This window comes from Nocardia veterana NBRC 100344 (genome assembly GCF_000308855.1).
GTDB classification, from domain to species: domain Bacteria; phylum Actinomycetota; class Actinomycetes; order Mycobacteriales; family Mycobacteriaceae; genus Nocardia; species Nocardia veterana.
On the sequence record NZ_BAGM01000093.1, the window covers coordinates 1 to 56,532 of the forward strand.

General features: G+C 69.4%; 57 protein-coding genes and 3 pseudogenes (1 of these 60 only partly in view). 27 read left to right on the forward strand and 33 right to left on the reverse strand.

The window, feature by feature from the left end; genetic code table 11:
- From ON37_RS16240 to rimP, 4 genes are all read right to left on the reverse strand, one after another.
- Positions 1-285, reverse strand: a 285-nt coding sequence (locus ON37_RS16240; RefSeq protein WP_040720421.1) for a translation initiation factor IF-2 N-terminal domain-containing protein, incomplete at its 3' end; no start/stop codon positions are given.
- 121 nt (positions 286-406) lie between these two features.
- Complete coding sequence (locus ON37_RS31810) at positions 407-787, reverse strand: YlxR family protein (protein ID WP_083893042.1); 381 nt, start codon at positions 785-787, stop codon at positions 407-409.
- Between the two features lie 63 nt (positions 788-850).
- Entirely contained in the window at positions 851-1,879 is a 1,029-nt protein-coding gene (gene nusA / locus ON37_RS16245; protein WP_040720422.1) for a transcription termination factor NusA, read from the reverse strand.
- Positions 1,876-2,520, reverse strand: a complete 645-nt coding sequence (gene rimP, locus ON37_RS16250) for a ribosome maturation factor RimP (RefSeq protein WP_040720424.1) — start codon at positions 2,518-2,520, stop codon at positions 1,876-1,878. The genes nusA and rimP overlap by 4 nt, the downstream gene beginning before the upstream one ends.
- Before the next feature lie 550 nt (positions 2,521-3,070).
- Here rimP and ON37_RS16255 point away from each other — a divergent pair.
- Together ON37_RS16255 and ON37_RS16260 are read left to right on the forward strand one after the other, a co-directional pair.
- Positions 3,071-3,610, forward strand: coding sequence for a hypothetical protein (locus ON37_RS16255; RefSeq protein WP_245553225.1), 540 nt, complete (start codon positions 3,071-3,073; stop codon positions 3,608-3,610).
- Positions 3,611-3,839: 229 nt separating this feature from the next.
- Positions 3,840-4,271 carry a ferritin-like domain-containing protein gene (locus tag ON37_RS16260; protein WP_040720425.1) on the forward strand — a complete coding sequence of 144 codons (432 nt, stop codon included), beginning with the start codon at positions 3,840-3,842 and terminating at the stop codon, positions 4,269-4,271.
- A gap of 120 nt (positions 4,272-4,391) precedes the next feature.
- Here the strand turns inward: ON37_RS16260 and ON37_RS16265 are convergent, their stop codons facing one another.
- Positions 4,392-6,149 (reverse strand): proline--tRNA ligase, encoded by a 1,758-nt coding sequence (locus tag ON37_RS16265; RefSeq protein ID WP_040720426.1) that lies wholly within the window; start codon positions 6,147-6,149, stop codon positions 4,392-4,394.
- Positions 6,150-6,207: 58 nt separating this feature from the next.
- Between ON37_RS16265 and yaaA the strand changes: the two genes are divergently transcribed.
- The 3 genes from yaaA (at position 6,208) to ON37_RS16280 (ending at position 9,512) form a co-directional block, all read left to right on the forward strand.
- Complete coding sequence (yaaA, locus tag ON37_RS16270; RefSeq protein ID WP_040720427.1) at positions 6,208-6,972, forward strand: peroxide stress protein YaaA; 765 nt, start codon at positions 6,208-6,210, stop codon at positions 6,970-6,972.
- 209 nt (positions 6,973-7,181) lie between these two features.
- Positions 7,182-9,011: a three-helix bundle dimerization domain-containing protein gene (locus ON37_RS33825; RefSeq protein ID WP_210741084.1), complete on the forward strand. Its 1,830-nt coding sequence runs from the start codon at positions 7,182-7,184 to the stop codon at positions 9,009-9,011.
- 105 nt (positions 9,012-9,116) lie between these two features.
- Positions 9,117-9,512 carry an ankyrin repeat domain-containing protein gene (locus ON37_RS16280; protein ID WP_040720428.1) on the forward strand — a complete coding sequence of 132 codons (396 nt, stop codon included), beginning with the start codon at positions 9,117-9,119 and terminating at the stop codon, positions 9,510-9,512.
- Between the two features lie 31 nt (positions 9,513-9,543).
- Here the strand turns inward: ON37_RS16280 and ON37_RS16285 are convergent, their stop codons facing one another.
- From ON37_RS16285 to ON37_RS16300, 4 genes are all read right to left on the reverse strand, one after another.
- Positions 9,544-11,004, reverse strand: coding sequence for an MFS transporter (locus tag ON37_RS16285; RefSeq protein ID WP_040720429.1), 1,461 nt, complete (start codon positions 11,002-11,004; stop codon positions 9,544-9,546).
- 112 nt (positions 11,005-11,116) lie between these two features.
- The gene (cobA, locus tag ON37_RS16290) at positions 11,117-12,376 is read right to left on the reverse strand and encodes a uroporphyrinogen-III C-methyltransferase (RefSeq protein ID WP_051031660.1); all 1,260 of its coding nucleotides are present in this window, start codon (positions 12,374-12,376) and stop codon (positions 11,117-11,119) included.
- A gap of 70 nt (positions 12,377-12,446) precedes the next feature.
- Positions 12,447-13,010, reverse strand: coding sequence for an LGFP repeat-containing protein (locus ON37_RS16295; protein ID WP_040720431.1), 564 nt, complete (start codon positions 13,008-13,010; stop codon positions 12,447-12,449).
- 193 nt (positions 13,011-13,203) lie between these two features.
- Entirely contained in the window at positions 13,204-13,611 is a 408-nt protein-coding gene (locus ON37_RS16300) for a PPOX class F420-dependent oxidoreductase (RefSeq protein WP_040720432.1), read from the reverse strand.
- Positions 13,612-13,684: 73 nt separating this feature from the next.
- Between ON37_RS16300 and ON37_RS31005 the strand changes: the two genes are divergently transcribed.
- Positions 13,685-14,650 carry a poly(ethylene terephthalate) hydrolase family protein gene (locus ON37_RS31005; protein WP_051031661.1) on the forward strand — a complete coding sequence of 322 codons (966 nt, stop codon included), beginning with the start codon at positions 13,685-13,687 and terminating at the stop codon, positions 14,648-14,650.
- Positions 14,651-14,666: 16 nt separating this feature from the next.
- Here the strand turns inward: ON37_RS31005 and ON37_RS16310 are convergent, their stop codons facing one another.
- Positions 14,667-16,022 (reverse strand): DoxX family protein, encoded by a 1,356-nt coding sequence (locus ON37_RS16310; RefSeq protein ID WP_245553226.1) that lies wholly within the window; start codon positions 16,020-16,022, stop codon positions 14,667-14,669.
- Between the two features lie 358 nt (positions 16,023-16,380).
- Between ON37_RS16310 and ON37_RS16315 the strand changes: the two genes are divergently transcribed.
- The 3 genes from ON37_RS16315 (at position 16,381) to ON37_RS16325 (ending at position 19,216) form a co-directional block, all read left to right on the forward strand.
- Positions 16,381-17,520 carry a phosphotransferase family protein gene (locus ON37_RS16315; RefSeq protein WP_040720433.1) on the forward strand — a complete coding sequence of 380 codons (1,140 nt, stop codon included), beginning with the start codon at positions 16,381-16,383 and terminating at the stop codon, positions 17,518-17,520.
- Between the two features lie 8 nt (positions 17,521-17,528).
- Entirely contained in the window at positions 17,529-18,656 is a 1,128-nt protein-coding gene (locus ON37_RS16320) for an Rv3169 family protein (protein WP_051031662.1), read from the forward strand.
- Between the two features lie 110 nt (positions 18,657-18,766).
- Positions 18,767-19,216 carry an Ig-like domain repeat protein gene (locus ON37_RS16325; RefSeq protein ID WP_040720434.1) on the forward strand — a complete coding sequence of 150 codons (450 nt, stop codon included), beginning with the start codon at positions 18,767-18,769 and terminating at the stop codon, positions 19,214-19,216.
- A gap of 49 nt (positions 19,217-19,265) precedes the next feature.
- On the opposite strand, the gene ON37_RS16330 is transcribed toward ON37_RS16325, so the two are convergent.
- From ON37_RS16330 to ON37_RS34695, 6 genes and pseudogenes are all read right to left on the reverse strand, one after another.
- Positions 19,266-19,664: a cobalamin biosynthesis protein gene (locus ON37_RS16330; protein WP_051031663.1), complete on the reverse strand. Its 399-nt coding sequence runs from the start codon at positions 19,662-19,664 to the stop codon at positions 19,266-19,268.
- Between the two features lie 85 nt (positions 19,665-19,749).
- A complete protein-coding gene (locus ON37_RS16335; protein ID WP_040720435.1) occupies positions 19,750-21,213 on the reverse strand; it encodes a cobyrinic acid a,c-diamide synthase CobB in 1,464 nt (487 codons plus the stop codon).
- A 25-nt stretch (positions 21,214-21,238) separates the two neighbouring features.
- Positions 21,239-21,853 carry a cob(I)yrinic acid a,c-diamide adenosyltransferase gene (gene cobO / locus ON37_RS16340; RefSeq protein WP_040720504.1) on the reverse strand — a complete coding sequence of 205 codons (615 nt, stop codon included), beginning with the start codon at positions 21,851-21,853 and terminating at the stop codon, positions 21,239-21,241.
- A gap of 77 nt (positions 21,854-21,930) precedes the next feature.
- Entirely contained in the window at positions 21,931-24,042 is a 2,112-nt protein-coding gene (locus ON37_RS16345) for a magnesium chelatase subunit D family protein (RefSeq protein ID WP_083893044.1), read from the reverse strand.
- A gap of 54 nt (positions 24,043-24,096) precedes the next feature.
- A complete protein-coding gene (locus ON37_RS33830; protein WP_281004687.1) occupies positions 24,097-24,384 on the reverse strand; it encodes a formyltransferase family protein in 288 nt (95 codons plus the stop codon).
- A 25-nt stretch (positions 24,385-24,409) separates the two neighbouring features.
- Positions 24,410-24,694, reverse strand: a pseudogene (locus tag ON37_RS34695) (formyltransferase family protein); the annotation flags it as partial.
- A gap of 69 nt (positions 24,695-24,763) precedes the next feature.
- Between ON37_RS34695 and ON37_RS33840 the strand changes: the two are divergent.
- Together ON37_RS33840 and ON37_RS16355 are read left to right on the forward strand one after the other, a co-directional pair.
- Complete coding sequence (locus tag ON37_RS33840) at positions 24,764-24,931, forward strand: hypothetical protein (RefSeq protein ID WP_210741082.1); 168 nt, start codon at positions 24,764-24,766, stop codon at positions 24,929-24,931.
- Positions 24,932-24,964: 33 nt separating this feature from the next.
- Positions 24,965-25,540, forward strand: a pseudogene (locus ON37_RS16355) (EI24 domain-containing protein); the annotation flags it as partial.
- A 133-nt stretch (positions 25,541-25,673) separates the two neighbouring features.
- On the opposite strand, the gene ON37_RS16360 reads toward ON37_RS16355, so the two are convergent.
- Positions 25,674-26,123 (reverse strand): GNAT family N-acetyltransferase, encoded by a 450-nt coding sequence (locus ON37_RS16360; RefSeq protein ID WP_040720437.1) that lies wholly within the window; start codon positions 26,121-26,123, stop codon positions 25,674-25,676.
- Between the two features lie 21 nt (positions 26,124-26,144).
- Positions 26,145-27,659, reverse strand: coding sequence for a malate dehydrogenase (quinone) (mqo, locus tag ON37_RS16365; protein ID WP_051031681.1), 1,515 nt, complete (start codon positions 27,657-27,659; stop codon positions 26,145-26,147).
- A gap of 191 nt (positions 27,660-27,850) precedes the next feature.
- Between mqo and ON37_RS16370 the strand changes: the two genes are divergently transcribed.
- The gene (locus tag ON37_RS16370) at positions 27,851-28,867 is read left to right on the forward strand and encodes an alpha/beta hydrolase (RefSeq protein WP_083893045.1); all 1,017 of its coding nucleotides are present in this window, start codon (positions 27,851-27,853) and stop codon (positions 28,865-28,867) included.
- A gap of 76 nt (positions 28,868-28,943) precedes the next feature.
- Here the strand turns inward: ON37_RS16370 and ON37_RS16375 are convergent, their stop codons facing one another.
- The 4 genes from ON37_RS16375 to ON37_RS16390 form a co-directional block, all read right to left on the reverse strand.
- Entirely contained in the window at positions 28,944-29,504 is a 561-nt protein-coding gene (locus ON37_RS16375) for a hypothetical protein (RefSeq protein ID WP_040720438.1), read from the reverse strand.
- A gap of 94 nt (positions 29,505-29,598) precedes the next feature.
- Positions 29,599-31,155, reverse strand: coding sequence for a cobyric acid synthase (locus tag ON37_RS16380; RefSeq protein WP_040720439.1), 1,557 nt, complete (start codon positions 31,153-31,155; stop codon positions 29,599-29,601).
- Positions 31,152-32,015 (reverse strand): type I methionyl aminopeptidase, encoded by an 864-nt coding sequence (gene map / locus ON37_RS16385; protein ID WP_040720440.1) that lies wholly within the window; start codon positions 32,013-32,015, stop codon positions 31,152-31,154. The genes ON37_RS16380 and map overlap by 4 nt, the downstream gene beginning before the upstream one ends.
- 51 nt (positions 32,016-32,066) lie before the next feature.
- Complete coding sequence (locus ON37_RS16390; protein WP_245553227.1) at positions 32,067-32,498, reverse strand: hypothetical protein; 432 nt, start codon at positions 32,496-32,498, stop codon at positions 32,067-32,069.
- 366 nt (positions 32,499-32,864) lie between these two features.
- On the opposite strand from ON37_RS16390, the pseudogene ON37_RS34200 reads away from it, so the two are divergent.
- Both ON37_RS34200 and ON37_RS16395 read left to right on the forward strand, forming a co-directional pair.
- Positions 32,865-33,002, forward strand: a pseudogene (locus ON37_RS34200) (AhpC/TSA family protein); the annotation flags it as partial.
- A gap of 158 nt (positions 33,003-33,160) precedes the next feature.
- Positions 33,161-34,138, forward strand: a complete 978-nt coding sequence (locus ON37_RS16395; protein WP_051031666.1) for an alpha/beta fold hydrolase — start codon at positions 33,161-33,163, stop codon at positions 34,136-34,138.
- Positions 34,139-34,142: 4 nt separating this feature from the next.
- Here ON37_RS16395 and ON37_RS16400 read toward each other — a convergent pair whose 3' ends face one another.
- On the reverse strand, positions 34,143-34,907 hold the full coding sequence (locus tag ON37_RS16400; RefSeq protein WP_040720441.1) for a pirin family protein: 765 nt from the start codon (positions 34,905-34,907) through the stop codon (positions 34,143-34,145).
- Positions 34,908-35,086: 179 nt separating this feature from the next.
- Here ON37_RS16400 and ON37_RS16405 point away from each other — a divergent pair, with 179 nt between their 5' ends.
- Entirely contained in the window at positions 35,087-35,950 is an 864-nt protein-coding gene (locus ON37_RS16405) for a helix-turn-helix domain-containing protein (RefSeq protein ID WP_040720442.1), read from the forward strand.
- A gap of 17 nt (positions 35,951-35,967) precedes the next feature.
- Here ON37_RS16405 and ON37_RS16410 read toward each other — a convergent pair whose 3' ends face one another.
- Positions 35,968-36,789: an ABC transporter permease gene (locus tag ON37_RS16410; protein ID WP_040720443.1), complete on the reverse strand. Its 822-nt coding sequence runs from the start codon at positions 36,787-36,789 to the stop codon at positions 35,968-35,970.
- Positions 36,786-37,643, reverse strand: coding sequence for an ABC transporter permease (locus ON37_RS16415; RefSeq protein WP_306306488.1), 858 nt, complete (start codon positions 37,641-37,643; stop codon positions 36,786-36,788). The genes ON37_RS16410 and ON37_RS16415 overlap by 4 nt, the downstream gene beginning before the upstream one ends.
- A 153-nt stretch (positions 37,644-37,796) precedes the next feature.
- Here ON37_RS16415 and ON37_RS16420 point away from each other — a divergent pair, with 153 nt between their 5' ends.
- Positions 37,797-38,315 (forward strand): peroxynitrite isomerase, encoded by a 519-nt coding sequence (locus tag ON37_RS16420; RefSeq protein ID WP_051031667.1) that lies wholly within the window; start codon positions 37,797-37,799, stop codon positions 38,313-38,315.
- 167 nt (positions 38,316-38,482) lie between these two features.
- The gene (locus ON37_RS32960; RefSeq protein WP_157171469.1) at positions 38,483-38,638 is read left to right on the forward strand and encodes a hypothetical protein; all 156 of its coding nucleotides are present in this window, start codon (positions 38,483-38,485) and stop codon (positions 38,636-38,638) included.
- Between the two features lie 92 nt (positions 38,639-38,730).
- Here the strand turns inward: ON37_RS32960 and ON37_RS16425 are convergent, their stop codons facing one another.
- The 5 genes from ON37_RS16425 to dxr all read right to left on the reverse strand — a co-directional run bounded on the left by ON37_RS16425 (position 38,731) and on the right by dxr (position 45,605).
- A complete protein-coding gene (locus tag ON37_RS16425) occupies positions 38,731-40,551 on the reverse strand; it encodes a penicillin-binding transpeptidase domain-containing protein (protein ID WP_040720511.1) in 1,821 nt (606 codons plus the stop codon).
- 80 nt (positions 40,552-40,631) lie between these two features.
- Positions 40,632-41,492: a GNAT family N-acetyltransferase gene (locus ON37_RS16430; RefSeq protein WP_083893046.1), complete on the reverse strand. Its 861-nt coding sequence runs from the start codon at positions 41,490-41,492 to the stop codon at positions 40,632-40,634.
- A gap of 109 nt (positions 41,493-41,601) precedes the next feature.
- The gene (gene ispG / locus ON37_RS16435; protein ID WP_210741136.1) at positions 41,602-42,735 is read right to left on the reverse strand and encodes a flavodoxin-dependent (E)-4-hydroxy-3-methylbut-2-enyl-diphosphate synthase; all 1,134 of its coding nucleotides are present in this window, start codon (positions 42,733-42,735) and stop codon (positions 41,602-41,604) included.
- A gap of 479 nt (positions 42,736-43,214) precedes the next feature.
- A complete protein-coding gene (locus ON37_RS16440) occupies positions 43,215-44,444 on the reverse strand; it encodes a M50 family metallopeptidase (RefSeq protein ID WP_040720445.1) in 1,230 nt (409 codons plus the stop codon).
- Positions 44,445-44,465: 21 nt separating this feature from the next.
- Positions 44,466-45,605: a 1-deoxy-D-xylulose-5-phosphate reductoisomerase gene (gene dxr, locus ON37_RS16445; RefSeq protein ID WP_040720514.1), complete on the reverse strand. Its 1,140-nt coding sequence runs from the start codon at positions 45,603-45,605 to the stop codon at positions 44,466-44,468.
- Between the two features lie 159 nt (positions 45,606-45,764).
- On the opposite strand from dxr, the gene ON37_RS16450 reads away from it, so the two are divergent.
- On the forward strand, positions 45,765-46,049 hold the full coding sequence (locus tag ON37_RS16450; protein ID WP_085997317.1) for a DUF2631 domain-containing protein: 285 nt from the start codon (positions 45,765-45,767) through the stop codon (positions 46,047-46,049).
- 46 nt (positions 46,050-46,095) lie between these two features.
- Here ON37_RS16450 and ON37_RS16455 read toward each other — a convergent pair whose 3' ends face one another.
- A complete protein-coding gene (locus ON37_RS16455) occupies positions 46,096-46,812 on the reverse strand; it encodes a LysR substrate-binding domain-containing protein (RefSeq protein ID WP_040720446.1) in 717 nt (238 codons plus the stop codon).
- Positions 46,813-46,999: 187 nt separating this feature from the next.
- Here ON37_RS16455 and ON37_RS16460 point away from each other — a divergent pair, with 187 nt between their 5' ends.
- From ON37_RS16460 to crcB (ON37_RS16470), 3 genes are all read left to right on the forward strand, one after another.
- Complete coding sequence (locus ON37_RS16460; RefSeq protein WP_040720516.1) at positions 47,000-47,647, forward strand: phosphatase PAP2 family protein; 648 nt, start codon at positions 47,000-47,002, stop codon at positions 47,645-47,647.
- A 177-nt stretch (positions 47,648-47,824) separates the two neighbouring features.
- Positions 47,825-48,343 carry a fluoride efflux transporter CrcB gene (gene crcB, locus ON37_RS16465; RefSeq protein ID WP_305082359.1) on the forward strand — a complete coding sequence of 173 codons (519 nt, stop codon included), beginning with the start codon at positions 47,825-47,827 and terminating at the stop codon, positions 48,341-48,343.
- Between the two features lie 138 nt (positions 48,344-48,481).
- A complete protein-coding gene (gene crcB, locus ON37_RS16470; RefSeq protein WP_040720447.1) occupies positions 48,482-48,844 on the forward strand; it encodes a fluoride efflux transporter CrcB in 363 nt (120 codons plus the stop codon).
- 16 nt (positions 48,845-48,860) lie between these two features.
- Here crcB (ON37_RS16470) and ON37_RS16475 read toward each other — a convergent pair whose 3' ends face one another.
- Positions 48,861-49,241 (reverse strand): PepSY domain-containing protein, encoded by a 381-nt coding sequence (locus tag ON37_RS16475; RefSeq protein ID WP_040720448.1) that lies wholly within the window; start codon positions 49,239-49,241, stop codon positions 48,861-48,863.
- 119 nt (positions 49,242-49,360) lie between these two features.
- Here ON37_RS16475 and ON37_RS16480 point away from each other — a divergent pair, with 119 nt between their 5' ends.
- Entirely contained in the window at positions 49,361-50,038 is a 678-nt protein-coding gene (locus ON37_RS16480; RefSeq protein WP_040720449.1) for a response regulator, read from the forward strand.
- The gene (locus ON37_RS16485; RefSeq protein ID WP_040720450.1) at positions 50,031-51,587 is read left to right on the forward strand and encodes a sensor histidine kinase; all 1,557 of its coding nucleotides are present in this window, start codon (positions 50,031-50,033) and stop codon (positions 51,585-51,587) included. The genes ON37_RS16480 and ON37_RS16485 overlap by 8 nt, the downstream gene beginning before the upstream one ends.
- Before the next feature lie 9 nt (positions 51,588-51,596).
- On the opposite strand, the gene ON37_RS16490 is transcribed toward ON37_RS16485, so the two are convergent.
- Complete coding sequence (locus ON37_RS16490) at positions 51,597-52,799, reverse strand: PucR family transcriptional regulator (protein ID WP_051031669.1); 1,203 nt, start codon at positions 52,797-52,799, stop codon at positions 51,597-51,599.
- A gap of 104 nt (positions 52,800-52,903) precedes the next feature.
- Between ON37_RS16490 and hpnC the strand changes: the two genes are divergently transcribed.
- The 4 genes in view from hpnC to ON37_RS16510 are tightly spaced (at most 2 nt apart) and all read left to right on the forward strand, a layout consistent with a single transcriptional unit that may run on beyond the window.
- Positions 52,904-53,758 carry a squalene synthase HpnC gene (gene hpnC / locus ON37_RS32455; protein WP_040720451.1) on the forward strand — a complete coding sequence of 285 codons (855 nt, stop codon included), beginning with the start codon at positions 52,904-52,906 and terminating at the stop codon, positions 53,756-53,758.
- Between the two features lie 2 nt (positions 53,759-53,760).
- The gene (hpnD, locus tag ON37_RS32460) at positions 53,761-54,660 is read left to right on the forward strand and encodes a presqualene diphosphate synthase HpnD (RefSeq protein ID WP_040720519.1); all 900 of its coding nucleotides are present in this window, start codon (positions 53,761-53,763) and stop codon (positions 54,658-54,660) included.
- A complete protein-coding gene (hpnE, locus tag ON37_RS16505; protein WP_040720452.1) occupies positions 54,657-56,069 on the forward strand; it encodes a hydroxysqualene dehydroxylase HpnE in 1,413 nt (470 codons plus the stop codon). Before hpnD ends, hpnE begins: the two co-directional genes overlap by 4 nt.
- Positions 56,066-56,532, forward strand: the start of a protein-coding gene (locus ON37_RS16510) for a polyprenyl synthetase family protein (protein WP_051031670.1). It continues 550 nt past the right edge of the window; 467 of the gene's 1,017 nt are visible here — the first part of the coding sequence; it begins with the start codon at positions 56,066-56,068; its stop codon lies off the right edge, out of view. The genes hpnE and ON37_RS16510 overlap by 4 nt, the downstream gene beginning before the upstream one ends.

A 56,532-nucleotide genomic window follows, 5' to 3' on the forward strand; every position in this document is an offset into this window, starting at 1 on the left:
CGGAGCCGGACGCGGGCCGGGACGCGGGCCCGGGGTGGCGCCGGCGGCCGGCTTGGCGGCCGGACGTGCCTGTGCGGGACCGGGTTTCGCGGATGACTTCGCGGAGCCGTTGGCCGGGGCGGACTTCGCCGCGAACGACTCCCGGAGCCGACGGGCGACGGGTGCCTCCACCGTCGACGACGCCGACTTCACGAACTCGCCCTGCTCCTTGAGCGTTGCGAGTAGTTCTTTGCTCGTGACACCGAGTTCTTTTGCCAACTCGTGCACGCGGGCCTTGCCTGCCACTGCTCTCCTCACTGAGAGGTCGAGCGTGACAGTCCCGGCTCCCCGTTTTCAGGGGGCAGGACGCCCGCACGACCTCCGGTTATCTTCGATGGCCGTTCATCGTTGGTACTTCACGGTGTGCTCATGAGTGCTCGTGCCTGTTCTCGACGTAGTGCTCCAGGGCTGAGATATCCAGTTTTCCGGACACTCGTAGCGCTCTGCCGAACGCTCGGCGCCGCTCTGCCATGCTCAGACAGGCCGAAACGGGGTGCAGCCAGGCACCCCTCCCGGGAAGTCTGCGCCGCGGATCGGGAACGATCGCGACGACGGCGTCCCCTTCGGGACCGCTGCCGGGCGATTGCGCCACGACCCGCAACAGATCGGCGGCCAGCTCGCGTTTCCGGCATCCGACACAGGTCCGGACCGGGCCGGGGGTTCGGGGAGTGCCCCGAGTTCCGACCTGAGCGGAAAGTGCGGATACCGAAGACTCGCGCTGAGCCTGTGTCCACTGTACCGCTGCCATGTCCCGATCTCCGCATCCAGCCCCTGTTCCGCCCCCGACCTCCGTCTCCCGGATCGCCGTGCCCTACCCGTGCTGGGCGTGCGGGCGCGGCGATCCGGCCACGTCGGGGGCCGCATCGGAGCGAATATCGATGCGCCAACCGGTCAATCGCGCGGCCAAGCGGGCGTTCTGACCTTCCTTCCCGATCGCCAGCGAGAGCTGGAAATCGGGGACCACGACCCGGGCGGCACGCGCCTCCGGATCGACGATCGTCACCGAGACAACCTTCGACGGGCTCAGCGCATTCCCGACGAAGGTGGCCGGATCCTCGGCCCAGTCGATGATGTCGATCTTCTCCCCCGCCAGCTCGCTCATCACGTTGCGCACCCGCTGGCCCATCGGGCCGATGCACGCGCCCTTGGCGTTCACGCCGGGCACCGTGGAGCGCACCGCGATCTTCGAGCGGTGCCCGGCCTCGCGGGCCACGGCCACGATCTCCACCGATCCGTCGGCGATCTCGGGCACCTCGAGGGCGAACAGCCGCCGAACCAGATTCGGATGGGTGCGCGAGAGGGTGATCTGCGGACCGCGGGCGCCGCGGGAGACACCGTAGACGTAGCACTTGATCCGATCGCCGTGCTCGTAGCTCTCCCCGGGCACCTGTTCGGCCGGCGGAATCAGGCCCTCGGCGCCGTTGGCCTCACTGCCGATGCGCACCACCACGGTGCCGCGGGCGTTCATCCGGGCGTCGCGCTGCACGACGCCGCCGACGATATCGCCCTCGTGGGTGGAGAACTCGCCGAAGGACTTCTCGTTCTCGGCGTCGCGCAGCCGCTGCAACACGACCTGGCGCGCGGTGGTCGCGGCGATCCGGCCGAAGCCTTCGGGCGTGTCGTCCCATTCGGAGATGATGTTGCCGTCGGCATCGGTTTCGCAGGCCATCACCCGCACCACGCCGGTCTTCTGATTGATGTCGATGCGCGCGTTGGGCTCGTGGCCCTCGGTATGCCGATAGGCGGTCAGCAGAGCCGACTCGATCGCGGAGAGCACTGTCTCCATCGAGATTCCCTTATCGGCGACGATCGCGCGCAGGGCTTCGATTTCGATGTTCATTCCACGATCCCTTCGGTCGGCGCAACTACTGGACGGTGTTCTCGCTGGACGGCTTCGCCGGATCCGGCCGCGTCCACGGCCTCGTCCGCGGCGCCCGGCTCCGGTCGGCCCGTGGCCACGCCGCCGGCGAGTTCCATTTCCGCCGCCCCCGGTGGGGAGAATTCCACCTGGACAACCGCGGAGTCGATATCGGCGAGCGGCACGCTGATCCGGTGCGGGGCCCGCTTGCCGCCGACCACCAGCGCCACCTCGGTCTCCGTGGCCGCACCGACGCGCGCCTCGAAGACCGCCTTGCCCTCCGGAGTCTGCGCACCCGCGCGCATCCGCACCCGGACCTTGCGTCCGCGCGCCCGGCGCCAGTGCCGCAGTTCGGTGAGCGGGCGATCCACACCCGGCGTGGTGACTTCCAGCAGATAGGGTTTTTCACCGAAATCGCCGGCGGCGTCCAGAGCCTCCGAGATCTGCGAACTCAATTCCGCGATCATGTCCAGGTCGACGGTCTCGTCGCCGTCGACGGTCACCGTCACCCGGGTCTGCGGCCCGCCCGCGGCCGTGATGTGCACGCCCTCGAGGTCGAGCCCTCGGCGTTCGACGAGCCCAGCAACGAGCTGGCTCACCCTTTCCTCGGTCGGCATCGGCATGTGGGGCGGCTCCTGGTTCAGTTGTGACGCGGTATTGGTCCTGGTCCGGCATGGTCGGCGCGCATATCCCGGGGAATGTTCCGCCGGAGGTCTAGCGTAACGCGCTGCAAGAGTGTAAAGGACCAGCCAATCCGGTCGAGTCGGCCCGGGTGCGGTCCGTGCTGCGCGCGGTGCGGGCGAACCCTCGGAATCCGGCCGGGATCAGCCGTTGCCGCGCCTCGATGGGGTCCGGCGCGAAGGTGCCGCGCCCGACCGATCGTCGAGCGACGATCCGCTTCCGCCGGGCCGGCGCTCCCCGCCGCCACCGGGCAGTGGAACGAGAACCGCACCGCATCCCGACGCCCCGGACCGCCCTGCGCCGGATGCCGGCCGGCCGCCACCCATCGGGTCGCGGTATCACGGCCCGCGCATTCCCGGGTGGCGCGACAACCTCGAGCGCCGGGCCCGAACAGGACGAACAGCGTTGCGACGGGCGTGGGAGCGGTGGCGGGCGGTGGGCTCGGCCGGGCTGGGCGCGGGGGTGGTCGGTGAACACTGGCACGATGTAGGCGTGCCCAGCCGTCTCGATCCGAATCCGGTATCCCCGCAACGTTCGCCGTCGCGCGTGCTCGACCGTCGCGCGCTGTTGCGCTCCGCCGGCGGCGGAGCGGCCGCCGTGGTAGCGGTGAGCGCGCTCGCCGCCTGTGCGGACAAGACGCCCGCCGCACCGGATGTCCTTGTGACACAGGAAGTGTCGGCCCGCACCGACGCGGCCTGGGCGAAGGCCGCGATCGCGGCGGCGCCGGAACATACCGTCGCGCTGAATCTGGTTGCGGCACAGCGGCTTCAGCACGCCGACGCGCTGCGCGCCGAAATCGACCGGGCCGTCGGCGTTTACGGCGACGGCACGAAACCGAAGTCGGCCACCCCGCCGGTGGCCGAACCCACCGCACCGACCCCGCCGCCGACGGTCGCGGCCGTGCGCGCACGGCTGGCCGACGCCCAGCGGGCGGCCGCGCAGCTGGCCACGGCCCAAACCGGTTACCGCGCCGGACTTCTGGCCTCGATCAGCGCGTGCTGTGCCACGCACGCGGCCGTCGTCCTGGCGTGAGCGAACGGGCGCGTCGACGCCGGCAGGGCACCATCGAGCGGCACTGCGGGCAGACCGACCCTGCGCACGGCACGAGCAGATCCGCACGGCAATCACAGCCCCGCCGCCCCGCCGGCCCGGCAGGCGTGCGCAGACCGGCGCGAAGGCGGCGCAGCACCCCGCAGCCGGCACACCCCATCGACGAACACCGCGCGAGCGGGCCCCGACGCCGACCCGGAAAGGACCTCGCATGAGTACCGATCAGCAGGCGCTCCTCGATGCGCTCAACGCCGAATATTCCGCCGTCTACGCCTACGGCGTGATCGCGGCCTACGCCTCGCCCGAGCGCGCGAAGATCGTCGCCGAATACACCGCCGCCCACCGCGCGCGCCGGGACGCCACCATCGACGCCCTGAAAGCGGCGGGGGCGAGCGTGCCCGCTCCGGCGGCCGCCTACACGCCCCCCTTCCCGGTCGACGACCCGATTCCCGCCGCGAAGCTGGCGGTCACGGTCGAATCCGATACGGCCGTGGCGTGGCGTTCGGTGGTGGAGCGGGCCACCACCGCGGACCTGCGCCGCACCGGAATCGACGCCCTCACCGAATGTGCTGGGCGCCTGGCCGCCTGGCAGTCGATTCTGGGGGTGAGCCCCGCGACCGTCCCCTTCCCCGGACAACCGTGAGTGGGGGGCTGCCGCGCCTCGACCGACACCGGTGGCTCGGCGAGTCCTGACCCAGCCCCCGAATCCGGCGCCGGACCGTCCTGCGGCGAGGCACGACCGCTCGGCGTCGGCGTTCGGCCGTCAGCCGTGGAGCTTGGCCAGCACCGCCTCGACCGCCGAATCGGCAGGCACATCCTCGGATTCGCCGGTGAACCGGTTGCGTAGTTCCACCTTGCCGTCGGCCCAGCCGCGTCCGATCACCAGAATCCACGGCATCCCGAGCAACTCGGCGTCCTTGAATTTCACGCCGGGCGAGGCGGTGCGATCGTCGAACAGCACGTCGACGCCGCGGGCGTCCAGGCCGGCGACGACCTCCTCGGCGCCGGCACGCGCGGCCTCGTCCTTGTTGGCGACGACGACGTGCACATCGAAGGGTGCGGCGGCACTCGGCCAGCGCAACCCCTTCTCGTCGTGCATCTGTTCGGCGATCACGGCGACCATGCGGGAGATGCCGACACCGTAGGAGCCCTGGATCAGCCGGACCGGCTTGCCGTTCTCGCCGAGCACGTCGACCTCGAACGCGTCGGTGTATTTGTAGCCGAGCTGGAAGATGTGCGCGATCTCGATACCGCGCGCGGCGTGCAGCACACCGCGGCCGTCCGGTGACGGGTCACCTTCGCGAACCTCGGCGGCCTCGATCGTGCCGTCGGGGGTGAAGTCACGACCCACGACCAGCCCGACGACGTGCTTACCGGATTCGTCCGCACCGGTGATCCAGGAGCTGCCCTTGACCACGCGCGGATCGACCAGGTAGCGAACTCCGTTCGCCAGCAGCGCTTTCGGTCCGATGTACCCCTTCACCAGGAACGGGTTGGCGGCGAAGTCGGCATCGGTCAGCAGTTCCACCTCGGCGGGTTCGAGACTCGCGCCGAGCCGCTTGTCGTCGACCTCGCGATCGCCGGGGATGCCGATGCCGACGATTTCGGTCTTCCCGTCGGGATGCCGCAGTTTCACCATGACGTTCTTCAGCGTGTCCGCGGCGGTGATCGGGCGGCCGTACTGTTCGGCGATGCCGGCGCTGTTGGCCCAGTCGACCAGCGAGGCGATGGTCGGGGTCCCGGGAGTGTCGTGCACGACGGCGGCGGGCCGGCCGTCGATCGGCAGCTCCGGCGGCGCGGGCGTCACGACCGCCTCGACATTGGCGGCGTAGCCGGATTCCAGGCAGGTGACGTAGGTGTCCTCGCCGATGGGACTGCTGGCGAGGAATTCCTCCGACGCGCTGCCGCCCATCGCGCCCGAGGTCGCGGCCACGATCACATATTCGACGCCCAGCCGGGCGAAGATGCGCTGATAGGCCTGGCGGTGCGCGGCGTAGCTGGCCTTCAGCCCGTCCTCGTCGAGATCGAAGGAGTAGGAGTCCTTCATGATGAACTCGCGCCCACGCAGGATGCCGGCCCGCGGCCGTTCCTCGTCGCGGTACTTCGTCTGGATCTGGTACAGCGTGACCGGCAGATCCTTGTACGAGTTGTATTCACCCTTGACCGTCAGCGCGAACAGTTCCTCGTGGGTGGGGCCGAGCAGCATATCGGCGCCCTTGCGATCCCGCAGCCGGAACAGGCTGTCGCCGTATTCGGTCCAGCGGTTGGTGGTCTCGTAGGGGTCGCGCGGCAGCAGGGCGGGCAGCGAGATCTCCTGCGCGCCGATCGCGTTCATCTCCTCGCGCACCACGTTCTCGATCCGGCGCAACACCTTCAAACCCAGCGGCAGCCAGGAGTACACGCCCGGCGCGATCCGGCGCACATATCCGGCCCGGACGAGAAGCTTGTGGCTGGGCACCTCGGCGTCGGCGGGATCGTCGCGCAGGGTGCGCAGGAACAGGTGCGAGAGACGGGTGATCACGGATGCACAGACTAGCCGCTGCTGCGCGGATGCTTACAGGGCGTTACCGTATCCGCTCGTGCTGGTGATCCTGCCTCCTTCCGAAACCAAGTCCGACGGCGGAACTCTCGGTCCGCTCGAGTTGGATTCGCTGTGGTTGCCGCAGCTCACCGCGGTACGGGACAAGCTGATCACCGAGTTGATCGAATTGAGCGCCGACCCGGAAGCGGCGCGGGTGGCGCTGGGCCTGGGCAAGGCCGGCGGTGCGGGCGCGGAGGGTTTGCAGACCGCGCTGCGACGCAATGCGGCCCTGCGCACCGCGCCGACCAGACCGGCACTGGAGCGCTACACCGGTGTGCTCTACGACGCACTCGACATCGCGTCGCTGACCAAGATCCAACGCGCTCGCGCGGTCGAGCGCCTGGCGGTCGGTTCGGCGCTGTTCGGTGTGGTTCGTGCGGGCGATGCGATCCCCGGCTACCGCCTCTCGGGTGGATCCAAACTGCCGGGGATGCCGACGCTGGCCTCGCTGTGGAAACCCGTGCTCGCACCGGCCCTGCGCGAGGCGACCGCCGGGCAGCTCGTGGTGGACCTGCGTTCGGGCACCTACCAGCAGCTGGGACGGCTACCCGGTGCGGTGACCGCGACCGTGCTGACCGAGCGCCCGGACGGCAGCCGCACCGTGGTGAGTCATTTCAACAAACACCACAAGGGACTGCTGGCCCGCGCGTTGGTGTCCACCCGGGCCGAGCCCGGTGACATCCGGGCGCTGGCGCGGATCGCCGAAAAGGCCGGGCTGCGAGTGGAAATCGCGTCGTCCACCGAGCTGCTGGTCCTCACCTGAGTGAATTCTCGGTGACCGCCGACGTAATTCGAACCGAATAGCGACCACCCACGGGCGGGAATCCGGCTTCGAAAACCGGCCGCTACCAGTGCTTTCGGTCGACGCGGCGACGAATCGCGATGCCTCCGAACCGGCCCCGGCCTCGCTATCGTAGCTTCGGCGCGGCGGGCCGACCGCTGCCGTTGGATGCGATGGGCGAGGAGTTCGGTGTGGGTGACGCCACCGACCGTGAAGAAAAAGCGCTGAGCCAGTTGACGGATCGGCTGGTCGACCATTTCGGCCACAGCCATTCACCGGAATTGGTGCAGGAATTGGTCGGTCAGGTGCGGCAGCGGTTCGACGGCCATGCCGTGCGGGATTTCGTGCCGATTCTGGTGGAGCGCATCGTGCGCCGGGAATTGCAGCACCTACCGCCGCAGCCGAGCCGCGACGATTATCCGGAATTTTCGGAATTCGCTGCCGCACAGGCCGTTACCATCCACTCCACCGATCCGGCCGCCGACAGCGGTCCCGACGACACACCGTCCGTGCCGGCGACCGACGTGTCCGGCCCCGATGGTCCGGACGGCACGAACGGCGAGGCCGAGGCGGCCACTGCCCCACTGCCGGAAACCGCCGAGTCCGCGCCGGTGGATTCGGCAGCGGGTGCCGTCCTCGCCGCTTCCGGCGCAGCCGACACCGAGGCTACGAGGCCGGTGGTGGTTGCGGCCACCACGACATCGGCCGACGCCGAGGCCACCACGCCGAACGTGGTGGAGACCGACCACGATTCGGGGGACTCGACCGAGAACCGCTCCGGCGACGAACGGACCCGCACCGAGCCACCGTCCGGCGCGCCGCCCCGGCCCGCCGCCACTGCCGAACCCGTAGGCGCACAGCAGGTTTCGCCGGTCGGCACCGGGCCGGAACCCGCCACCCCGGCGCCCGCCGGTTTCGTCGCCACGCTGCGGCGGCCACGGGTGGCAGCCGGGTTGGCGGCGGCCGTGGTCGTCGTCGTGGCGCTCGCCGTGGCCTTCGCTTTCCGTGACGACGGCGACGCCCCCGCGGCCGGTCCCGCACCGGCCCTGCTCACCGTCCACGGTGTGGTGGGCTCGGAGAAGATGGAGTTCTTCACCGACCCGCGCGTCGCGGATGTACTGGCCCGCAAGGGATTCCGCCTCGAGGTGGAACCGGCCGGATCGCGCCAGATCGCGACCTCGGTCGATCTGAGCCGCGACGATTTCGCCTTCCCGTCGAGCAGTCTCGCCGCCGAACGCGTTCAGCGCGAGCGTGGAATCACCGCGAAATACACCCCGTTCTCCTCCCCGATGGTGGTCGCCAGTTTCCGCCCCGTCACCGAGCTGCTGACCCGGTCGGGAATCGTACGGCCCGGCCCGGTGCCGACCTTCGATATGCACCGCTATCTCGACCTCACCCAGCAGGGCACGCAGTGGGACCAGCTGCCGGGCAATACGTCGTATCCGGTGCGCAAGAACGTCCTGATCTCGACCACCGATCCACGCACCTCGAATTCCGCGGCGATGTATCTGGCGGTCGCCGCGTATGTCGCCAACGACGACGCCGTCGTGCAGGGGCCCACCGCGGAGAATTTCGTGCTGTCGAAGGTGTCGCGCCTGTTCACCAGGCAGGGGTACACCGAGAATTCCAGTGCGGGCCCGTTCGCCGAATACCTCAGCGCCGGAATGGGTCCCACACCGATGGTGTGGGGTTACGAATCACAGTACGTCGAGGCCGCGGTGGCGGGGCGGTTGCCCGCCGACGCCGAACTGCTGTATCCGTCGCCGACCGTGCTGTCCCGGCACACCCTGGTACCGCTGACCCCGACCGGCGATCGCATCGGCCGGCTGTTGAGCACCGATCCGGAACTGCAGCGGCTGGCCGCCGAACACGGCTTCCGCACCGCCGATCCGGCGCAGTTCGCGGCCGTGACCGCCGAACATCACATCCCGGTCGCCAAGGAGGTGTTCGACGTCGTCGACACTCCGACCTACGACACCCTCGAACATCTGCTGGACGGGGTCGCGCGCTCCTACAACTGAGTACGCGCCGGGCGCATCCAACCGAGCCCGGGCGCATCCACCGAGCCCCGGGCGGCGCGTTTCGGATTGCCGGCGCCGAGGGCAGGCCGTGGTAGTAATGGCGGCGTGGATACCGACGGCGTGGACCCGGACCTGGTCGAACTGGCGACGAAGATCTTCGAACTGGCGCGCACGGGCGAGGCCGCGACCCTGGCGGCGTATATCGACGCCGGTGTGCCGGTGAATCTGAGCAACGACAACGGTGACACCCTTCTGATGTTGGCCGCCTATCACGGCCATCAGGGGGCGGTGGATGCGCTGCTCGAACGCGGAGCGGACCCGAACCGCGCCAACGATCGCGGCCAGACACCGGCCGCCGGTGCGGTATTCAAAGGGGAGAACGACATTCTGAAGTCGTTGCTGGCGGCGGGTGCCGACCCGGACGCCGGCACACCGTCGGCCCGCGACGCGGCGAGCATGTTCGGCAAGGCGGAACTGCTCGAACTGTTCGACCGCGGCTGAGCCGGCGCGCCCCTCGGCACGGTGAACCCTCCTACGCCTGCTGTGCCTCTTCCTGGGCGTGCTGCGCCTGGGCGAGTTGCTGCGGGGTGTAGCGCAGGGTGAGCACGAGCAGGCCGATGACCACCGCGCCGATCGCGCAGATCAACAGCACGAAGGTATAGCCGCTGGAGAGGGCGGCGACTTCGTTCGGCGTCAGATTCGAGGTGCGGTCGGTGCGACCGCCCAGTGAGAGGGTGCGCGAGGCGGCCAACGGGGTCAGCAGGCCGACGGCGAACGGGGTGCCGAGGGTGAGGATCATCTGCCCGATCGCCGACAGCGGACCGACTTCGTTCACCGGCACGCCCACCAGCAGGCACAGCGGGCCGACGACGATCACGAAACCGATGGCCATGCCGACCACCGTGAGCAGAATCAGCAGTGTCGGCAGGTATTCCACCGTGCGATCGAGGGTCGAACCGAAGAACAAGGCGCCGGCCAGCACCGTCGCCGCGCCGGCGAGCAGCCAGCGCGGCCGGACCAGCAACGCCGCCTTGGACGCGACGCCGGTGCCGATTCCCGCACCGATCGTGAACGGAATCGAGGCCAGACCGGCGACCAGCGGCGAATAGCCGACCACGTTCTGCAGGAACTGGGCCACGAAATAGGTCATGGCCCCCAGCACACCGGATCCGAGCAGCAGCGCGACGAAGGTGGTCGAGCGGTCCCGATCCCGGAACAGCGTCAGGGGCAGCAGCGGATTGACGGCGGTGCGCTCGGCGACGACGAACGCCACCAGCAGCAGCAACCCGGCGATCAACGCGCCGATGACGTAGGGACTGGTCCAGCCGAGGTCCGGCCCCTCGGTGGCGCCGAACACCACGCCGACGCAGCCCAGCGTGCCGAGGATCGCGCCGCGGACGTCGAGCGGCAGCCGGTGGTGGGTCGAATCGCGCAGCTGGAAGATCGCCCCCGCGATGATGAGCAGGCCGATCGGCACGTTGATCAGGAAGATCAACCGCCAGTTCCATTCGGCCAGGGCGCCGCCGACCACCAGGCCGCCGACCGAACCCACCCCCATCATGGAGCCGAAGATGGCAATGGCCTGGTTACGGGCCGGGCCGGGCGCGAAGGTGCTGACCACCAGCGCCATCGCCACGGGTGCGGCGATCGCGGCACCGGTTCCCTGCAGCGCCCGCGCGGAGATCAGCATGGCCTCGTTCTGGGCGAGCCCGCACAGCAGGGAGGCCAGCGTGAAGAACGAAACCCCGAGCAGCAGCATCTTTTTGCGACCGAACGAGTCACCGAGGCGGCCACCGAGCAGCATCAGGCCGCCGTAGGTGAGGCCGTAGGCGGTGACGGTCCACGCACTTCCGGAACTGGTCAGGCCCAGATGCCGCTGCAACGCCGGCAGCGCGAGGATGACGACCGTGCCGTCGAGCACGACCATCAATTGCAGGCCGGACAGGACCAGGATCGGCAGCCCGAAGGCCCGCTTCGTCACCGGATATTGCATCGTCGCAGCGGGGTTATCGAGCACAGTGACTCACTGTAACGGATATCGGAACCGGCCCACCCCACGCGCTCGCACCGGGTACCCCGGCCGGTCCGGGCACGCATCCGCGGCCCTATTCGGCCGGCTCGCCGGAATCCGGCGCGCCCGTGGTGAACCCGGCGGTCGGCCCGATGACGATGATGGCCGGTGGCCGGATCCCTTCGGCGCGGACGCGTTCGGCGACGCTCGCCAGATCGGCGCGCAGGATTCGCTGTGTCCGCAGGCTGCCCTCCTGGACCACGGTGACCGGCGTATCGGGCGCCCGGCCACCCTCGACGAGGGCGGAGGCGAACTTCTCGATGCGTTCCACACCCATCAACAGCACCAGCGTGCCGCGCAGCCGGGCCAGGGCCGGCCAGTCGACCAGCGAGTCCGGGTGATCGGGCGGAATATGGCCGCTCACCACGACGAATTCGTGGGTGACCCCGCGATGGGTCACCGGAATACCCGCCAGGGCGGGCACCGAGATGGCCGAGGTGACGCCGGGTACCACCGTCACCGGCACCCCGGCATCCACGCAGGCCTCGAGTTCCTCGTAACCGCGGCCGAAAACGTAGGGATCGCCGCCCTTGAGCCGCACCACGAACTTCCCGGCCTTCGCGCCCTCGATCAGCGCGCTGTTGATCGCCTCCTGCGCCATCGCGCGGCCGTACGGGATCTTCGCCGCGTCGACCACTTCCACATGGGGTCCGAGTTCGGCGAGCAGTTCCGGCGGCGCCAGCCGATCGGCCACGACCAGATCGGCGCGGGCCAGCAGCCGGCGACCGCGCACGGTGATCAGATCCGGATCCCCCGGTCCGCCGCCGACCAGCGCCACGCCGGGCGCCACCGGTTCGGAATCGTCGGTGACCACACCCGATTGCAGAGCCTCGAGCAACGCCGTGCGCACGGCCGCCGAGCGACGATGCCGGCCGCCGGCCAGGACGGCGAGCGTGAGCCCGTCGTAGCGGGCGCTGGCCGGGGTGACGGCGGTACCGAGCCGGGCGTTGTCGGCACGTACGCAGAAGATCCGCCGCCGAGTCGCCTCCTCGACCACCGCCGCGTTGGTCTCCGGTTCATCGGTGCAGGCGATCGCGTACCAGGCGCCGTCCAGATCGCCGTCGGCATAGGCGCGCAGCGTGATGCGCAGTTGCCCGGAGGTCGCCATCGCCTCGACGGCGGGTGTGACGGTGCGGCTGATCACCTCGATGTCGGCGCCGGCGGAGATGAGCAGTCCGAGCCGCCGCTGGGCCACCGAGCCACCGCCGACGACCACGACCCGGCGGCCGGCCAGATCGAGCCCGACCACGTAGTTCGGGTCACCGGATTGCTGGTCGTCTGTCGTATTCGGCACAAGGTTTCAGCCTACGGCGTGGCGGGGCGCACGTCGCAATCACCCGCCTCGGCTGCGCCGTCGAGCCGGATCAGGGCTGCCAGGTGATGCGGCCGCCCTGGAAATCCTGTGCCTTGCCGCCGTTGTAGTCGTATTCGTCGCTGGTCGGCAGGCCGTAGCGGCCGCGGTCGGCGTTGTTGCCCTTCCAGATTCCGAGGATCGAGCCCCAGACCGGATGTGCGCCCGTGCTCGCGGACCAGTAGACGGTGCCGCCGGGGAACAGGTTGTAGCGGGCGGTGCCGTCCCTACCGGCCGGGGCCTCGTCGGTCAGCGGAAACCCGAGCGGACTGTTCTCCCAGCCCAGCGATCCCCACTTGTCGCGAATCAGACCGCAGATGGCGTGCGCGTCGGTGCCGAGCGACCAGTAGATCGAGCAGCCGCGCTCGAAGACCTGGAATTTGCCGCCGTGGGCGTCGGATTCCGGTCCGATGGGATTGCCGAAGGTGGCGGCGCCACCGGCACGGTCGTATTCCTGCTCGATCGCCCCACCGACATCGAAGGCGCCGATCGGGCGGGCCGCCGCGACTCCGGCGCCGGTGCCGGCGAGCACCGCCAGCGTCGCGGCGACGGCGGCGGTGCGCAGGCCTCGGCGCACTCGCCCGGATTGTTCGCTTCTACCCTGTCTGCCACCTGACGAAGCCAAGAGAACTCCCTCTACCTGCGAAGTCGGGGCGGCGGCGGGTGCCGCCGCTCACTCATCCTGCAGGGAGTACACCGGCCCGGCAACGCCGGCCGTATCACAGTCGAGACTCATCTCACACCCGGCCGACCAGCGCGATTCGGGTATTTCAGAGACGGCCGTTGATCCGCTCCGGGGTCACCCGCACGATCACCCGGTCGGCGTCGTGCACCGAGGCCGGATTGAATTCGGCATACGGGAGGCCGGTGTATTTGGCCGACAGCCGATCGGGCAGGGCCCGGTCGGGGTCGGGCGTGACGGTGGCGGTGCCGCGGATTTCCGCGTACACGTACGGGGTGTCCGGCGGATTGATCATGATCGTCACCCGCGGATCGCGCACGACATTCTTGTACTGCTGCCGCGAGACGGTCGTGGAGTACAACAGGTCGTTGCCCTCCCGCACGAGCCAGATGACGGTCAGATGCGGCTGCCCGTCGCGACCGATCGTCGCCAGCGTCGCGAAAACGTTTGTGTCGTCGAGAATCTTCTTCAGGTCTTCGGAGAGTTCTGCGCTCACCTCACGACCCAACCCATCGGCAGCCGGCGGCATTCCCGATTCGGGGCGCCGTGCGCGGTCCTATTCTGCGACCATGCGACGCGCGCTGCAGATCCTGACCGTGGTGGTGGCGGTCGCGGTGGCCGCCGCGGTAGCCGCGACCTCGTATGCAGCCGATCCGTATCACGCCGCCGGCCCGGTCGAGGCCCGGTATCTGGAGACCGGTCCCTGGCAGGTCACCGAGCGGCACCGATTCGGCTGCTGCGACAGCACCGGCGCCGCCTACGACATCTGGTACCCGACCGATCTGGGTGAGCACGGCCCGCGGCATCCGATCGTCACCTGGGGCAACGGGACCGCCGCCGAGCCCCGCCAGTACGCGTATCTGCTGCGCCATCTGGCGTCCTGGGGATTCGTGGTGATCGCGACGGAGAATCGCAGAACCGGCTCGGGCATCGATATCGCCGGTGCCGCACGGTATCTCGTCGACCGGGCCGCCGATCCCGGCAGCATCTTCCACGATCGGCTCGACACCTCGGCGATCGGAGCGATGGGGCATTCGCAGGGCGCCATCGGTGCGCTCAACGCGATGATCGATTCGGGCGGGTTGATCCGCACCGCGGTGCCGATCGAACTGCCCACCCAGTCCTTCTGCTCAACGGCGTTGAGCTGCACGGATACTCGCCGTTTGAGCTCCGGATCGGTGTTGTTCGTCAACGGTTCCGACGATGCGCTGATCTCCCCCTCGCAGGCGCGGTGGTCCTTGCCCGGATTGCAGTCCAACCAGGACTACTACGCCGCGACTCCGCCCTCGGTCACGAAGGCGTGGGGCACCCTGGTGGGACCCAATCACAACGACGTCCAGGGGCAGCCGGATTGCGACCGGGCATCGACGCCGTGCACCGACGGCGTGTACGGCTACCTCGGCTATCCGACGGCCTGGCTGGCCGCCCGCCTGTGGGGGTGCCCCGGCGCGGCGGCCGCGTTCGAACCGGGGACCGGTGAGTTCTACGCTCCGAACCCGCACTGGGGCAACCAGATCGGCGCGAACGCGGCCTGAGCACACCGGCGTCCGATCAGAACGCGGGCTGATCCTGGACCCAGTGGAAGCCGCGACTGCGCTGCGGGAAGGCCTCGGGATCCTGGCGCCGGAAGGTCACCGTCACCGGGTGGCCGTCCAGGTCTCCGGTGAACCGCAACCGGTCAGGTCCCTGCTGCTCGTAGCCGAGGCTCCCCGCGGTCGCGGAATGCCCGCCGGGCCCTTCCGCCGCCGGCAGCTCGACTCGACGCGCCTGGGTGTCGACCCGGGCCGGCACAGCCACCAGGGTGCCGTCCATCCGCTGGTAATGCATGACACCCGGGAGGTCGAACACCACGCGCTGCCACCGACCGGTGTCGGTCAGCAGCGGCGGCACCGGTTGCCCATCGCGGCTGAACTCCTCGACCTGCCAGATGCCGTAGAGCGGCGGATCCGCGCGCCCCGGCCCCTCGTCCCACATCCGCATGCCGGCGTGGACCAGGGCGACCGCCACCCACACCCCGATACCGACCTGCACCAGCGCGGCCGACCGGCGGGACCGGCGAGTGCGGAACGGATAGGGCGCGGTGGCGGCGCCGACCGCACGATCCAGGAGCAGCACATCGATCAATCGGCGTGCGTGCGGCGCCAGCAGCACCATCGAGATCAGCATCAGATGGCCGGACAGAATCTTGACCGGCACGTCGAAGGTCATGTTCAACACGAAGACCTGTGCCATCGAGATCAGGCTCAGCATCGCGCCGAGGGTCGCGGTGCGCGGGACGAACAGCAGGACGCCCGCCATGACTTCGGCGGCGCCGAGCAGCATCTCGTAGGGCGGGCTCATCCCGACCTGGCTCCACAGCACCGCCATCGGCGTCAGGTTGCCGAACGGCTCCAGCAGAGTCGACAGCGCCGGTTCCGGCATCTGGTTGGGGATCAGCTTCGCGAAACCATAGTTGAGCATCTGTGCGGCGAGGCAGATCCGGAGGAAGACCAGGTACCAACCGGCCAGGCGCCGGTAGTCGGTGCGCCGCCGATCCAGTGCCGTCCAGAGCAGCGTGCCGGCCACGGCCACTACGAAGACGCAGAACACCAGCACCCACAGGACGGTCTGATCGCCGCTGCCGTTGGGTCGCAAGACCGGATCGACGCCGAAGACCGTGTGCCCGACCCGGTCCAGCACCGGGCGCAGCGACCGCGGCTGCCACAGCACCGCGTCGGGGTCCAACCAGTCACCGAACCAGCCGGTGAACGCGAACACGATCTGCGGATAGGTCAGGCAGAACAGGCTGAAGTAGAGAAAGGTGAAGCGAAAGGCCACCCGAGTGAGCGGGTTCCAGCCCGCTGCGGGCGCCGGGCCGGGATCGTCCTCCACCCGCGGGGACTCGGTCTGTTCGACGGTCACACTCACACCCACTCCTCTCCGCTGATGATCCGGCGCACCCGGCGCGGCGGCACTCGAGCGCCGGCGATGCGCGGACCGGTTCGACGCTACGAGGGCGCGGGAGGAAAGTCCTCAGGGCGAGACCCGGATTCGCCGGTCCTCCTCGAGGCGTACGTGGGAGCACGACGATCGGGGTGTTCCCGGCGCACGGGGAGCAAACCGGATCCCGGTCACCGGTACGGCGGAAATTTCGGTCTCGATTCCTTCCCGCCGCCGACTAGAACGCGTTACATTTCATCCAGACGCCTCCGGCGCCGCGCCCGCTCTGCCATGACGCGCGTAAAGGGTTGGCGCACAGATATTTTCATTCAGCAGGAGGTCCGACATGGCGGCCGAATCCGATTCCGACCCCGGGCAACGGCGGCAGCTGACCACCAGCGCTCGCGACCTGGACGATCTCGCCGAGCGGCTCACCCGATGGCTGACCGGGCGGCTCCCCGGTGCCACGACTCCGGTCGTCTCCGGCCTGTCCCGCCCGCAAGCCGGCGGTATGTCCAGTTCCTCGGTGCTGTTCGATGCGCACTGGGAGCGCGACGGACGGACCGAGGGCGGCTCCTATGTGGCGCGCATGGCCCCCGAGGCGGGCTCGTTCCCCGTCTTCGAAACCTACGACCTCGACACCCAGTACGCCGTGATGGCGGGCGTCGCCGAACACAGCGACGTGCCGGTGCCGCGCCTGTGCTGGTTCGAATCCGACGAATCCGTCCTCGGCACACCGTTTTTCGTGATGGAGCGGATCGACGGCCGGATTCCGGAGGACAACCCGCCGTACGTCTTCGTCGGCTGGGTCTTCGACGCCACCCCCGAGGAGCGGATGCGGATCACCCGCGCCACCGTGGACGTGATCGCGAAGGTCCATGCCATCCCGGACCCGGCGGCGAAATTCCCGGCTCTGGCGGCGGCGGGCACCTCGTCGCTGCGCGCACATTTCGACGCTCAGCGGCACTGGTACCGGTGGGCGCTGGCCGACGACGGGTACCGAATCCCGTTGCTGGAACGCGCCTTCGATCGGCTCGAACAGCGGTGGCCCACCGAACCCGGCGCCGACGTCCTCAACTGGGGCGATGCGCGGCCGGGCAACATCATCTTCGACGAGTTCACGCCGGCCGCCGTCCTGGACTGGGAGATGGCCACGCTCGGACCGCGCGAACTCGACGTGGCGTGGCTGATCTTCATCCACCGTTTCTTCCAGGACATCGCGACCCGGTTCGATCAGCCCGGTCTCCCCGACTATCTGCGCCGCGGCGACGTGGTGGCGCAGTACGAGGAGGCGACCGGGTACCGGCTGCGCGACCTCGACTGGTATCTGGTCTACGCCGCGCTGCGCCACGGCATCGTGATGGCCCGCATCAAGCGGCGGATGATCCATTTCGGCGAGGACACCGATACCGAGGACCGCGACGACTACGTCATGCACCGAGCCGCCCTCGAGGCTCTGCTCGACGGCACCTACGAGTGGGATTGAGGAGATCGATGGCAGACATCGACGGCCATCCGGCGAAGGCACCGGTTCCGCTGGACGAATATCCGGTGCACCAGACGCCGTTGTCGCTGGCGCGCGCGGCCACCACCGACCGCAATTTCTACGACCGCAGCTATTTCAACGCCCACGACCGCGCGGGCGGGACGATGCTGGTCACCGGCTTCGGTGTCTACCCGAATCTCGGGGTGGTGGATGCCTATGCGGCGGTGCGGCGCGGCGACGATCAGCGCACCGTGCGGTTCTCCGACGCGCTGGGCCCGCGCGATCTCGCCATGAGCGTCGGCGGGTACCGGATCGAGGTGGTCGAGCCACTACAGCGGGTGCGGGTGATCTGCGAACACGACGACCTGTCGTTCGACCTCACCTGGGACGGTTCGTTTCCCGCCGTGCAGGAACAGCCGCATCTCATCCACACCGGCAGTCGCCCGATCATCGACGCCTCGCGGTTCGCCCAGGTCGGATCGTGGTCGGGCACGCTGACCGTCGACGGCGCCGATATCACTGTCGACCCCGCGGTGTGGATGGGGACGCGGGATCGATCGTGGGGTATCCGGCCGGTCGGTGAGGCCGAGCCACCCGGGCGCGATGCGAGTGAACCGGCCGGCGGATTCTGGTGGCTCTACGCGCCGCTGCGCTTCGACGAGTTCGCCATCGTCGTCATCGTGCAGGAGAATCCGGACGGTTTCCGCACCCTCAACGATGCGGTCCGGGTCTGGCCGGACGGGCGGATCGAGCAGCTGGGCTGGCCGCGCATCCATATCGACTACCGCTCCGGCACCAGGATTCCGGTGTCCGCCCGGCTCGACATGACCGCCGGTGACGGATCGCCGCTGACGGTGGAGGTGCGCACCCACACCTGCATCCCGCTGCACATCGGCTGCGGATACGGCGGTGATCCGGACTGGCTGCACGGCCAGTGGAAGGGCCGGGATTGGGTCTCGACCACCGCGTACGACCTGACCGATCCGGCGGTGGCCGGGCGTATTCCGTGGGGTGTGATCGACCACGTCGGGCAGGCGCGCTGCGGTGACGCCGAGGGCTGGGGCCTGTTCGAGCACGGCAGCCTGGGTCGGCACGACCCGACCGGATTCGCCGATTGGACTTCCGTCGCGCCGTAGCGCGGCACCCGCCCGCGTGCCGTCGGCGATGTGAGCTGTGTCTCAGGTACCCTGCGACGGATCGACGCCGGGCCGTCGGGCCCGGGACGGCACAGCGAGAGGCAGGCACGATGAGCGGATTCCGGGTTTCGCGTGATTTCGCAGGGTACGCACTGGCGGCTGCGGCGCTGGTCGGCGCCGCCCTACCGGTCGCGGTGGCGCCCACGGCCACGGCCGCCGTGGCGCCGACCATCGCGGTGTCGATGGCCGGATCGGCGCTGAGCCCGGTCAACGGCGGCCTGGTCGGGTGTGGCCAGACCGCGGTGGCGACGGTGCGCAACCCCGACGGCAGCCCGGTCACGCACGGAACCGTTGATTTCTTCAGCAACCTCAGCGGTATCAGCGGCAATGTCGTGGGTTCCGCACCGGTGGTGAACGGTGTCGCCACCATCGGCTGGATGCCCGACCGCGCCGGACAGCACGTCGTCAGCGCGGTGTACTACGACGGGTTGCCGGAGCTGTCACCGGCGGCCGGGTACACCACGGTCAATGCCGCCGGTTTGGGCGGCGTCTGCGTGTAATTCCTTGCGGGGCAATACTTTTGCCCACACTCGTCGGCCCGGCCTCCGATCACCCGGAGATGCCGGGCCGCGTGCTGTCCGGCTCCGCGACGGCGACGGTGATGGTCGCGAACGCCGTCTTCGGCACAATCAGCCGCCCGCTACCGCCACCCCGTCGGCAGGCGAGCAGCGCGGCGGCCTCCGCCACGCTCGGCGTGCCCACCGCGAGGGCGGTGCGATGCGCCGGGCCGGGCACGTCGACCTGCGCGAGTTCCGATGCCGTGAACACCACTACGGGGACGCCCAACTTCGCGGCCGCCGCGACGAGTCCCGGTTCGTGCGCGCGCCGATCCACGGTCGCTAGGCAGCGAATCGACCGGTCTCCCACAACCTTTCGCACCGCCGACACGATGGCGGCGGCCTCCGGTTCCGGACGCGCACCGATTCCGACCACCACGGCACCGGTCATGCCGCACCACCCGGTCGCTCGCCCCGGCCCGGTCGATTCTGGCCTGATCACGATGTCCGGCCGTCTGCCGGGCGCGGGCGCGGCATCAGCGTGTGCCGGTGCGCGCTGCGGCGAACTCCCGGCAGGCCCCGACGAAACGTGCGATCGCGCCGGGGTTTCCGGCCGGGTGGGTATGCAGATACGACGCGTGGACCCGGTGCAGCAGCGCCCCCTCGCGAGTCGGGCCGGGCGCGTGCCAGCCCCAAGCCGGCGCGCTCGCACCGTCGCCGGTCAGCCGGGTGCGGTGGAATTCGTGGCCACGCACCCGTTCACCGGCCCGCCAGAGCACCGAATCGCCCAGGGCCACCGCGTCCCGGTACCCCAGGGTGAGACGCGGGCCGAACTCCGCCGCGACATCGAGCACACCGGCCATCCGATGACCGTCCAGGGATCGAGTCAGATACAGCAGTCCCGCACATTCGGCGTGGACCGGCATCCCGTCCACGGCGGCCGCGGCGACGGCGGTGAGCAACGGCTCGTTCGCGGCCAGGTCGGCGGCATGCTCCTCCGGGAATCCACCGGGCAGCACCAATCCGGCTGTGCCCGTAGGCATCTGCTCGTGTAGCGGATCGAAGACCACCACCTGCGCACCGGCGGCGCCGAGCAGTTCCCGATGTTCGGCGTAGCCGAAGGTGAATGCCGGACCGCCCGCCATCGCGACGATCGGCGCGGCATCCGCGGCCGGCCGGGAGTTCGCACCCCGCGGTGGGGACGTGGACGTCCCCGACAGTGCGGAGGCGCGGTCGAGGTCCGGTACTCGCTCGGCGTCGACGGCGTCGATCGGGTCCCAGGCCGGCGCGTCCGCCCGGGCGCCCGCGAGTCGCGCGACCGCGCCCAGGTCGATATGCGCGCCGACGAGTTCGGTCATCGCCTCGACCGCCGCGTGCGCCGCCGCCCCGTGCTCGACCGCCGGGACCAGACCGAGATGCCGTGCGGGAACGGACAGTTCGTCCATACGCGGTAGGGCGCCCAGCACCGGCAGCCCGACCCGGGCACAGGCGACGCGCAGCACCTGTTCGTGGCGGGGACTGCCGACCCGGTTGAGGATCACGCCGCCGAGCCGGATGCCACTGTCGAAGGTCGCGAATCCGTGCAGCAGCGCGGCGAGGCTCTGGCTGTGGCCCCGGGCGTCGACCACCAGCAGCACCGGGGCACCGAGCAGCGCGGCGACCTGCGCGGTCGATCCTTCCGCGACGGGAGCCGGATTGCCGTCGTCGATCCGTCCGTCGAACAGGCCCATCACGCCTTCGACCACCGCGAGATCGCAGTCCCGGCTACCGTGCCGGTACAGCGGCACCACCCGTTCGGCACCGACCAGGACCGGGTCCAGATTGCGTCCGGGCCGCCCGGCGGCGAGCCCGTGGTAGCCCGGGTCGATGTAGTCCGGCCCCACCTTGAACGGCGCGACCCGATGGCCCGCCCGGCGCAGCGCCCCGATCAAACCCGTTGCCAGCGTGGTCTTTCCGCTGCCCGACGCGGGCGCGGCGATCACCACGGCCGGGGTGGTCATCGACTCGCCACCGGATGTTCCACGATCACCACTCGATCCCTCGCTGGCCCTTGCGGCCGGCGTCCATGGGGTGCTTCACCTTGGTCATCTCGGTGACCAGGTCCGCGGCCTCGAGCAGCGCCGGCGGGGCGTCGCGGCCGGTGACGACCACGTGCTGATTGCCCGGTCGCTCGCGCAGCGTCCGGACCACCTCGTCGACGTCGATCCAGCCCCATTTCAAGGGATAGGTGAATTCGTCGAGAACATAGAAACGGTGCTGTTCGGCCGCGAGCCGGCGCGCGATCTCCTGCCAGCCGGCCAGCGCCGCGGCGGCGTGGTCGTCCTCGGTGCCCTGTTTGCGGGTCCAGGACCAGCCCTCACCCATCTTGTGCCACTCGACCGGCCCACCGACGCCGGTTTCCTCGTGCAACCGGCCCAGGGTGCGGAAGGCGGCCTCCTCGCCGACCTTCCACTTCGCGCTCTTCACGAACTGGAACACCGCGATGTCGAAACCCTGATTCCAGGCTCGCAACGCCATCCCGAACGCCGCGGTCGACTTCCCCTTGCCGGGCCCGGTGTGCACCGCGAGGACCGGTTGATTACGCCGCTGACGAGTGGTCAGCCCGTCGTCGGGAATCGTCTCCGGCACGCCCTTCGGCATCGCTGCATCCTCCTGGTCCACCAACTACCGCATCACATTCCCACATCGACGCATCGGGCCGGCCGCGTGGGTTCGCCTCACGCCGCCAGATGATGCGGCAGTCCGGACTTCACCGCGGCGGCGACCGAATCGCCGGTGAGCTCACCGAGGCGCAGGTAGGTGGCGCGCAGCTCCCGGGCGAATTCGGCGGCCAGCCCCAGCCGGACCATGCCACGTTCGCAGTCCACGACCACACCGGCCACGCCGTCGCGGGCGAGCAGGCGGGCGGCCGCCCGGGCCCGCGGGACGGGGTCGACACCGCCGGTGGCGCGACCGTCGGTGAGCAGCACGACCATCGCACGGCGCCGCGGATCGCGGACATGTTCGCGGGCCACGACCTCGCGCGCCTTCAGCAGTCCCTGCGCCAGTGGGGTTTTCCCGCCGGTGCGCAGATCGGCGAGCCGGCGCACCGCGATATCCACCGAGGAGGTCGGCGGTAGTACCAGCTCCGCCTCGCTGCCGCGCACGGTGATCACGGCGACCTTGTCCCGGCGCTGATAGGCATCGCGCAGCAGAGCCACCACCGCGCCGGTGACCGCGGACAGGCGATCGCGAGCGGCCATCGACCCGGACGCGTCGACCACGAACACCACCAGATTGCCTTCGCGCCCTTCGCGATACGCGCCCCGCAGGTCCGCCGGCTCGAGGGCGAGCGGGCCGGTGACCCGGCCGCGGGCGTGCTGATGGGGCGCGGCGGCGAACAGCGTGCCCAGCAGGTGCAGGCCCGCGGAGGTATCGGTGACCGATCGCACCACCCGGCCGTGCCGGGTGTGGGCGCGGGACCGGCGGCCGGGAGTGCCCTCCCCGACGCCCGGTATCTCCCAGTGGGGCGGGCGGGCGGCGGATTTCACCGGAGACCCCGCACTGCCCGTACGGGCGCCACCGCGCGGGCCGTCACCCGGCGAGTCGGGGCCGTCGCCGGGACCGTTGTCATCGGGGCCGCTGTCATCGGGGCCGCTGTCATCGGGGCCGCCGTCGTCGAGGCCATTGTCCTCGGGGCCGCCGTCGAAACCGTCGTCCCCGGAACCACCGTCGGTGCCGGCATCCGGCCGCCGCTGATCATCGTCGAACTCGCGCTCCGGCCGGTCCGCCGATTCCGCTGCGTCGCTTCGTGTTTCGTCTTCCGCGGCACGGCCCTGCTCGGAGCGGGCGCGCTCGACCTCCTGTTCGGCATCGCGCATGGCCTCGTCGAGCTGTTCGTCGGTGATGCCCGGTTCGTCGAACGGATCGCGCCGACGGCGGTGCGGCAGCGCCAGTTCCGCGGCGATACGCACGTCTTCGGCTGTCACGCAGTCACTTCCGCGCCAGGCGGCGTGGGCCGTCGCGGTGCGCGCCACCACCAGATCCGCGCGCATGCCGTCGACGTCGAAGGATGCGCACAGCGCGGCGATCCGGCGCAGTTCGATATCGTCGAGCGCCACCTCGGCGAGACGTTCGCGCGCGGCGAGAATGCGCTCGGCGACGTCGCGATCGGCCGCGGCATAGGCGGCCGCGAAGCCCGCGGGATCGGCCTCGTAGTCGAGCCGGCGGCGCACCACCGCCATCCGCACGTCCACCTCGCGCGAGGCCGCGACGTCGACGGTGAGGCCGAATCGGTCCAGCAACTGCGGGCGGAGTTCCCCCTCCTCCGGATTCATGGTGCCGACCAGGACGAACCGGGCCGGATGCGAATGCGACACGCCATCGCGTTCGATGTGCACCCGTCCCATCGCCGCCGCGTCGAGCAGCACGTCGACCAGGTGGTCGTGCAGGAGATTCACTTCGTCGACGTACAGCACGCCGTGATGGGCCGCCGCCAGCAGTCCGGGCCGGAACGCCTGCTCCCCGTCGCGCAGAACCCGCTCGAGGTCGAGCGATCCCACGACCCGGTCCTCGGTCGCGCCCACCGGCAATTCCACCAGCCGGGCCGGCCGCTGCCCGCCCTCATCGGCCACCGGCGGCAACAACTGCGCCAGCGCCCGCACGACAGTCGATTTCGCGGTCCCCTTCTCCCCGCGCACCAGCACACCGCCGATCCCCGGATGCACCGCGCACAGAATCAGCGCCAGCTGCAACTGCTCCTGCCCCACCACCGCCGAGAACGGAAACCCCGCCTCACCGTCACGATGCGCGGACACGGCCGATGCGGATTCACCTCGGAAATCGGACACGCCCCCACTGTATGCGCGCCTCGTTCCGCTCCCGCACCGGGCTGCCCTGTCGCGCTACAACCGCTTCCCCGCCGCAATATCGCGCACCACCCGGGGCAACACCACATGCTCGGCCGCGAGCACCCGAGCGGCCAAGGTTTCGGCGGTGTCGCCCGCCAGCACCGGAACCTCGTGATGCGCGATCACCCGACCGCTGTCGTAGCCGCCGTCGACCAGATGCACCGTGGGCCCGGTGACCGCGACGCCGGATGCCAGCACCGCTTCGTGCACACGCAGCCCGAACATGCCGGCGCCACCGAATCGCGGTAAGGGGCGCCGGGTGGATGTTGATAATTCGGGAATCGAAGTGCCCGCGCGTTCGCGGTCCGAGCTTCTTCATATACCCCGCCGTCACCACCCACTCGGCCGCGTGCTCGACGAGAACCGCGCGGATCGCATCGTCCAACGCGCCCGTGTCGGGATGTGTCGCGCCGGAGAGATGTCGTGCCGGGATGCGATTCTCGCGGGCGTAGGCCAGACCCGCGGCGTCGCTGTTGTTGCCGATGACCACCGCGATCTCGAAGCGCGCGCCCGGTTCGAGGGAGGCCCGGTGGAGCGCGCGGAGATTCGAGCCGTGGTGTGAGACGAGCACGCCGACTCGGAGATTGCGCACACCTCGCAGTTTCCCACAGCCGCACGAGGTACGTCGGCGCGCTTCTCACCTGACGAATACGCTGGGCGGGTGCGGGATGTGGTGCGGGGCTTCGGGTATCTGGTGCGGGGGCAGCGGTGGGCCGCGGCGCATCGGCGGGAGCTGGGGCTGGGGTTGCTGCCGGGAGTGATCTCGATGGTGCTGTATCTGGGATTGCTGGTGGCGCTGGTCTGGTTCGCGGGGGATCTGGTGGCGTGAGCGACGCCGTTCGCGGCGGACTGGTCGTCGCCGTGGCCCGGATTGTTGCGGGGCGCTCTCGCGGTCTTGCTGGTGCTGCTCGGGTTGTTTCTGGCGGTGATCACGTTCACCGCGGTGACGCTGGTGATCGGCCAGCCGTTCTACGAGGCCCTGTCGGAGCGGGTGGATCGGTCGCTGTCGGCGGACGGGCGGGCGCCGGAATCGGGGCTGCCGGTGTGGCGGGAGGTGTGGATCGGGGTCCGCGACGGGGTCCGCATTCTGATCCGGGCGGCGGTGTGGGGGGTGGTGCTGTTCGGTGCCGGATTCCTGCCGGTCGTCGGACAGACGGTGATTCCGGTACTCGGGGTCTGCGTGGCCGGATTCTTCCTGGCCCAGGAACTGACCGGGGTCGCCATGCTGCGCCGTGGTATCGAGTTGCGCGAGCAGCTGACGATGCTGCGGTCGCGTCGAATGCTGGTGTGGGGCTTCGGCATTCCACTGGCGGCCGCGTTCCTGGTGCCGTTCGTGGCGATCGTCCTGATGCCGGGCGCGGTCGCCGGCGCCACCATGCTCGCCCGCGAATTGTGCGGGGCGGACAGCGATCCGGCGCCGAATCCGTTGCGGCACTGACTGCTCGCCGCGATCGAAACCGGCGTGGCCCTGGGCGGAAGGTCGACGGCGAAGAGTGCCACGCTGGCGGCACGAGCGGGCCCCGCACCCGAGAACGGATACGGGGCCGAGATCTCCGTGGCGGACTCGCCGCTCACCCCCTGCGCATGGGGATGTGGGCGATGCCGTCCTCCTCGTACTCCTCGCCGTCGGGCTTGAACCCGTGCTTGGTGTAGAGGTCGACCAGATAGGTCTGGGCGTTCAAACGCACTGTCGCCGAACCGGCTTCGGCGATTGCGGCCTGCAGCAGCCGGGTGGTGTACCCGTGGCCGCGAGCCTCCGGGGCGGTGCACAGCCGGCCGATCCGGAACGACTTCACCCCGTTGTTGTGCTCCTCCAGCAGACGCAGGGTGCAGATGATCTCACCCTCGTCGTCGAGCCAGAAGTGCCGGGTCTCGGGGAGCAGATCGAGCCCGTCCAGTTCCGGATAGGCGCACTTCTGCTCCACGACGAACACTTCGACGCGCAATTTCAACAGCTTGTACAGCGTCGCGGTATCGAGATCCGCGGCCCACGACCGTTTGAGCGCAACCGTTGACATCATCGCGTCTTGCTATCACATGATTCAGCCGCGCGCGACCCCTGCGGCGATCGGCGTGTTGTCCGCGCGCCCGTTGTCCAGCCGCAGCGCCTTGGTCGACCAGTCCCACACCTCGTGGAACAGGGCCTGGTTCTCCGACAGTTTCACGCCCAGCGACGGCACCATTTCCTTGAGTTTCGGTGTCCACCCGGCGTATTCGCTCGGGAAGCACCGCTGCAGCACATCCAGCATGGCGCTGACACACGTCGAGGCGCCCGGCGAGGCGCCGAGCAGACCGGCGATCGAACCGTCGCCCGCGGCGATCACGGCGGTGCCGAGTTCCAGCACGCCACCCGCGCCCTTGCGACGGATGATCTGCACGCGCTGACCGGCGGTGATCAGCTCCCAGTCGTGACCGTCGGCGCGCGGGATGAACTCCTCCATGGTGTTCACCTTGCCCGCCTGCGACTTGAGCAGCTCGCTGACCAGGTACTTGACCAGACCCAGTTCGGTGACGCCGACACCCAGCATGGGAGTGACATTGCCGGGCCGCACCGACTTGAGCAGATCGGAGAACTTGCCGTCCTTGAGGAACTTGGGCGTCCAGCCGGCGTAGGGACCGAACAGCAGACCGGGCTTACCGTTGATGACGCGAGTATCCAAGTGCGGCACCGACATCGGCGGCGCACCGACGGCGGCCTTGCCGTAGACCTTGGCGTCGTGCTTGTTGATGAGCTCCGGATTGGTGCAGCGCAGGAATTGTCCGCTGACCGGGAAGCCGGCGAAGCCCTGGATTTCCTTGATGCCGGCCTTCTGCAGCAGCGGCAGCGCGTATCCGCCCGCGCCCACGAAGACGAATTTCGCGTTCAGCGTGCGAGTTTCGCGGGTGCGGGTGTTGCGGACCTTGACCGTCCAGCTGCCGTCGGACTGCTTGGACAAATTGCGCACCTCGTTACCGAAGGCGATCTCCACACCGGAGGAGCCCAGGTAGGCCAGCAGCTGCTTGGTCAGCGCGCCGAAGTCGATATCGGTACCGGTCTGGGTCCAGTTCAACGCGACGGGCTCGGAGAAGTCGCGGCCCTTGGCCATCAGCGGCAGGCGGCGGCTGAACTCCTCCGGGCTGTCGATGAACTCCATCCCCTCGAACAACGGATGCCGCGCCAGCGCGGTGTAGCGCTTGCGCAGGTATTCGACGCCGTCGGCGCCGTGGCAGAAGCTCACGTGCGGAATGGGATTGATGAAGCCGGACGGGTCGGCGAGAATGCCGTTCTCCGCGCCGTAGGCCCAGAACTGCCGCGACACCTGGAAGCGCTCGTTGATGTCGATCGCCTTGGTGATGTCGACCGAGCCGTCGGCGGTCTCGGGCGTGTAGTTCAGCTCGCACAGCGCCGAGTGGCCCGTCCCCGCGTTGTTCCACGGGTCGCTGCTCTCGGGGGCGGCCGCGTCCAGCCGCTCGAACATGGTGATCGACCACTCCGGCTGCAACTGACGAAGCAGTGCACCGAGGGTGGCACTCATGATGCCGGCACCGATGAGGACTACATCGGTCTTTTCAGTCATCGCAGCGTTCGGCACGGGTTGATCGACTTCCTTGTCCAGCGCGGGCACTTGGTGGGCGGGAATGAGGTTACCCGCCGTTCACTTCAACTTGATTCTGCCCCTCACCATGCCCGTTTCCGAAACGTCCACACCTACGAACCTGCGCCCGGCTCGGCGCGCAAGCCGCTGAGCGGGTCGAATATCGTGGAGCTGTGACGAACGAGACGCCCCTGGCCCCCTCGACGACCCACGCCTGGCAACCCGATGTGCTGGGGGCGGGATATCGGCAGTTGACCATCCCGCTCGGGCCGGACCCGGACGGGGAAGGTGAGGTGGAGGCCACGCTGGTCCGCCACGAATCCGACTCGGTGGTCCCCACCGTCGGCGCCGTCCTCTACGTGCACGGTTTCACCGACTACTTCTTCCAGAAGCACCTGGCCGAGCACATGAGCGCCCGCGGCTACCGCTTCTACGCGCTGGACCTGCGCAAATGCGGCCGTTCCCGGCGGCCGGGCCAGACCGCCCACTACGTCAGCGACCTGCGCCTGTACGACGACGAACTGGATCGGGCGGTGGCGATCGTGCGCGCCGAAACCCGCCTGCCGGTCCTGCTCATGGCCCATTCCACCGGTGGCCTGGTCCTGCCGCTGTGGCTGAACCGCCGCGACCCGGCCGCCCAGGGCATCACCGGACTGGTACTGAACAGCCCGTGGTTCGACCTCCAGGGCCCGGCGTACTACCGCAGCATCGGCACGGCGGTCATCCACGGGGTGGGGCGGCTCCGGGCCATGACCCGGCTGCCCGGCGGCGAGCTGAGCACCTACGGCGACAGCCTGCACACCAGCGTCTCCGGCGAATGGGACTACAACCTGGACTGGAAGCCGCTGGGCGGTTTCCCCGTACATCTGGGTTGGCTGCGAGCGATCCGCAAAGGCCACGCGGAACTGCATCGCGGCTTGGACATCGGCGTCCCGGCGTTGATCCTGCGGTCGAAGGTGACCAAGTTCATGCGCAAGTACGGCCCGGCCGCGGACGTCTCCGATGTGGTACTCGACGTCCGGCAGATCCAGCGCTGGTCCGGCTGTCTGGGTGGGCGCACCAACATCGTCCCGATCGAGGGCGCCCGCCACGACGTCTTCCTGTCCTCGCCGCAGGTGCGGGCCGAGGCCTTCGGCGAGCTGGACGCGTGGCTGGGCTGGTTGCACGAATTCCGCGCCGCACGAGGCTGATTCGGTTCACACCGGACCGGCGCCGATCCCCGCCGAGGTCGATCCCCGGCGACGGCCGCCCGTCACGCCGGACCGGTCACCACAGTCCGGAACGCAGCACGATCTCGGTCGCGAACTCGTGGTCGGCCTTGACCGGCACCTCGGAGGTGTCGACCTGGGTGACGCGGAACTCGCCGTAGACGTGGCGTCCGCAGGCGTCGGCCACCGACCGGGGCAGGTCGTCGGTCGCGATGACGGTGGTGGGTAGTTCCACGGCCGGGCAGCTCGCATCGGCGGCCGTCCCGTCCACCGGAATCGCCGGATGCGCCCGGCCCGCGACCACCAGGCCGACGAACCGGCCGAACCCGCGCGCGCCCAGCTGCCAGGCCAGATCGGCGCCGGCACCGTACCCGGCGAGATTCGCCCAGGCGATGCCCAGCTCGTCCAGAATTCGGTACACCGCGGCCTGGTCGAGGCCGTCGATCGTTTCCACGGTCACGGTGCGCAGATCGGAGTTGTGCAGTCGTTCGCACACCTGGTCGTAGACGTCGGCGGGAGCGTCGGTGTCGGGCAGCAACAGCACCCAATGCCTGGACTCCGGCCCGCCGACTCGTACCGTCCAGGCGCGGTCACCGACCGCGATTCGCCGGGTTTCCATGCCGCTCCACGCTACACGCGAATCGGCCGGTCCAGGACATGTCCTCGGCCACGTTCGGCCGCCGGTGATGACCGGAATCGCATCGCGTGCGGGCTCAGCGCGTGACGGTGAGAGTGGGCAGTCCCGCGGGCGTACCCGCGCTGATCAGCTGTTCCAGGGCGGTGACGTCCACATGCTGCTCGACCAGGTCGGCCAGCAGGTCCAGCTGGGCGGCACGAACGGCCGCCACCGACGTGTCGGGGGCCACGACGAACCCCGTGCGGCCGGCCTGCGCGGCGGCCTCGCGCAACCAGGCGCGGCGGAACTCGTCGGATTCGAGCAGGCCGTGCAGGTGGGTGCCCCGCACGCAACCGCGCACACTGCCCTCGGTGCCGTCGCCGTCGGCCGTCTCGAGCCATCCCCGATCGCCGGTGCGGCGGACCCGGCCGTGGTGAATCTCATAGCCGGACACCGCGATTCCCGCCACCGCGGGGTCGGCGCCGCGGCCGCTGTTGCGCCGCAACACCTTCGGCTCGGCGAATTCGATGTCGAGATCCAGCAACCCCAGCCCCGCCACGACGCCCGCGGCCGACTCCACCTCGTCGTGGATGCGGCGTCCGAGCATCTGATACCCGCCGCAGATGCCGAGCACCGGCTTGCCGGCCGCGGCGTGGGCGACGATCGCATCGGCGATTCCGGTGCGGCGCAACCAGTTCAGGTCCGACACCGTGGACTTGCTGCCGGGAACGACGACGAGGTCCACCCCGGCCAGGCGCGACGGTTCGCTCACCCAGCGCACCGACACCCCGGGTTCACAGGCCAGCGCCTCGATATCGGTCGAGTTGGAGATCCGGGGCAAGCGGATCGCGGCAACGCTCAGCCATTCCGATCCCACCGGCGGGCCGGGACGCCCGACGGGCGCATCGGCGACGGTTCCGAGCGAATCCTCGGCGTCGAGCCACAGGTCCTCGGAATAGGGCAGCACGCCCAGCGTGGGGCGGCCGGTGAGCGCGGTGAGCCGTTCGAGTCCGGGCCGCAGCAGCTCCACGTCGCCGCGGAACTTGTTGACGACGTATCCGGCGATCAGTTCTTGATCACCGGGCTCCAGGATCGCGACGGTCCCGAACAGATGGGCCAGCACTCCCCCGCGGTCGATATCGCCGACCAGCAACACCGGCAGCCGCGCGGCGCGGGCCAAGCCCATATTCGCCAGGTCGGTGGCCCGGAGGTTGATTTCTGCCGGTGAACCGGCGCCCTCGCAGACGACGACGTCGAATTCGGCGCGCAGTGCGGCCAATTCGCCGGCCACCACGTCGCGCAGTGCCTGCCGGTGCCGGAAGTAGTCCCGCGCGCCGACGGTGTCGACCGCTCGCCCCCGCACCACCAGCTGCGAGCGGCGGTCGCTGCCGGGCTTGAGCAGCACCGGATTGAACCGCACGCTGGGTTCCAGTCCGCAGGCGCGGGCCTGCAGCGCCTGGGCGCGGCCGATCTCCCCGCCGTCGAGGGTGACGACGGAATTGTTGGACATGTTCTGCGCCTTGAACGGCGCCACCCGCACTCCGCGCCGGGCCAGCATCCGGCAGATCCCGGCCACCACCACACTCTTACCGGCGTCCGAGGTGGTGCCCGCGATCAGCAGCGCGCCCCGCAGGCCACCGCCCGCGGAACTCATGGGAGCGTGAGGATTTCGGCGCCCTCCTCGGTCACGACCAGGGTGTGCTCGAATTGCGCGGTCCACTTGCGATCCTTGGTGACCACGGTCCAGCCGTCGTCCCAGATCTCGTAATCGATGCCACCGAGGTTGATCATCGGCTCGATGGTGAAGGTCATGCCCGGTTCGATCACCGATTCGATGGCCGGCTGGTCGTAGTGCAGGATCACCAGCCCGCTGTGGAAGGTCGGGCCCACCCCGTGCCCGGTGAAGTCGCGGACCACGCCGTACCCGAACCGGTTGGCATAGGACTCGATGACCCGGCCGATGACATTGAGCGCCCGCCCCGGCCGGACCGCCTTGATCGCCCGCATGGTCGCCTCGTGGGTCCGCTCCACCAGCAGCCGGACCTCCTCGTCGACGTCACCGGCGAGGAAGGTGGCATTGGTGTCGCCGTGCACCCCGTGGATGTAGGCCGTGACGTCGATGTTGACGATGTCGCCGTCCTCGATCACCGTCGAGTCGGGGATGCCGTGGCAGATCACCTCGTTCAGCGATGTGCAGCACGACTTCGGGAATCCCTTGTAGCCCAGGGTCGACGGATAGGCGCCGTGATCGCAGAGGAACTCGTGCACGACCGCGTCGAGATGGTCGGTGGTGACCCCGGGCGCGACGGCCTTACCGGCCTCCTGCAGCGCCTGCGCGGCCAGTTTGCTCGCGATCCGCATCTTCTCGATGGTCTCCGGCGTCTGCACCCACGGTTCGCGACCCTCGTTGACCGTCTTCTTCCACGCGTACTCCGGGCGCTCGATCGAGCGCGGCACCTCGCGGACGGGCGAGAGCGTTCCGGGGACGAGCGGTTGGCGGGTGCGCACAGACATGTATTCAGACTATCCGCCCCGGCCGAACTGCGGCGACGCCGGTGGGGGCGGTCACCGGCCGACCGGGCCGCCCACGCCGCTGACCAGATCGGTGTAGCCGTCCACCAGCTCGGCGAGGTGGTACCAGTGCTTGTGCGTGGTGTCGCTGCGGGCGCCGTCCCGGTCGATGGCGCGGTTGGCCGCGACCCAACTGCCGGCCATGCGATCGACGATCGGGCCGAGCACGTCGGTGCGCAGCGCGACACCGGTGCGGTAGCCCGGCAGTTCGCGTTCGACCCACTCGTTGATCTCGTCGATGAGTTCGCCACGGCGACGGTCGATTTCGGCGATCAGGATCGGATCGGTGACCTGCGCCCGGCGGGTGTGCAGATCGGCCAGCGCCCGGGCGGAGCGGAGCAGTTCCCGGTCCTGGAAACGTCGTCCCTGGAAGGCGCACAACAACTGTGGGGCCGCCGGTAACGCACTGGCAATCGAAGTGGTCATCGCCACGCTCCGAATACGCCCGATTCCCGCATCGATCGTTGTATCGATCGCACTGACATCGTTGATCTCCGGATTTCGCTCGTCCGTACATCGGATCGGTCGTCCGAACCTAAAGAGTAGACGGGATTCTGCTCTTGCATATGCAAGAACGCAAGATTGCGACCGCACGCCGGGGGTTACGGTGTGGTCACAGTCCACCGACTCGGTGGAAGATCCCAGCGACCTGCGAAAACCGGGTGAGAAAGGTTGTGCAGGTGATCATTTCACGGGCCGCACCAGCCGCTCGGGAGCCCGCTCGGCGCGTCGGAGATTCCGCGTCGCGGCCGCCGTCAGTCCCCCGCGAGCCCACGCAACAGGATCTCCACCGGTGGTCGGCTGGGCCTGCCCGCCGATTTCCTGAGCGCCCCCGACGGCGGCATCCTCGCCGCCCACTACGGAACCCATGCCGACGACCAGTCGTCGGTCGACCAACTCCGCACCCTGGCACGGACCTACCGGTCCTGAACACGATCGAGTCGTTTCTCGGACAGCCCTTCGTCGCGCCCGCGCGGTGCCGAGCCGGTTCGCGACCGCACCCGGCATCGTTGCTCACTCGAGCGAAACCCCCGTCCCGGTGGCGCATTTCGCCGCGACGACCACGGTGCGAGACCGATAATGCCGACATGTTCGACAACGCTCGCCTGCGCCGGACGATGGTGGCGCTGGCCGGGGCACTACTGGTCATGATCTCCGGCGGGCCGGCGCACGCCGACCGGCCCGTCGGGGACAACCCCCTCGGTGGGCAGATCGCGATACCCTGCGGCGCCGGTACCCTCGGCGTCCACGCCGATTGGTATCTGCCCGCCGCGACGCCGCGCGCCTTGATCTGGTTGCAACACGGATTCGCTCGCAGCGCGGCCAACGTGGCCGACCTGGGCCGTCGTTTCGCCGATGCCGGCTATCTGGTCGTCGCGCCGAATCTGCCGTCGGCCGATGCCGACGACTGCACCCTGCAGAACGTCACCGGCAACACCGCCTTCCTCGCCGGCATCGCGAACCTGTTCGAGCCCGGCGCTCCCACCGGATTGACGACCGCCCTGGCCGCGGCCGCGCGCACCGCCGGGCGGGCCGTACCGGCGATTCCGGACCGATGGGTATTCGTCGGCCATTCGGCCGGTGGCGAAGCCGTCGAATATGTCGCCGATCAACTGCTGCTGCGCCATCCGGCGCTCTGGCCGCGGCTGCGCGGGCTGATCCTGCTCGATCCGGTGGCCTCGTTCGTGGGCGACAACACCGCCCGTGCCCTCACCGATCTGGACACGACGTCGCTACCCATCCTCACCGTCTCCGGTCCGGCCGGTCTGTGCAACAACTTCGGCTCCGGCACCGCCGCGCTGCAGGCCCGGCTGCATCGCCCGTACGTCGGTGTGCGGCTACCGGGCGGGGTGCATACCGATGCCGAGGGCACGAGCAGCGATGTGGTCGGCGAATTGTTCTGCGGTGCACCGCGTTCCGACGATATCGGCACCCTGCAGACGCTGGCGACGGGATGGGCGCACGACTTCGTGAGTGGTGCCCGCACCCCCGGGCTGTACCCGGACGACACCGCACCGCAGCGTCTGGCCGCCGCACCGGATGCCACGGTCCTGACCGGCGCCTGAGCGCTCAGGCGAAGCCGGCGTGCATCTCCCAGAGCAAGACCTCACTCGGCTGCACCGCGGTCAGGCGCTGACCACCGGTGGCGGTGGTTCGGATCGCATCGCCGGCGTGCAGGACGGCATCCCCATCGGCCTCACCGCCTTCGACCCGCACCGCGCCGCGCGCGAGGAAGACATGACCGAACGGTGCGTCCGGTAGTCGAATCGCGCGACCGGGGTCCAGCCGCGCCACATGGAAGGCGGCGTACCGGTTGCCCAGCGTGATCGCCGTCTCGTCGCGATACCGCGCCATCCCGGAGGCCACGGTGACCAGTTCGTTGCGCTCGAGCTCGGCGCGAATGTCGGCTTCCTGATAGCTCGGCGCCCGTCCGGGCCGATCGGGCGGGATCCACATCTGAATCACGTGCAGCGTGCGGCGCTCGTGCCGCGGCGCGCCGTTGCGCTCGGAATGCAGGATGCCGGTGCCGGCGCTCATCCGCTGCGCCAGGCCGGGATGGACGAGCCCGGAGTGACCCTCCGAATCCTGATGCACCACAGTGCCTTCGAGCACCCACGTCACGATCTCGGTGTCCCTGTGCTGATGGGTGTCGAACCCCTCGCCGGCGTCCACCACATCCTCGTTGTGCACCATCAGCAGGCCGTGGGCGTTCGCGGCGAGGTCGAAATTCCCGGTCGCGGGAAACGACTGATGCGAGGTCAGCCACTCGTTGCGCCAGTGATATCGCTGCTCGGAGCGCACGATCCGGACCCGCTCCGACACCGTGGGTGCCATCTCGATCGACCTCCGTTGCGCCGCTGTTCCACTGCTGCAATCACACGGCGAACGGCGATATTCCCACCCTCGAGGCGAGGGCGTCCGCCGTCACAGCCGGGCGGTATGCTCGCCCAACCGATCCCACACCAGGTGGAACGCGCTCGAGCGTCCCGAATCCCGCAAGGAGAACGCGCGCGATGGCAGGTAAACGCACTGTGCTGACAGTTCAGCTGCGGCGGCTGGCCGCGCTGCTGTTCCAGATGCGGGAGCAGGCGGGTATCAGCAAGGAGGTGGTCAGCGCCCGCACCGGCATCAACGTGACGACGCTCTACCGGATCGAAACCGCGCAGGCCCGCCCGCAGCGTCGCACGCTCACCGCCATGCTCGACCTGTACGGCGTCGACGAACCGCAGCGCTCCGACGCGCTCCAACTGCTCGCCGAGGCGCAGAAGCCCGGGATGTCACGTCCGTTCGAGGCTGCCGTCTCGGAGGTCTACGCCGCCTACATCAACTTCGAGACCGAGGCGCTGTCGGCGCGACTGTTCCAGACCTCGTTCATCCCCGGCCTGCTGCAGACCGAAAGGTACGCGTGGGCGGTCCTCGACACCGCGATGCCCAAGGTCGAGGCGTCGGTGATCGAGCAGCGGCTGCGGGCCCGGGTGGAACGGTCCAAAGTACTGACCCGGGAAGGCAACCCGCTGGAATTGTGGGTGGTACTCGACGAGGCCGCGATCCGGCGGGTGGTGGGCGGACCCGAGGTGATGCGCGAGCAGCTGCTGCGGCTGACCGAGGACACCGACAAGCGCAATGTCATCCTCCAGGTGCTGCCGTTCGGTGCCGGAGCGCATCCGGCGATGGTCGGCTCCTTCGTCGTGCTGGACTTCCCCGACCCGGCGGATCCGGAACTGGTCTACGTCGAGGGCATCGCGGGCGACGACATTGTCGAGGGGCACAACGAGATTCGCCGCTTCGGCGTGATGTTCGACCAGTTGCGCGCGATGGCGCTGAGCCCGCGCGACTCGGCGGAGATGATCAGCGAAGTGGCCGAGAGCCTGCGCTGACCCGCGCCGCGGCCGGCTCACTGCCTGCTGGCCCGCCGATATCCGACCGCCGCCGGCACCGCGAAGACGACGACGGCACCCCCGGCCCACGCCACCGTCGCCCACAGCGGACCGCCGGCGGGCTCGCCCAGGGCCAGGGCGCGCATCGTGTCGATGGCGGTCGACATCGGCTGATGCGCGACGATCGGCTGCGCCCACCCGGGATAGGCGGCGAGTGGTACGAAGCCGGTGCTGAAGAACATCAGCAACGAGGACCCCAGCGAAATGGCCTCGACCACGAAGGACTTCGCCGAGTAGACCGCCACGGCGGTCACCATCGTGGCGAAACCGAGCCCGTACAGGATCGGCACCGCGAGCACGGCCGGTGCCGCGATCGGCCGGTGGAATCGGAAGCCGAGCAGCATCCCCACCGCGAGCAGGACCACCGTGCACACCACGATCCGCACCACCTCGGCGAGAATCCGGGACAGCAGTCCGGATGCCCGGTGCACCGGCAACGCCCAGAACCGGCCCAGCAGCCCGGCATCGCGTTCGCGGCCCAGCGTCACCGCGCCCGCCAATGATCCGGACATCACCGACACCACGGTGACCATCGGCACCGAGCCGTAGAGCGCGTTCACCCCGGAAAAGGCCGAGATCTGCCGCCCGAGAACGGTATTCAGAATCACCAGCAGCAGCGCCGGGAAGACCAGTGTCTGCGCGGTGGTGACCGGGTCGCGCCGCCACCGCCGCAGCAGGCGCCCGGTCTGCAGCAACGTCTGGGGCAGCAGATGAGGCCACCGCTCGGTATCACCACGCGCCCGGCCGAATTCCGCCATCGCGGACGACGTGCCCGTCATCGCTGCCTCCGCAGGGCGACCAGAACCGACCCACCACCGAAGACGAGGACGCCCGCGGCGGTCCACAACACCCCGGGCGCGACCGTGGCCCAATCGACCGGCGTCGCGAATCCGGTCCGGTCACCGGCCAGCGCTCGCATGGTGTCGACGAACTGTGACACCGGCTGATCGCGAGCGAACCCCTGAATCCAGGGCGGAAACTGGTCCGCCGGCGCGAATCCCGTGGAGACCATCCCGAGGATCAACTGCGGCAGCATCAGCACCTGGGTGGTGGCCTCCGGCGATTTCGAGACCGTGCCCAGCAGATCCCCGAACAATCCCAACATGACTCCCAGCGCCACCGCGAAGGCGAGGAAACCCGCTGTCTCCCAGCGGCTCCCACCGAAGCGGAAGCCGATCACATGAGCGGCCAGCAGCGCGGCGGCCAGCGCGACGACGCTGCGATAACCCGTGGCGGCGGTGCGTGCGACCAGCGGGGCGATCGGTGGAATCGGCATGGTGGCCAGCCGGGCGTCCAGCCCGTCGCGGGCGTCGACCGCGGCGCGGAACGCGGCCGCGGTAGCGCAGAACGACACCGCCTGCATGACCACCATCGGCATCAGGAACTGGGCATAGCTGCTCGCCCCGTGCCCGGCGAAACTCATCACCCGGTTCAGCGGGACGTAGAAGCCGAGGGTGAACACCGTGGGGGCGAGCACGGCGGTGAGCACCTCACCGTTGCGCAGTGAGGGCCGGACCTGGCGGCGGGTCAGCACCCAGCACGGAATCCACCAGCGGCGCAGGACCGCCGATGTCCGCTGTGGCGGCATCGGTTCGATCCGCACCGTCGTCCGGCGTCCGGGGGCGATCGGCATCGCTCCATCACATCAGATATCGGGGCGCCCGCGGGCGAACTCGCAGCATCCCTTGTCCGATCCGGGCCGAATGCCGGGCTCTGTCAAGGCCGGTACCGCACGCCGCGACGGTTCGCCCGCGTGGTCCTCCCACCCTCGGCACGCGTGGCAACTATGCTGTGCGCCGTGCTCGAACCCCAATCTCCCGTCGCCCCCCATCCGGATATCGCCCATCTGGCACCGCTGCTGGGCACCTGGCGGGGCTCCGGCCGCGGGGAGTACCCGACCATCGAGCCGTTCGACTATCACGAGGAGATCCACTTCGGCCACGTCGGCCGGCCGTTCCTCACCTACCGCCAGCGCACCCGGCACGCCGGGGACGGGCGCTCGCTGCACTCCGAAACCGGCTATCTGCGCTCGACGGGCGCCGATCGGGTCGAGCTGATCCTGGCCCATCCGACCGGCATCACCGAGATCTGCGAGGGCCGGATCGCCGTCGCCGACGACGGGCTGCGCCTGGAACTCGACTCGACACATGTCGGTACGTCGAGTACGGCGAAGCTGGTGACCGCGCTCGGACGTTCCATCCATCTCTCCGGCGACACCATCGACTACACATTGCGCATGGCGGCGGTCGGGCAACCGACCCAACATCATCTGGCCGCCAGCTTGCGCCGAGCTGAACAGAACTAAAAAATAACGGCGTGACCTGGGTTTATCCCCTCGTTTCCGCTGTGCCGCGCGGCACAGGGGGTTGTCCGCGCGCGGTTCGCCGGTTTACCGTTTTTCGGGTCGGCTAACAGTCGGCGAACCGATGGTTCGATGCCAGTGGCTCTCACTCACCCGCAAGGGGGAAGACCATGAAGCGTTCGACGCTCACGCTGATCACCGCGGGGATGATCCTCGCCGGAACCGGTGCCGTGGAGATTCTCGGAGATGGTTCGGCCGGGGCCGCGCCTCCCACCGAGCACGCCACCTCGGCCACCACGAGCGGATCGGAGGTGCAGGCACCATAGTCGGCCAACGAATTAAACAACTCTCATCCCCGTGACCGGACGTCGCATCGGCGTCCGGTCACGTTCGTCTCGGCGAGTGCCCGCGAGACCGATCACGCCTCACCCGGCGGCAGGGCGGCCAGCATGTCGCGGGTCACCGCCACCGCGTTGTCGGAACTTCCGCCCCGCACCAGCAATGTCGCCCAGGCCAGGTCGCCGCGGTAGCCGATGAACCAGGAATGCGAACCACCGTCCACCTCGGCCTCACCCGTCTTGCCGAACACCTCGCCCTGGTCGGCGATCCGCGCGGCGGTGCCTCCGGTGACCACCTTGCGCATCATCTCCTGCAATCCGCGCACCACCTGCGGCGCCAGGGCGGGCCGGTCACCGTGCACCGCGGTCGCGTGTCCGGCGATCAGATACGGCGTCGGCGCCGAACCGTGCGCCACGGTGGCCGCCACCAAGGCCATACCCAACGGGCTGACCACCACCTTGCCCTGACCGATGCCGTCCTCGGTGCGCACCACCAGGTCGTCGGCGCGCGGGACCGAGCCCGACACGGTCGGCAGTCCCGCCACCGTGTAGTCGGGGCCGACCCCGAACCGGGCGGCCGCATCGGTCAGCGCGTCGCCCGGCAGTTCGCTGGCCAGCTTCGCGAAGGCGGTGTTGCAGGACCGCTCGTAGGCGGTCGCCATCGGCACGTCGCCGAGGGAGAACAGATCGTAGTTCGGAATCGTGCGCTCCCCCACCACGATTCGGCTCGGACACGGCACCGTGGTGTCGGGCTCGGCGATGCCCGCGGCCATCGCGGCCGCCGCGGTGACCGTCTTGAACGTGGACCCGGGTGGGTAGAGCCCGGTGGTGGCGACGGGTCCGTCGGCATCGGCCGCCTCGTTCTGCGCCACCGCCAGCAGGGCGCCCGTGGACGGCTGCACCACCACCATCATGGTCTGTTCGCGGCGGCCGTCGACGGCACGCTGGGCGGCATTCTGCACATGACGGTCGATGCTCAGCGAGAACGACGGCGCCGGCTGCGGCGCAACCTCTTTCAACACGTCGGTGTCGACGCCGTCGGCATTGACCGTCACCACGCTCCAGCCGGCCTTGCCGTCGACCTCGTCGATCACGGTTTTGCGGATCTGCGTCATCAGATCGGGGGCGAAATGCCGGTCGGTGGGGACGAGATCCCACTGCCGGTCGATGGTCACACCGGACAGCCCGAGCAATTGGCCGCCCACCTCGTCGAATTCCCGGTCGGTCAGCGCGATGACTGGATACGGACCGTTCGCCTTGCGCGCGGCGGCGAGAATCGCGTCCGCGCCGAGGGCGTCGTCGAACCGCTTCAATGCCGCCGACAACGCGCCCGCCACATAGCCGGGGTCCGAGGCCGCGCCGACGGTGAACGAAATCCGATGCACCGCACCGGGAACGAGGACATCGCCGCCGGACCGCTCGTTCACCCGGGCCCGGGGTGCGGGGGTGGCGCGAAGATGCAGCGTCTGGGTGTCACCGAGTTTGGGATGTATGTCGGCGGCCGTCCAGCGCACCTGCCAGCGTCCACCACTGCGGCCCATCGGCAATTGCCCGGTGTAGGTCCAGACCCGATTCTTCGGCAGCGTCCACTCGTAGGTGTAGTCGACCGTGGCGGTGTCACCGGTGACCCGGGCCGAACCGGTGTGTGCGCTCAACTTCTCGGCCTGCAGGTTCGTCCACGCCGAAGTCAGTGCCGCCGAGGCCTTCTCGGGCTGAGTGGTCAGATCGGCCGCCCGCGCCACATCGTGCGCGGCGAACGCCGACAGAAACGCGTCGGCGGCGGCCACCGGGCCCGACGACGCGGACGAACAGGCGCCCACCGTGACGACCACGGCGGTGGCGGCGCTCAATGCCAGCGCCCGGGGCATCCACGCCCGCAACGGATATTTCGACCTCGACATCGCCACCGATGGTAGCCAGCCGATCGCTGGTAATTCTTGCGACACACTGGTTTTGCACCGCGTGCAACAAACCTGCCGGTTCAGTCGACCAGAACGGTGGCGAAGGTGGCGACCTGGTGGAATCCAACCCGGGCGTAGGCGCGGCGGGCCACTTCGTTGTAGGAGTTCACGTAGAGGCTCGCGGTCCGGCCGGCCGCGACAACGGCATCCGCGACGGCCGCGGTACCGGCCGTGCCCAGCCCGCGTCCCCGCCACTGCGGATGCACCCATACGCCCTGGATCTGGCCCGTGCGCCGGGACATCGCCCCTACCTCGGCCTTGTAGACGACCTCGCCGTCCTCGAACCGGGCCCAGGCGCGACCGGATTCGATCAGTCCGGCGACGCGGCGCCGGTAGCCGCGGCCGCCGTCACCCGCGCGCGGATCGACGCCGATCTCCTCGGTGAACATCGCGACGGCGGCGACGAGATAGCGGTCCAGTTCGTCGGTGCGCACTCGGCGGACCTTCGGATCCGGCACCACTCGTGCCCGGCCGTCGAGCGCCAGCAAAGGCTGATCGGAACGGATCTCGCGGGGCGGCCCCCAGCGTTGCTCCAGCATCTCCCACAGCGGCAGCGCCAGTTCCTGGCGGCCGACCACCGACGAGCACACCCGCGGCCACCGGGCCGCGCGCTCGGCGAAGGCGCGCAGGTCCTCGGTGTTCCCGCGCAGCGGCACCAGATTCGCACCGGAGAAGCACAGCGAATCCTCGGGCGTCCCCCGAGACCACAGCTCACCGCCGCCGCGATTGTCCAACCCGGATTCCTGCAGGCGTGCCGCCACCATGCAAGCGGCCACCGGGTCGGTGTCCAGCACTTGCAGCACCCGAGTCAGATCTCGTTCACCGAGCTGACGAGCACCGGAAATCCGTGACCGGCGCGACGGTTCCAGCACACTCCGCACGCTCCCAGCCTGCCATGAACCTCGCCTGCGTGCGGGGGCTTTGCTCGGCTCCAGTGGCAGAATGCGGCCGACTCGCACCGGGCCCGGCTCCGTTGTCCGTGTCCGGTACTCAGCCGACCGTGACGACCGGCTCGCCGGCTTCCGCGTCGACACCCATTTCGTCGGCGAGCCGCATGGCCTCTTCGATCAGCGTCTCCACGATCCGATGTTCCGGCACGGTCTTGATCACCTCGCCCTTGACGAAGATCTGGCCCTTGCCGTTGCCCGACGCCACGCCCAGATCCGCTTCGCGCGCCTCGCCCGGCCCGTTGACCACACAACCCATCACGGCCACCCGCAGCGGTACCGACAACCCCTCCAGGCCGGCGGTGACCTCGTTGGCGAGGGTGTAGACGTCGACCTGGGCACGGCCACAGGACGGACAGGACACGATCTCGAGTTTGCGGGGACGCAGATTCAGCGACTGCAGGATCTGCCCGCCGACCTTGACCTCCTCCGCGGGCGGCGCGGACAGCGAGACCCGGATGGTGTCCCCGATCCCCTCGCTGAGCAGCGCACCGAAGGCGACGGCGGATTTGATCGTGCCCTGGAACGCCGGTCCGGCCTCGGTCACGCCCAGATGCAGCGGATAGTCGCACTGCGCGGCCAGCTGCCGGTAGGCCTCGACCATGACGACCGGGTCGTTGTGCTTCACCGAGATCTTGATGTCGCCGAAGCCGTGCTCCTCGAACAGGCTCGCCTCCCACAACGCCGACTCGACCAGCGCCTCGGGGGTGGCCTTGCCGTACTTCTCCAGCATCCGCTTGTCCAGGGAGCCCGCGTTCACGCCGATCCGGATCGGGATCCCGGCCGCGCCCGCGGCCTTGGCGACCTCCTTGACCCGGCCGTCGAACTCCTTGATGTTGCCCGGATTGACGCGTACGGCGGCGCAGCCGGCGTCGATCGCGGCGAAGATGTAGCGCGGCTGGAAGTGGATATCGGCGATCACCGGGATCTGCGACTTCTTCGCGATCATCGGCAGCGCGTCGGCATCCTCCTGCCGGGGGCAGGCCACGCGGACGATATCGCAGCCCGCGGCGGTCAGCTCGGCGATCTGCTGCAGCGTCGCGTTCACATCGTGGGTTTTGGTCGTGGTCATCGACTGGACCGAGATGGGGTGATCACTGCCCACTCCCACCGTGCCCACCATCAGCTGGCGGGTCTTACGCCGCGGTGCGAGGACCGCCGCCGGTGCGGCCGGCATCCCCAAGGTGATGGCTGTGCTCACGTTCGGCTGCCTACTTTCGTCTGCGTACTGGGTGCACCCGTTCGCTGCCGAGTCTAGTGCGGGCACCGTGAGTGCGATCTGTGAGAGCACCGACACGGCGGCCCGTGCTCCGGGTCATATCGTCCGACCGGCTCCGCGAACCGACTGTGACCGGGACCGCACCGGCCGCGGACGGCAGATCGGAGTGCCCCGGTCGGCGGCGCTTTTCCGGCCTCGCCGCCGGCTGGTTACCGTGATACGACCCGGATTCACCACGCACTCCGGGCGACGATGCGCGGCGTGGCGAATCACCGCCGCGTTCAGGAGGATTCACCGAATGGTCACCCCGCGACCACGTGTCGGACGGCACTGACGTGCGCCTCGCGATGACCCCCGAACTTCCGGCCGATCCGGAAGCGGCTGCGGCCCGGCAGGACCGGCTGCGCGACAACGGAGCTCGCTGACAACGGAACTCGCTAGGGGAACAGCTTGATCGGGTTCACGATGTCGGCGACCAGGGTGAGAATCATGTACGCGCCGCCGATCACCACCACCACATACGTCGCCGGGAGCAGCTTCATGTAGTCGACCGGGCCGCCGTTGGGCAGACCTTTGCGATTGCGCCACAGATTGCGCAGCTTCTCGAAGATCACCACCGCGATATGGCCACCGTCCAGGGGCAGCAGCGGGAGCAGATTGAATGCGCCCAGGAAGAAGTTCAGGCTGGCCAGCACCAGAACGAACGCACCCCAGAGCCCGTGCTCTGCGGTTTCGCCGCCGATCTTGCTGGCGCCGTAGACGCTGACCGGAGTATCGGCATCACGCTCGCCGCCGGTGACGGCATGCCACAGGCTGACCACCTTGCTGGGCATCTGGGCCAGCGAGGCGAAGGTGCGGCCGAACATATCGCCGGTGAAGACCACCGAGGCCGGAATCGCGGAGAGCAGACCGTGCTTCTCCGGACCGTAGAAGTCCTGTGCCACACCGACTTTGCTCACGTACACCGGCGTACTCACGCGCTCGGAGCTGTCGGTGGCACCGGATTTCACCGGGTAGGTGGCCACCCGCTCCGGCGTCACCGTGATCTGCAGCGTCTCGTCGCCGCGTTTCACGGTGTAGACGACCGGCCCCTCGGCCTTCTCGGTGATCGAACGGAAGTCGTTCCAGCTCTTCACCGGTTTACCGTCGATGGCGGTCACCAGGTCGCCGCGCCGCAGCCCCGCACGCTCGGCCGGGCCGGGCCCGCTGCACTGCTGCATCGAACCGTCTGGGTTCTGCGCGGCCACGCATCCGGCCGGATAGATCTGGGTGGCCGGCGGCGAATCCAGCCGCGGCAGGCCCCACGCGACGGCGAGCAGCACGATCAGCAGGAAGCCGAGGACGAAGTTCATCGCGATCCCGCCGAACATCACCACCAGCCGCTTCCAGGTGGCCTGCCGATACATCGCCCGGTGCAGATCCTCCGGCGGCACCTCGTCGAGCGCGGTCATGCCCGCGATATCGCAGAAGCCGCCCAGCGGCAGCGCCTTGAGCCCGTATTCGGTCTCGCCGCGGCGGAACGAGAACACCTTCGGCCCGAAGCCGATGAAGTAGCGGCGTACCTGCATGCCGGTGGCCTGCGCCGCCCACATGTGGCCACATTCGTGGAGCGCTACCGACAGCGTGATGCCGAGGGCGAACAGCACGAATCCGATCGCGAAGCCCATGCGGTGTGGAACCCTCCTGAATCAGTTGCTCACGAGCGTGCGCGCACGCTGCCGCGCCCACGCATCCGCCGCGAGCACCTCGTCCAAGGTACTGGGTTCGGCGGCCCAATGGTCGGCCGACTCGACCACCCGCGCGACCGTGCGCACGATATCGGGGAATCGCAACGCACCGGCGAGGAACGCCTCGACCGCGACTTCGTTGGCAGCGTTGTAGACCGCGGTGACACTTCCACCCGCCTTCCCGGCGCTGCGGGCCAACTCCACCGCCGGGAAGACCTCGTTGTCGACCGGTTCGAATTCCCAGGTGAACGCGGTGCCGAAGTCGATCGGGGCGAGCATCCCGGGTACCCGATCGGGCCAGCCCAAGGCCAGGGCGATCGGCAGTTTCATATCGGGCGGACTGGCCTGCGCCAGCGTCGAGCCGTCGGTGAAGGTGGCCATCGAGTGCACGATCGACTGCGGGTGCACCGTCACATCGATGCGGTCGTAGTCGATGCCGAACAGCATGTGCGCCTCGATCAGCTCCAAGCCCTTGTTCACCAGGGTGGCCGAGTTCAGCGTGTTCATCAGCCCCATCGACCAGGTGGGGTGGGCCTTTGCCTGGTCCGGGCCGACCGATTCCAGCATTTGGGTGGTCCAGCCCCGGAACGGTCCGCCCGACGCGGTCAGCACCAGTCGGGCGACCTCGTCGGCCCGCCCGCCGCGCAGACATTGCGCCATCGCCGAATGTTCGGAATCGACCGGGACGATCTGGCCGGGCGCGGCGGCCCGGGTCACCAGACTCCCACCGGCGACCAGCGACTCCTTGTTCGCCAGCGCCAGCCGCCGCCCCGACTCCAGCGTCGCCAGGGTGGGTCGCAGACCGAGGGCGCCGACCAGGGCGTTGAGCACCACATCGGCCTCGGTGCGCCGCACCAGTTCGGTCACCGCGTCCGGACCGGCAAGGGACACACCGAGTTTCGCCGCCGCGGCCGGGTCGGCCACCGCCACGTTGTCGGTGCCGGTGGCGCGGATCTGCTCGGCGAGCAGATCGGTGTTGCCGCCCCGCGCGGCCAGTCCGACCACCTGGAACCGGTCCGGATTGGCGGCGACGACCTCCAATGCCTGGGTGCCGATGGAGCCGGTGCTGCCGAGCAGCAGAACTTTCACGATGTCGGACACGCACTCATTGTCCACGGCGAACCGCCGCGCCCGTCACCCCGCTGGCTACGACGGGCGGTCGTATGCAAACATATTCTCGACAGTCACCTTCACGACCTGCGAACGCACGGTGCGCGACGCGCCGCGGACGCAGCGAACACGGAAATGATGGGAGCGAACGTGGCCGCCACGGAACTGGAACCCGCCAAGAGCGCCGGCGTCGTCACCAAGGTCGATCCCGCCGAGGTTCCCTCCGCCGCCTGGGGTTGGAGTGGTGAATCGCGGCGTACCTTCCGTATCGCCGGATGGGTCGTCGTCCTGCTGCTGCTGGCCATGCTGTTCGAGAACCAGCAGGGCGCCTCCTCCGGAACCGGCTGGACCGGATACATCTTCCTGATCGGCTTCGCGATCGCGTTGTCCGCCATCCTGATCCGCGACTCGATTCTGCAGCGCAAGCCGCGCTGACTCGGCTCGCGCGAAACCGCTCGACCGGCCGCTGAGGTCTCCGACCTCAGCGGCCGCGTCGTTTCCGGGGACCGCCGGATTTGCCGGCACGGGCCGGTTTCCCCGTGCCGCCGCGCCGGGCAGGCGCCGAATGCGAACCACCGGATCGCCCGTTGCCCCGTTGCGCCGCAGCGCCTTCGGCGGACCGTCCGCGGCGATCGCGTTCCTCGGCGGTACGGGAGCTGCGGGCCGTGCGACCACGCACCACGCCGATGAATTCCTCGACGAGTTCGGCCGGCTCTTCGATCGGCCAGGCCAGCGCGATCTGCGTGGGATCCACGTCGGTGAGCGGGCGGTAGATCAGATCGCGACGGTGGTGCAGCCGCGCCAGCGAGTGCGGCACCACCGCCGCACCGCCGACCGCCGCCACCAGCTCCAGCGTCGCGCCCACGGCATCGGGATCCGCGGCGTCCTGCAATCGTTCGCCGGCCAGATCGGCCATGCTCACCTCGTCGAACAGAGCGATCGGGTGATCCTTCTGCACCACCGCGACCGCGACCTCGTGGTAGAGCGGAATCGCGTGCAGGCCGTCGCGATCGATCGGCAGGCGCACGAAACACATGTCGACGCGGCCGTGGGTCAAGGCGTCCCGCTGCTCGGCCTGCGGCACCGCGACCGGTTCGAGCGGCGTGCCGGGAAACCGTTCCGCCCAGACCCGGGCCCACTTGGCGACGATGACGCCCGGAACGTATCCGATGCGCAGCGCGGGAGCAGAGTCGGTCATGCGGCAAGCGTATGGCACCGCGGCGACGGCTCGGCATCCGCCGGAGGACGGCCGTAACGCACCTAAGTGGCCACGAGTTCGACGCCGGTGGTCGAAACGATGCCGGCCGGGCGAACACGGTAGAAATGATCCAGCACTTCCAGCCACCCTCCCCGGGCACGCCCGGGCCGACCAGATCGGATATGTGTTGACGACCCCCTCCCCGGTTCCGATGGCTTCCGGTGGCCCCGGATTCGATCGGCCGCTGTTCACGACCATCACCGATTTCGCCGACCACACCCGGTGGCTCAACGACGCGATGCTGTGGTGGACCGATGCCGGGCTGGCGATCTTCGCGGTGCTGATGCTGATCGGCTGGTGGCAGGCGCGCCGACGCGACGACCGGTCGATGGCGCTGGCGCTGCTGGCACCGGTCGGCGTGGTCGTCGCGTACCTGGTTGCCGAGGTGGTGAAGGTGATCGTGGCCGAGCCGCGGCCGTGCCGGGGTGTGCCCACCGCCTATATCATCGAAAGTTGCCCGGTGGCGAGCGACTACTCGTTTCCCAGCGGCCACACCACCACCGCCGCCGCCACCGTCGCGGCACTGTGGCTGGTGAATCGGCGCCTGGGCTGGATCACGGCGATCTTCGCGGTCGTCCTCGCCTTCAGCCGGGTCTACGTCGGCGGTCACTATCCGCACGATGTGGTCGCCTCGGCGATTCTGGCGATTCCGGTGGCCGCTGCGGTCTGCCTGTTGCTCGCCCGGCCCGTGACGGCGCTGGTCGAACGGCTGCGCGGATCGGCGCTCGCTCCCCTGGTCGCCGATACCGGGAAGGCCCCGGTCCCGCGCCCGTGAATCGGGCCGGGCGAGGAGACCGAGCACGGCGGCGCCCGCACGAGCGCGCCCGCTATTCTGTGCGACGTGGCGGTGGGGCTCGCCACTCCGGCACCGTGCCGGAGCAACCGTGGTCGACGATCACCAACAGTCCCTACTCGAGGTCCGTCACGTTCGCGTTCGAGTAGGAGTCCTTCCGTGACCGTGTTTCGTCGTTTCACGTCCCGAGTCGACGCAGCCACCGATCGCCCGGCCGGTCCCGGCACCGAGGTCGGCGATCCCGCGCCGCGCCGGGAATTGCTGCGCGAACAGCTCCCGGTCCTGGCGGTCATCGCCCTCGGCGGCGGCCTGGGTGGGCTGGCCCGCTACGGCTTGACCGGCCTGCTGCCGACGCGGCCCGGCCGGTTTCCGTGGGGCACGTTCGCCGAGAACGTGCTCGGTTGCCTGGCCATCGGCGTCCTGATGGTGCTGATCACCGAGGTGTGGTCCGCGCACCGGCTGGTGCGGCCGTTTCTCGGGGTGGGGTTCCTCGGTGGTTTCACGACGTTCTCCACCTACGCCGTGGAGATCCGCGCTCTGCTGGCCGAGGGTGCGGCTGCGCCGGCGTTCGGATATCTGGCGGCAACCCTGGTGAGCGCGCTCGCGGCAGTGGTGGGCGGGGTCACCCTGGCGCGAATGGTGCTGCTGCGCAGGCTGATCCGCCAGGAGGCCCGGTGAGCGACAATCGCGCAGCGGGTCATCGGGCCGACCGGGTGCGGGTGTCCCGCAGAACACCGGAGGCCCGGTGAGCGACAATCGCGCAGCGGCACACCGCGCCGACCGGGTGCGGGTGTCCCGCGGAATTCAGGAGGAACGGTGACGGTGGTCCTGGTTCTCGTCGGTGCGATGATCGGCGCACCGGCGCGATATCTGACCGATCGCTTCGTCCAAGCCCGCCACGACAGCCTGTTTCCGTGGGGCACCCTCACCGTGAACATCGTCGGGTGCCTGATCCTGGGCGCGCTCACCGGCGCCGCGGCCGGCAGTCCGGTGCTGACGTTTGCCGGTACCGGCTTCTGCGGCGCCCTGACCACCTACAGCACCTTCGGCTACGAGACCGTCCGACTGCTCGAACAGCGCGCGACGTTCTACGCGACGATGAACGTCGTCGTCAGCGTCATCGCCGGACTCGGCGCGGCACTGCTCGGCTATGCGGTGGCGCACGCGGTGGTCGGTTAGCGGCGCGGCAGGACGCTCAGTCGTCGCGCTCGACCGACAGCACCGCCGCACTGTCGGCGTCGACGGTCACATCGACCTCGCCCCGGCCGTCGCGCAGGTCGACCTCCCAGACTCGGCGCCCGTTCTCGACGTCCGGCGCGGCGGACTGCACGGTGGCCCCCGGCACCGCCCGCTGCGCCGCCGCCACGGCCCGATCTCGGTCGGCGGATCGGTCCTCCGGTGCCGCGACCGGCTCGGCGTATCCGATCGGCGAGAACTCCACTCGCTCGGCGGAGTCGCCGAACCACCCGGCGCCGAGTCCGACCGCCAGGCCACCGAGTGCGACCATCGTGACGGCGGTGACTCCGACCAGCAGCCAGCGCAGCCCGCCACGGATCCGGCGCAATAGTGTCGTCATAGTGATTCCTCCTGTGCACGTGTGCTTTTCGATGGCGAGGTCACCGTCGCACGAGCGACCTGAAGGCTCGCTGAAGCCGGCTGAAGTTCCCTTCAGGAGGAATCTGCGAAGCTGACCGCATGCGTCTGCTCATCGTGGAGGACGAGAAGCGGCTGGCCGACACCCTGGCGAAAGGGCTGGCGGCAGAAGGCTTTGCGACCGATGTCGCCTACGACGGCATCGACGGCCTGCACCGTGCCCGGACGACGAGCTACGACCTGATCCTCCTCGACGTCATGCTGCCGGGGCTCAACGGGTACCGGCTCTGCTCCACGCTGCGCGCCGACGGGGACGACACACCGGTGCTGATGCTCACCGCCAAGGACGGCGAATACGACGAGGCCGAGGGCCTCGACACCGGAGCGGACGACTACCTGTGCAAGCCGTTCTCGTATGTGGTTCTGCTGGCCCGCATTCGGGCACTGCTGCGACGGCGGTCGCGCGGCGGCGCACCACTGCTGCGAGTCGGGGATCTCGTCGTCGATCCGGCGCGGCGCAGCTGCCGGCGCGGTGATCGGCCGGTCCAGCTGACGGCGAAGGAGTTCGCGGTGCTCGAACATCTGGCGGTACGCGCCGAGCAGATCGTTCCCAAGGCCGAAATCATCGAACATGTCTGGGATTTCGCCTACCGGGGCGACCCGAATATCGTCGAGGTGTACATCAGCGCCTTGCGCCGCAAGATCGATGCCCCCTTCGGATGCCGGACCATCGTCACGGTCCGGGGCGCCGGATATCGCCTGGTGGCCAGGAGTGCCTGAGTCGCGTACCGGCCGGGCGCGATGGTGGAGTTCGGTCCGGGCCCGCACGACGGCCGGGGCGACGGTGGTGGTGGCCGCGGCCCTGATCGCGGCCGGTGCCGCCGTCCTGACTGTGTTGCGCCACAACCTGATCGACAGCGCGAGCCTGCAGGCCGAGGCGACGGCTCGCGCGATCGCCACTCGGATCGCCGCCGGGGTCGACTACGCGCACCTGAATCTGCCCGATGCCGATGACCAACCGGTACAGGTGATATCGCGGCAGGGGGTGGTACTGGCCGCCGACGACGACCTCCCGCGGCGCCCGGTTCTGGGCACCGGGCGGCCCCCGGACGACCCTGCCGGCCAGATACTCCCGGTACCGGGCACAGGTCTGCCGGGCGATGACGAGGACCGGGACGACGACGATGACGAGGCGGACGAGCCCGGCGGGGACGACGAATCACTCGCGGTGTCCGGGCCGAGCCGAGTCGCGGGTGCGGCAGGCCGCGTCGGCTCGGATATCGCGGTCCGCGATCTGCGGTTACCCGTGGCCGACCGATCCGGCGGTCACGAATTCCGCGTGGCCGCACTGTCGGTCACCCCGCCGGATGGGGAACCGGTCACCGTCTACTCGGGTGTTTCGCTGGCCACCGCCGATCGGGCCGTCTCCGGTGTCCGCACCGCCATGCTGCTCGGCTTGATACCGCTGCTGGCCCTGGTCGCGACGGTGACCTGGCTGGTGACCCGGCGGGCGTTGCGCCCGGTCGAGGCGATTCGCGCCGAACTCGCCGAGATCGTCGACGGCGATCTGTCCCGCCGCGTCCCCGAACCCCCGGCACGCGACGAAATCGCGCGACTGGCCGCCACCACGAACACCACCTTGTCGGCGCTGGAAGCCGCCGCCCAGCGGCAACGCCGGTTCATCGCCGATGCGGCACACGAATTGCGCAGTCCGATCGCCAGCCTGCGGACGCAATTGGAGGTGGCCCGAGCCCATCCGGAGCTGCTCGAACTGGACGGGATACTCGACGACACGGTCCGCCTGGAGCATCTCGCGGCCGATCTGCTGCTGCTCGCGCGCCTGGACTCCGGCGAACAACCACGCCGTGACACCGTCGACGTGGCGGCTCTGGTGCGCGACGAGCTCACCCGGCGGGCCGGTGATCGCCACCCGATCACCCTCGAGCTGCCGGAGCCCGATTCGGATCCGCCGATCATGGTGCGGGGCAGTCGAATCCACCTGGGCCGGGTGTTGAGCAATCTGGTCGACAACGCGCAGCGTCATGCGGCCGGACTGGTCCGGGTGCGCGTGACCGGAGACGCCGATCGCGCCGTGCTGGAGGTCTGCGACGATGGGGCGGGAGTTCCGGAATCGGACCGGGAACGCATCTTCCGTCGTTTCGTCCGCCTCGACGACGCCCGCAGCCGCGACGACGGCGGGGCCGGATTGGGCCTGGCGATCGTCGCGGACGTGGTCGCGGGCCACGACGGCCGAATCGAGGTGGATACGAGCCCCGAAGGCGGAGCGCGATTCACCGTCACCCTGCCCGCCGCGGACGCGCCGACCTGACCGGCCCGATTATCTGCGGTCCCAGGTCAGTGCCAGATACATCCGCGCCCGCTCCCGCGGTGAATCGAGTTTGTCGCCGAAGACCTCGTGCAACCGGTCCATGCGGTACCGCACGGTCTGCGGATGGATGTGCAGCTCCTCCGCCATCGCGTGCCGATCGCCCATATTCCACAACCAGCTGCGCAGGGTTTCGACCAGCCGGTCCCGTTTGTTGTCGGGCAGTTCCCGAAGCGGTTGCAACACTTGCGAACGCAACGACTCGAGTAGCCATTCGTCCCGGTTGGCGATGATGGTGTCGAGTTCGTCGGCCACCACCACCGGCGACCCGGAGAGGACGCCCGATTTGCGCAGCCGCAGCGCGGTCCGGGCGATCCGCATTCCGGTGGGGAGCAGGTCGAGCGTGAGCGGATGCCCGATCACGACATCGCACCCGCGCAGCGCCCCGATCAGCCGGGTGATGCGCCCGCCCAGCATCGGATTGGGCACGATCGCGCCGACCGCGTCGTCTCGCCGGATCGGCAGGCAGTGCGTGCCGAGATGTTCGATCACACCGCAGGAGCGGGTATCGGCGGGATCGGCCAGGACCACCGCCACATCGGTGGGCAACTGCCAGCCGGCGCGCTCGGCGGCAATCCGGATTCCGATGGTGTCCGACCGGCCGGAAAGCAACAATTCCGCCAATTCCTCGCGGTGTCGTTCCCGCGCTGCGCTGGAGGCCGATTGCTCGAGCACATAACCGTGCGCCGAGGCCGCGGAGAATTCGTCGACGAAGGCGAATACCGCCTCGGCCAGCACCGCCAGCACCTCCGGACCGAGGTCGAGTTTGAGCGCCGTCTCGGCCACGTGATGCCATGCTGCCCGCGCGCCGACCTGGTACGCGCCGAGCAGATCCGACAGGTCGGCGCCGTCCTGCAACTGCTGGCGACCCACCTGTTCGAATACCAGCTGCGTGGGTGGCGGCACGCCCTCACCTGCGGAATCGCCTGGGCGCGGGCCGTGTTCGGCCAGGTCCAGCAGCCGGTGGACGAACAGCACGCCGACCTCGGCCACCTCGGGCCGGTGTTCGTCGAGATAGCGCGCGTAGTCGGGCCACTCGGCGGCGAGCAGATCACGGACCTCGTCCAGGAGATCGGGCATCCTAGCGTCGAGTTCCTCCGAGAGCTGCTCCAATGCGTCCGGTGTTATCGGAATTTCATTATGGGAATCGCTCATTCGAGTCCTCTCCGGCTCGATTATCGTCCGGATACAAAAAACACCAACCGGAATCACTTCGGCGGTTGAAGATTTGAGCCCTGGTTTGCGTTCACCATCGAAACATGGACGCAGCGACAGCCCCGGCCCGCTGGCTGCGGGCTCGTGAGAAGGAAGAGAACTTTCCCGTCGCGCTGCGGTGGCTACCACGCGAACCACGCCGGCATCTGCACGCGGTCTACGCAGCCACCAGGTTAATCGACCAGATCGGTGACGAAGCGCCCGGCGATCGTGTGTCGCAGCTGCTGGCCCTGCGTGCCGACCTCGCCGGCCTGTATCAGGGCCACCCGCCCGCCGATCCCGTCCTGCAGATGCTGGCCCCCACGGTGGCGGCATGCGACCTGCCCCAGGACGCGTTCCAGGAGTTGATCGAGGCGAATCTGATCGATCAGCGGGTGCACCGGTATGCCACCTTCGACGATCTGCTCGGCTACTGCCGCCTCTCGGCCGATCCGGTGGGCCGGCTGGTGCTCGCGGTCTTCGCCCAGTCCACGCCGGAGACGGTGGCCCTGTCGGATCGGGTCTGTTCGGCGCTGCAGGTCCTCGAACACTGTCAGGACGTCGCCGAGGACTACGCCGCGGGCCGCATCTATCTGCCCCAGCGCGATCTCGCCGAGGCCGGGGTGGCCGAATCGAGCCTGGCCACGGGCGGCCCGGGCGATCCGGCGTGCCGCGCGGTGGTGCTCACCCAGGTGGATCGCTGCGAAGCCATGCTCGACGAGGGCGCACCCCTGGTCGCCCGGCTGACCGGGTGGGCGCGACTCGCCGTGGCCGGATATATCGCCGGGGGTTGCGCGACCGTGCGCGCGCTGCGGGCCGCCGAGGGCGACGTCTGGACGGCCCCGGTGCGACCGCGACATGTCGACACCGTGGCCTCGATGGTCGCGTTGCTCGGCAAGGCGACGGTGGTGCCGCAGTGAGTATCGCCGTCGCCCCCACCGCCGCCGAGGCCTATCAGGCCTGTGAACAGATCACTCGCACCGAGGCGAAGAATTTCTACTACGGGATCCGGTTGCTGCCACCGGCGAAGCGTTCGGCTCTGTGCGCGCTCTACGCGCTGGCTCGCCGCATCGACGACATCGGCGACGATCAGGGCGAACCGGGCGCGAAAACCGAGGCCCTGACCCTGCTGCGCAAGGAACTGGACAAGGTGACCGGCGGTGCCGGAACCGATGATCCGGTGTTGTTCGCGGTCGCCGACGCCGCTCGCCGGTTCCCGGTGCCGATGGGCGCGTTCGGCGAACTGATCGACGGTGTGCAGGCCGACGTCGACGGTGTCAGCTACGCCGACTTCGACGAGCTCACCCACTATTGCCGCTGTGTGGCGGGGGCGGTCGGCCGGTTGTGCTTGTCGATCTTCGGATCCGGTGGCGATCCGGGCGCTGCGCTGTATGCCGATCAGCTCGGAATCGCCCTGCAGCAGACCAATATTCTGCGCGACATCCGCGAGGACCTGATCAACGGCCGCATCTATCTGCCCCGCGACGACCTGCGCCGCTTCGGTGTCCGGCTGGAACTCGACGCCGGCGGCGCCTTGAACGACCCCAACGGCGGACTGGCAGCGCTCATCCGCACCGGGGCCGAGCGCGCCGAAAACTGGTATTGCCTGGGGCTGCGCCTGATTCCGCATCTGGACGGACGCAGTGCCGCCTGCTGTGCGGCGATGGCGGGCATCTACCGGCGGCTCAACGAACGCATTCGAGCGAATCCGGTGGCCGTCTACGACCGGCGGCTGTCGCTGAGCGGACGCGAGAAGACCAAAGTGGCATCCGGTGCGCTGCTGCAGTATTCGATGACCGCCTTCGGGCGGGGCGGGCGATGACGCCGCGGGTGGCCGTGGTGGGCGGTGGGCTCGCGGGCATCACCGCGGCCCTGCGCTGCGCGGACGCCGGATATGCCGTGCGACTCTACGAAGCCCGGCCCTGGCTGGGTGGTCTGACCCATTCGTTCGCCCGCGGCGAGCTGTGGGTGGACAACGGCCAGCACGTGTTCCTGCGCTGCTGTGATCGCTATCTGGCCCTGCTGGACCGGCTCGGCGTGCGGGATTCGGTGCGGCTGCAGTCCCGGCTGGACATCCCCGTCGCCGGGGGCGGTCACCAGGGCCGATTGCGCCGGCTGCCGCTGCCGGCCCCGCTGCATCTGAGCTGGGCCCTGCTGCGGTATCCATGGCTGACCCAGGGCGCCCGGTTGCGGTTCGTGCGGGCCGCGCTCGCTCTGCGCGCGGTCGACCCCACCGATCCGCGCACGGACGCAACCAGTTTCGGGGACTGGCTGCGCGCGCACGGTCAGGACCGGGACGCCATCGACAGTCTGTGGGATCTGGTCGGCGTCGCCACCCTCAATGCCCGCGCCGACGACGTCTCGCTGAGCCTGGCCGCCACCGTCTTCCAGATCGGCCTGCTCACCGATGCCGGGGCAGCCGATATCGGCTGGTCCCGGATCCCGTTGCGGCAGTTGCACGGCGATGCCGCGGCGGCCGCCCTCAGCGCTGCCGGGGTGACGACGACGCACGAGAAGATCACCGCGATCCGCCGGGCAGCGCACGGATGGACCGTGGCCGGCGCCACCGGCGAAACCGCCGCGGACGCGGTCGTCTCGGCGGTGCCACCGGCGGTCGCGCAGGCGGTACTGCCTCCGGACGCGGTCGATCCGCCCGCGGATTGGGCTGCGGCACTGGGTAGTTCGCCGATCGTCAACATTCACGTGATCTACGACCGGCGGGTCATGCGCGAACCGTTGCGCGCGGGTATCGGCACGGTGGTGCAGTGGGTGTTCGACCGGACCGACGCATCCGGGCTGCACCGCTCCGGGGGCTTCCCCGCCGGGGCGCAGTATCTGGCCGTATCCGTTTCCGCCGCGGACGAATTCGTCGATCGTCCGGTGTCCACCCTGCGCCGGGAGTTCCTGCCGGCCCTCGAGCAGTTGCTGCCCGCGGCCCGCGGCGCGGGCGTGGTCGACTTCTTCGTCACGCGCGAACGGCACGCCACCTTCCGCCCCGCACCCGGCACCGCACGATGGCGGCCGCCCGCGGCCACCGCGCTGCCGGGCCTGGCGCTGGCCGGGGCGTGGACCGCCACCGGCTGGCCGGCCACCATGGAGGGCGCCGTCCGCAGCGGGGAAGCCGCTGCGGCCGAGGTCATTTCGCATCTGGCGGGCCTTCCGGCCCGCGCCGGCGCCGACGGCTCCGGTACGCCCGAACCCCGCACGCGGATATCGGAGGTGATCAGATGACGGTAACTACCCTGTCCACGGTCGACGCCGACGGTCATGCCGTCCGGTCGGCACTGTTCGACGCCGTCGGACGGCTCGACGATGCGATCCGGCCGGTGGTCGCCTATCACCTCGGCTTCTGCGACGAGCACGGCCGACCGGTGGCCGCCGCCAGCGGGAAATCGGTGCGGTCACGGCTCACCATGCTCGCCGCCCGCGCCGCCGCCGGTGACGATCTGTGTGCGATACCGGGCGCGGTGGCGGTCGAACTCGTGCACAACTTCTCCCTGGTACACGACGATCTGATGGACCGCGACGCCACCCGCCGCCACCGTCCCACGGTGTGGGCCGTCTGGGGCGATGCGGTCGCGGTGCTGGCCGGTGACGCCATGCTCGCGCTGGCACACGAGGTGCTGCTGGATTCGGGATCTCCGCATGCCGTCGCCGCCGCCCGGCTGGTCGGAAAGGCCACCCAGGATCTGAT

What these genes read in the sequence shown, in the direction of transcription:
- ON37_RS16315 (WP_040720433.1), top strand. Translation starts at nt 16,381, where the DNA reads ATGGCGGCCGAATCCGATTCCGACCCCGGGCAACGGCGGCAGCTGACC.
- ON37_RS31005 (WP_051031661.1), top strand. Translation starts at nt 13,685, where the DNA reads ATGCGACGCGCGCTGCAGATCCTGACCGTGGTGGTGGCGGTCGCGGTG.
- ON37_RS16330 (WP_051031663.1), bottom strand. Translation starts at nt 19,664, where the DNA reads ATGACCGGTGCCGTGGTGGTCGGAATCGGTGCGCGTCCGGAACCGGAG.
- ON37_RS16475 (WP_040720448.1), bottom strand. Translation starts at nt 49,241, where the DNA reads ATGACGACACTATTGCGCCGGATCCGTGGCGGGCTGCGCTGGCTGCTG.
- ON37_RS16400 (WP_040720441.1), bottom strand. Translation starts at nt 34,907, where the DNA reads ATGGCACCCACGGTGTCGGAGCGGGTCCGGATCGTGCGCTCCGAGCAG.
- ON37_RS16325 (WP_040720434.1), top strand. Translation starts at nt 18,767, where the DNA reads ATGAGCGGATTCCGGGTTTCGCGTGATTTCGCAGGGTACGCACTGGCG.
- mqo (WP_051031681.1), bottom strand. Translation starts at nt 27,659, where the DNA reads ATGACTGAAAAGACCGATGTAGTCCTCATCGGTGCCGGCATCATGAGT.
- ON37_RS16260 (WP_040720425.1), top strand. Translation starts at nt 3,840, where the DNA reads ATGAGTACCGATCAGCAGGCGCTCCTCGATGCGCTCAACGCCGAATAT.
- ON37_RS16405 (WP_040720442.1), top strand. Translation starts at nt 35,087, where the DNA reads ATGGCAGGTAAACGCACTGTGCTGACAGTTCAGCTGCGGCGGCTGGCC.
- cobO (WP_040720504.1), bottom strand. Translation starts at nt 21,853, where the DNA reads ATGCCGAAGGGCGTGCCGGAGACGATTCCCGACGACGGGCTGACCACT.
- hpnC (WP_040720451.1), top strand. Translation starts at nt 52,904, where the DNA reads ATGGACGCAGCGACAGCCCCGGCCCGCTGGCTGCGGGCTCGTGAGAAG.
- ON37_RS16415 (WP_306306488.1), bottom strand. Translation starts at nt 37,643, where the DNA reads ATGCCGATCGCCCCCGGACGCCGGACGACGGTGCGGATCGAACCGATG.
- ON37_RS16440 (WP_040720445.1), bottom strand. Translation starts at nt 44,444, where the DNA reads ATGGGCTTCGCGATCGGATTCGTGCTGTTCGCCCTCGGCATCACGCTG.
- hpnE (WP_040720452.1), top strand. Translation starts at nt 54,657, where the DNA reads ATGACGCCGCGGGTGGCCGTGGTGGGCGGTGGGCTCGCGGGCATCACC.
- ON37_RS31810 (WP_083893042.1), bottom strand. Translation starts at nt 787, where the DNA reads ATGGCAGCGGTACAGTGGACACAGGCTCAGCGCGAGTCTTCGGTATCC.
- nusA (WP_040720422.1), bottom strand. Translation starts at nt 1,879, where the DNA reads ATGAACATCGAAATCGAAGCCCTGCGCGCGATCGTCGCCGATAAGGGA.
- ispG (WP_210741136.1), bottom strand. Translation starts at nt 42,735, where the DNA reads ATGCCGGCCGCACCGGCGGCGGTCCTCGCACCGCGGCGTAAGACCCGC.
- ON37_RS32960 (WP_157171469.1), top strand. Translation starts at nt 38,483, where the DNA reads ATGAAGCGTTCGACGCTCACGCTGATCACCGCGGGGATGATCCTCGCC.
- ON37_RS16395 (WP_051031666.1), top strand. Translation starts at nt 33,161, where the DNA reads ATGTTCGACAACGCTCGCCTGCGCCGGACGATGGTGGCGCTGGCCGGG.
- ON37_RS16335 (WP_040720435.1), bottom strand. Translation starts at nt 21,213, where the DNA reads ATGACCACCCCGGCCGTGGTGATCGCCGCGCCCGCGTCGGGCAGCGGA.
- ON37_RS16425 (WP_040720511.1), bottom strand. Translation starts at nt 40,551, where the DNA reads ATGTCGAGGTCGAAATATCCGTTGCGGGCGTGGATGCCCCGGGCGCTG.
- ON37_RS16490 (WP_051031669.1), bottom strand. Translation starts at nt 52,799, where the DNA reads ATGAGCGATTCCCATAATGAAATTCCGATAACACCGGACGCATTGGAG.
- ON37_RS16360 (WP_040720437.1), bottom strand. Translation starts at nt 26,123, where the DNA reads ATGATGTCAACGGTTGCGCTCAAACGGTCGTGGGCCGCGGATCTCGAT.
- ON37_RS16480 (WP_040720449.1), top strand. Translation starts at nt 49,361, where the DNA reads ATGCGTCTGCTCATCGTGGAGGACGAGAAGCGGCTGGCCGACACCCTG.
- rimP (WP_040720424.1), bottom strand. Translation starts at nt 2,520, where the DNA reads ATGCCGATGCCGACCGAGGAAAGGGTGAGCCAGCTCGTTGCTGGGCTC.
- map (WP_040720440.1), bottom strand. Translation starts at nt 32,015, where the DNA reads ATGTCTGTGCGCACCCGCCAACCGCTCGTCCCCGGAACGCTCTCGCCC.
- ON37_RS16375 (WP_040720438.1), bottom strand. Translation starts at nt 29,504, where the DNA reads ATGGAAACCCGGCGAATCGCGGTCGGTGACCGCGCCTGGACGGTACGA.
- ON37_RS16320 (WP_051031662.1), top strand. Translation starts at nt 17,529, where the DNA reads ATGGCAGACATCGACGGCCATCCGGCGAAGGCACCGGTTCCGCTGGAC.
- ON37_RS16420 (WP_051031667.1), top strand. Translation starts at nt 37,797, where the DNA reads ATGCTGTGCGCCGTGCTCGAACCCCAATCTCCCGTCGCCCCCCATCCG.
- ON37_RS16410 (WP_040720443.1), bottom strand. Translation starts at nt 36,789, where the DNA reads ATGACGGGCACGTCGTCCGCGATGGCGGAATTCGGCCGGGCGCGTGGT.
- ON37_RS16285 (WP_040720429.1), bottom strand. Translation starts at nt 11,004, where the DNA reads ATGCAATATCCGGTGACGAAGCGGGCCTTCGGGCTGCCGATCCTGGTC.
- ON37_RS16390 (WP_245553227.1), bottom strand. Translation starts at nt 32,498, where the DNA reads ATGACCACTTCGATTGCCAGTGCGTTACCGGCGGCCCCACAGTTGTTG.
- ON37_RS16455 (WP_040720446.1), bottom strand. Translation starts at nt 46,812, where the DNA reads ATGACCGACTCTGCTCCCGCGCTGCGCATCGGATACGTTCCGGGCGTC.
- ON37_RS16380 (WP_040720439.1), bottom strand. Translation starts at nt 31,155, where the DNA reads ATGAGTTCCGCGGGCGGTGGCCTGCGGGGCGCGCTGCTGATCGCGGGC.